Below are 57,671 nucleotides of genomic sequence, written 5' to 3' on the forward strand. Positions count from 1 at the left end.
TCGTCATACGACGGCGGCGGCTGAGCGGACACAGCCGGTCAACCTACCAGCCTCCACACTAGACACCCGAACCGCCCGACGACCTATCCAGTCACTCGCCGATCAGCGTGTCGCCGGAGTAAAGCGCGATCCGGCTCGAGTCGACGGTCGAATCACCGGGATGGCCCGATCCTTCGCCAAATGCCGGCAGGTCAATCCCGATCGTGTCCCGTGTGCGGGCCACGTAGTCCCGGCCGACGGAGGGACCGAGCACGGTGGGTGCGAATACCGCTGTGTTCCACTGCTCGTGATAGGGGATGCCGTGCCGTAGTCGAGTAGGCGCCTGGGCGGAGACGCTGATGTCGGTAAGCGATTCTCTGATCCGCTGGGTGAACGTGGAGGTCCACAGCGCCCCGCCGTCGGTGTTGACGTATGCGGTACGCCGGAATGGCAGATCGAAATACCTGCGCAGCGTGAGCACGGAGATGCCGTGAACGACAGCGACGGTGGTTTTGTCGCCCTGTGCGCCGGGCGCCTCAGTCGCATACGTCTCCTGGATCGTTGCCAGTTCAGAATTGCGCACTCGCTTGGTAAAGCCGTCGAAAAATCGGCCGGCTCTGGAGTATGCGGTGTCGTACATGGAGGGACTGTTCCGGAACGAGCCGTCCCCGGGCTGGGCGAACTGCGCGGTGATCACACTGTGGAAGCCGTCATACGGTGCCTCGGAGCCGATCTGGGCCACGAAATCGGATCCGGTCGGACCCATTTGGGCGGTGAGACTGAAAACGGTGCTTCCCGCTCGCGTCCATTCCGCCTTGACCCAGGACTGCGACAGTGTCGCGTCGTCTTCCGGCCCATCGATGGACACTGGTTTGCCGAGTCGGGCATCCAGGCGCACGGTGGTGGGACCGTCGACGACGAGTCTCGGCTGCACCAGCGTCGTCGTGTTGGCATCTGCGGGATCGTCGGAGTTGTCATCACCGCTGATACTCGAGATCACGCCGTACTGGCCTTTCGGCACACGCAGCGTCGTCGTGGACTGCCCGGGCTCGCCGAAGACATTGAAAGAGCCGGCGCCGTTGAGCCCGACCAGCCTGGTGTAACGGTAGCCGCTGGGTGAGGTGCCGTCGCGGGCGGTATGCACCAGCGTGACGTCATAGACCTCACCTTCGCGATCGACTGCGAAGGGTGTTTCGACCCGGATGCCGCCGGGTGCGGTAGCAGTGAGGAATCCGTAGTACACACCGTCTGGACCGTTGATGCTGGTGTCGGCGGTCAGCGTGGTGTCGCTGGTTTCGCCGGCCGCAAGGGTCACCGTGTGGTGGGACAGGGTGAAGACCCCGGACGGGGCGGGTGCACCACCCGGGCCGGTTGCGGTCACACCAAGCGTGAGCGTGACCGGCGTGGTGCCGTCATTGCGGTAGGTCACCGTCCGGGTGACTGCTTTGTCGTCGTCGTGCGGCCACGTCTGCCGGTCGAAAGTGACCGCGGTCTGGTTGGTGGCAACGGACTGGGTGATGGCTCGTGCCAGGTCCACCCGGCCTGAGCCCTGACCGAACACGCTGAGGCCCTCAGTGGGATGCGATGCCCCCATGAGCAGCGTCTTGAGCTGATGCGGCGACCAGTTGGGGTGCTGCTGGGTGAGGATTGCCGCGGCGCCGGCGACGTGCGGTGTCGCCATCGAGGTTCCCGAGTGGGTGGCGTACTTCTCGACCGGCGCGGAAGCGTCGCTGTCGTCGTGCGCGGCCTTGGCGGCCATGATGTTGACGCCGGGCGCAGTGATGTCGGGTTTGATGGCCCCGTCGCCGATACGCGGTCCGCGGCTGGAGAAGTGAGCGAGCTGATCCTTGCGGTCGACGGCTCCCACGGTGAGCGCCGCGTCTGCGCTGCCGGGCGAATCGACGGGTTCGTCGTCGTCGCCTCCGTTGCCGGCGGCAATGACGAACAGCGCACCGAACCGCTGCGTCAGTTCCTCGACCGCGGCCTCGAGCGGATCAGTTCCGGGCGAGTCGCTGCCACCGAGGCTCATGTTGACCACTGGTGCGCGCTGCGCCGCCCAGGCCATGCCGGCCAGAATGGCGGAGTCCGGGCAGCCGTCTGCCCGGCAAACCTTGCCGTTCAACAGCTTCGCGCCCGGAGCGACACCCCGATATCTGCCCTCGGACGCCGCACCGGTTCCGGCGATGATGGAAGCGACGTGGGTGCCGTGGCCCACCTCGTCGTCGGCGTCGGGGGCATCGGTGAAGTTTTCCGCCAGTGTGATCTTCCCCGTCAGGTCTGGGTGGGTCGCGTCGACACCACTGTCGAGCACGGCAACAGTCACACCGGTGCCGTCAAGGCCGGCCCGCCATGCCGCGGGAGCGCCGATCTGCGGCACACTGGTGTCGAGGTCGATCGCGCGTTTGCCGTCCAGCCAGACCTTTTTCACCCCCGGCCGAAGGGTGCGATGCGACGGTGTTCCGCCGGTCAGCGACTGCCAGAGCTGGGCTCGCGTTGAGCGGTCCGTCTGAACGGCGAGCATGTCGGTTGCCGGCAGATCGCGGACGATCCGTGCACCTGGGACAGCGGCCGCGGAGCGAGCCCGGGCCGCAGACCCGGGGTATGCGACCAGCAGTGGAAGCGCCGCCGTCCGGTCGTCGTAGCCGAACCTGATGAGGGTATTCACATCGAACAGTCGTTCATCCAGCGAACCGGCCTGCACCAGCGGCAACGCATCGGAGGGGATGACGTATTGGGCGTCCCCGTCCTGCCGGCTGACGAACCGCATGCTGTCGCGGCCCGCTCCGGGCTGGATCGCGGTCGTGTGACCGTTGACGACGGTGATCTGATCACCGGTGAGCAACGTGACACTATGGCCTGAGACCGGCACGCTCGGCAGACTTCCGGCAGCCGAGGGCTCGACCGATTGTGCGTAGGCGACGGGGACCGTGGCGATGGTGACGACACCTAGCACGATGGCGGGTATTCTTCGTCGGCGCATGTGTGTTTCCTTCCGGCCGCTCCGACGGGGGTCAGGACGACCGAGGGGCAGGCGTCGGGCCGCCCTTCGGAGTCGTTGTCAGCACACACGCGTTGGCATCGCCGTGGAGCAGCCATACCGTCGAGGCGCTGGCATTCATACCGTCCATGACGCTCTTGAAGATCGCGAAGTGCAGAACGGATCCCGAAGGCATCGCATCGCGCTTGATGGTCATGACCGTGGCGCCGGACGGTGTGCGCTTCGGCTGGTAATCGACGACCTGGGCAAGCTGGGGAAGGCTGGCCTCGGCGCCGATGCAGTCGGCCTGCTGGCCGGGCTCGAAGAACTCCACCTTGGCGGGCACCCCGGCGTCGGCCAATACCTTGGTCAACCTCGCGGGGTCGCTTGCCGTACGGAGCGTGAGCGTGACCGTGTCCAGCGGACCGGAATCCACGGACCACGCGGCGAGGTGCACGTGAGTTTGGGAACTGCTCGATGCGCTTTGGCCAGGAGCGGCCTCGGGACGGTGCGTGGCCTCCTGCGGCAGCGACACCGCAAGGGCGGCGGTGACCGCGGCCGCGCCCAGGGCGGTCATGGCCACGCGGACGCCGGCTCGCCGCCGGCGCAACGACTGCCCCCGCGCCACGATCCGATCGGCGGACTCTTCCAGGTGGACCTGATCGAAGGACTTACGCAGGTGGCCGAACAGCTCATCGGTGTTGTTCATCGGTACGTCGTCTCCTGGTTGATCGAAGGAGCAAGGCGGTTACGAAGGGCGTCTGTTGCCCGGGCGAGGTGTGCGGTTACCGTCCCGGGCGCGATGCCGAGAGTTCGGGCGGTCGTCTCGGTGTCCAGATCGAGGAAGATCCGCAGCGCGACGACCTGTCGCTGCCGGTCCGGCAGTTCCCTGAGGGCATTCATCACCGTGGCGTCGGCCCAGCTGTCCTCAGCGCCGGTCTCGGTACCGACCTGCACCGACTCGAGGTGAGCGGTCCACGGAACCTCTCGACGCCGGCGCCGCCACCACGAGATGTGAGTGTTCAGAGCCGTTCGGACAACCCAGGCCCGAGGTGAAGGATGTCGGGCCACCTTCGGCCAGGATGAGAAGGCCTTCGCGAACGCCTCCGACACCAGGTCCTCCGCCAGCTGCCGGTTTCCGGTGCTGGCGAAGACGGCCCGCAGGCAGCCGTCCTTCGCGTCGCGGTAGAAGGCCGCGAACTCCATCGGTTGTTCTGCCATGTCCTTCTTACGTTTGAGCCGCCTGATCCGCTTACCTCGGAGACGATCATTTTGCGGTCGGCGTTTGGAGCTGTGGCCCGACGCGAGGCCGGGTGACCGAAGGGGGTCACTCGACGCCGCCCATCAGCAGCAAGTCAGCGGCGGCATTCACCTCTGACCGTCCCTTGTGCTATTTAGAGGTGAGCCTGTGCGGAAGACGTACGGTCAAGGATGAGTCAGTTCGGCTGTTCAGGTCGTCTGGTAGTCGGTCAGCTGCAGCTTCTCGGCTTCCTTGCTGTTTTCACTGAGGGCGAGTCTGCGCCCCATGGCGGTCGAAAGAAACTGGTTCCGTAGCCAGATCGCCGTCCGGCTCATGGGTACGAGCATTTTCACGGCGCTGCGAGCGCCGGCCTGGCCGCGCTGGGCGTACGGGCGCAGGAGTTGTTCGTATCTCAGGAATGCGCTCTCGTAGTCGCTTCCGGCGTTCAGAATTTCGTGGGCCAGAATGTACGCGCCCACGACAGCGGTTCCTGTGCCCATGCCCGTCAGAGTCGCTCCGCAGGCTGCGTCACCCAGCAATGCCACCCGCTTGTTCCACCAGGTGGGTACGTCCACGCGGGCGATGGTGTCGCAGTAGAGGTCTGTCGCCAGAGGCAGGTCCGCCAGTAGCGACGGCACCATCCAGCCATGACCGGCGAACCGCTGGCCGAGCTGACGCACCCGGGCATCGAGGTTTGGCGGCGCGGTCTGCTCGGCGTACAGGCACAGCACATTCGTGCGTGACGGATTCCCGGCATGGGGGAAGACGCTGATCAGGGTGCCGGGAGCATTGAGGACCAGCGTCTCACCGCGCAGATCTTCCACTGTCGGAACATCCCAACCGGCAATCTGATATCCCAATCCGGTGACGTAGTCGTCGTCCGGCCCGAAGGCGATCCCCCTTACTCCGGAATGCATCCCGTCCGCACCGATCACCAGGTCGAATCGTCGGGATGCGGCGTGCAGAAATGTCACGTCGACGCCGTCAGCGTCCTGCGTCATGGCCGTTATCTTATCGCCGAAAATATATTCCACATTGTTCCGGCTTCGTTCGTGGAGCAATCGGGACAGTGTGGAACGGGGAATCTCCAGGTCGCCGCCCGTGAATTCCGGTGGCATGGTCAGAATGGTCTCGCCGGACTGGCGTACGAAACGAGTCGTCCGGCCGCCCGTCTGATTGTCGCGAATGGCCTCCAGGACGCCCATCCGCCGGAGTACCTCGAGGTGTGTCGGTCCTCGGAAATCGACGGCGTAACCACCGCGGCGCAGTGCGGCGGCGGCCTCCACCACCGTTGTCTCGCATCCGGCGCGCCCCAGCCAGTAGGCCAGCGCCGGCCCGGCCACACTGGCACCTGAAATCAACACTCGTTTCGGCATTCGCCGAGCATGGCAAGGCCGTTGAGTCTCATCCACGGACTGTCGGTCCGGGCCACGGCGCTCCGACGTCGAGCCCACGTGGCCCGGCGGCGGCCTGAGGCCCGGGTATATCCTGCGAGATCATGACGATGAACCGACCGGCGCTCGGTGACTTCCTGCGTCGGCGCCGGGAGGCACTCATGCCCGCGGACGTCGGTCTGCCGGCTGGACGTCGGCGCCGCACCGCCGGGTTGCGCCGCGAGGAAGTCGCTTCGCTGGCCACGATGTCAGCCAATTACTACGAACGGCTGGAGCAAGCCCGCAGCCCCCAGCCGTCCGCGTCAGTGCTCGGGGCTCTCGCCCGCGCGCTTCGCCTGAACAACGACGAGACCGGCCACCTCTACACCCTGGCCGGGCAAGTCCCGCCTCCGCAACCGCCCGCTCAGTTCCTGACAGCGGATCCGAGTCTGCTCACCGCGCTCGATTCGCTCGGGCCCACGACACTCGGCCTGATCACCGATGATCTCGGGGTCGTGCTGGCCCAGAATGCCCTCAGCGCGGAGGTCTACGATCGGTTCGCCGACCAGATCGGCATTGATCAGAACATCATCTGGCGATGGTTCGTCGATCGGGCCTGGCGCGACTCCGTCGCCCGGCTCGAGGAACAGGAGCAGACCAGCCAGGCCTATGTGGCAGACCTGCGCCTGGCCATCGGTATGCGCGCCGGGGACCAGGCCTCGGTCCAGTTCATCCGCCGGCTCCGGGCGGCCAGCGAGTCCTTCAATGAACTGTGGGAGCGTCATGAGGTCGGCCTGCTGCGGCCGGGCCCGAAGCTCGTCCTTCACCCACGCGCCAGGCTCGAGCTGAGCTGCGCCGTACTGCCGGGCCGGGTACGGAGCCAGAGGCTGGTGCTGTTCCGGGCCGACCCCGGCAGCAGAACCGACCACATTCTGGCAACGATGCACCCAGCGGCATCGCATTCCGCCAGCCCCGGAACAAACTCGGATTCCACCGCGACCTGAGTTGCCATCTCCGGATCGCGAGTCCGCGGCTACGGCTCACACCTGCCGTAACAATCTTCCGCATGGAAGCGATGCGGGCGGTGCAGCTCGACCGGTTCGGCGGAGGATCGCGATGACCAGGGTGGCCAAGCCGGCGTCGAGGCGGGCGCGGTAGGCGGCGTAGCCACCGTGTAAACGCGCCGGGTCACACCTGCAGCGGCGTGTTCGTCGAGGTGAGCGTCCATCTGCAAGCACTTTTGAACACGTTTCGATTCTCGTGAACCTCGGTGTCGGTTTCCACGTTCTAGTGCTGGAGTGTCTCCGACCAAGATCAAGAGTGAGTCGATGACTGAGAGAATTGACGACCGGCGTGCCCGGTGGCGACGGCTGCTGAGTTCGACCCGGGCGCGCGTCGAGGTGGTCGCCGCCTGCCTGATCCTGATCGCCTTCGGCGCCGTCGCGTTCACGGTGGTGCCGGCCGTCGCGGACGACGATAAGAAGGCCGGTCAGCGGGTGCCCGCAGAGGTCGTGCCGGCGATCGTGGCGGCTGCCCTGTCCTGCCCGAGCCTGAACCCGCCGCGGCTCGCCGCTCAGATCATGGCGGCGTCCGGCTTCTCCGAGGGCGGCCCGCACGGCAATCTCGCCGCCATGGACCCGGCCGCCTGGTCCAAGTGGCGGCCGTCGCCGGACGCGCAGGCCACCGAGCCGGCCGAGGTGATCGCCGCGCTCGCCCACCGCACCTGCAAACTGGCCGGACAGATACGCGCCGGTGGGCTGACCAGCGACCTCTGGCCCGCCGCGGTGGCCGCCGAACGGTCGACCGTGGACGCCGTGCTGAAGGCCAAGGGTGTGCCCGCCAGGCAGGAGAAACACGTGGACACCGTGATCGCGTACGCACGCTGGTACGCCGATCAACCGGAATTCTCGATGGCCGAGGCCGCCGCCGCCGTGCCGTCGGCGGAGCCGGCCGCGACGCCGGTGCCCGACGCGCTGGTCCCGGCCGTCCGGGCGGCCGGCGCGGTATGTCCGGCCGTCACGCCGGCGCGCGTCGCCGCGCAGCTCAACTCGCTGTCGGGATTCGACGCCGAGCTGCGGTCGGGCAACGGCGCGGAAGGAATCGCGCAGTTCACCCCCGAACTGTGGAAGACCTACCGCGTCCGCAAGAACGCCTCGGTCTGGAACCCGCAGGACGCGATCGCGTCGATGGGCGCCGCGATGTGCGGGCTGACCCGGGAACTGGCGCTCGTCGACGACGCCGACCCGTACGTGCTGGCGCTCGGCGCCTACCAGTGGGGTACCAAGGTCGTCCGGCAGGCAGGAGGCATGCCGCGAACCGTGGTGCCGCAACTAGCCGACCGGGTCATGAGACACGTCGCCGAGTACGAGAAGGACGCCCGGCTCACGGCGACGGCCAAGGCGGCGCCGAAGACGGAGACCAAGAAGCTCAGCGGCAAGCCATCCGCGTCCTCGCCGGCGAAGGCGGCGGCCGGACCGGCGAAGACCAAGAAGAGCAAGTTGAAGCAGGCCAAGCCGCCCACCAAGGGCTCCCTCGCACCCGGCTCGGCCGGCTTCGGCCCGTACTTCATCGCCAACCTCCGCACCAAGCTGTGCGCCGACCAGCCCGGATCGGGCGCGGGACGGCCGGAGAACCCGCTGACCCAGTCCACGTGCTTCAAGAACTTCGATGACAACCAGGAGTGGGAGTTCCAGCCCCGGGCCACCGACGACAAGGGCCACCAGCTCTACTGGATCCGCAACATCGACGACGGCCTCTGCATCGATCCGCCCGGCACCGGGCCGGCACCGGACGCTACCCCTCTCGTGGTCAATAACTGCTTTGACAACGACAACCAGTACTTCCGGCTGGAGCCGACCGTGGCCTCAGGCGGCCGGCAGTACTACTGGTTGCGCAACACGGTCTCCAACATGTGCCTGGAGGTCCCCGGCGCGGGCACCGCCGGCCCCGACACCCAGCTGCAGATGGTGCCCTGCCTGACCGGCGACGACCACGACTGGGCGCTCGTCACGAGGGACAAGATCTAGATTTTCGGACCTGGTGCGCCCGGGGACATGACCGGTCCCCGGGCGTGCGGCCGGTGGCGGGGGATATCCCGCCGACAGGCGTTTTCGCTGCCGCCGGCCAGAGCGTCGCGGACGTGCCGTGTCAGGCTCGACGCAAGCTGGATCAGGCGAGGGAAGGAGAGCGAAGCCCTATGGCGTTGCTGCGGTTGCTCCGTCGCCGACAACCGCCCGGGCATCCTCTCATCGTGCGGTGGTACGGCTCGGCCGCCGTCATGTCGCACCCCGCCGACTCGCCCCTGCTGCTGTGGCAGCTTCTGCGCGATGCCGCCGTTCCCGGCGACAACGTGCTGATCATGGCTTCGAAGCGGGCGATGAGCGACCGGGCAGGCGGCGCCGCGCTCCGGGGCGCGGTCGAGCACGCGGCCAGATCCTGGCGCACCGACCGGGTCTGGTTGGCCGCGAACGGAGTCGGTCGCCCTCGCGGCGCACACGCCGCCTGGTTGCTCCGGCTGGCCGCCCGCAGCGGAGTCGAACTGCTCGTCCCGGACGGGCCGGTACACGCCACTCCGGACGGCACTCTTTACGCCGCGGCCGGCGGGTCGGGCTGGCGGTCGTTCCGATCCGGTGGCGCTGCGCCCGTGGCCGCCCTACGGCACCCCGTCCCGCTCTGGGAACAGGCGTTGTCTGACCGGCCGGTCCCGTTGCCCGGCCTCGTCGCCGATCCCATCCCGGCCGGCATGCTGCTGCATGCTGCCAACACGTCCCCGACCAGCCCTGGGGACCCGGCCTTCCACGTGCCGGTGGACTCCACCGGCCCCACGCTCGTGCTGCGGTACGTCGGAGCGCCCCCGGTCGACCCGGCCCACGTGGCCGGGCTCTTCACCGGACTCCCTGAACGCACCATGGTGCACATCGAGACCCGGCTGCTCGATCCCTCGTCCGCGCCGCCCACCGCCGCCTGGCTGAACCGGCTCGAGGCGGAACTCAACGCGGTGCGGGCCCGCGCGTCGGTGGTCGATCCGTTCGCGCCGCTTCCAGCCGGTCGCCGACCTGTGGGAGAAGGGCCCGCGCTGATCGGCGGTGGCTGGGTCCGTACGGGCGACCGGCACTACCGGCACGCGACCGAGACGGATCTGGTGGCCGAAGTGGTTCCCGCCGGGGTGATGCTGCGCTCGGCGGTCGCGCGCCCGGCGGACGGATCGGCCTTCGTCGAGCCGGAGGAGGGCATCCTGACCATCGAGGACGCGGCCCCGGAACGGCTGGTCGACGTCTTGTGCCGCGTGCTGGCCGGGGGAGCCGGTGATCCCGGCGTTCTGGTGGTGGGACACCAGGACGGTGCGGCGCGGCTGGCCAAGGCGATGGACCCCTCGTCGGGCAGCGTGTCCGCCGCGGCACGGTCATCCGTTCCGATCGACGTGGCCCCGAGTGCGGCGAACCGGGTTGACGAGGAAGCTCCGGCATCCGGTAGGAACGCCGCGCCCCCGCCGTCCGGGCACGGTGTCGAGGCATACGGCGTTGAGGCATACGGTGTCGCGGCGTACGAAGAGCGGGCCGCGGCCGTGGCCGCCGCGTTCAGGCAGGATGCCGCGGTCGCCGGCGAGACGGCGTACTCGGCCGGGGCCCTGCCTGTCCGGGTGACTGCCGGGTCGGACGAGCCGCTGGCCTCGCGCGCGCCGACGGCCGTTCGCGCTCTTGCCGATCCCGCAGTCGTTCCGTCGGTGGCGTCGGTCCCGGCTCCCCGCCCGGCGTCGGTCGCAACCTCGTTGTTCGGATCCGGCCGCCGGCGCGCCGAAGAGACTCCACGGACGACGGGGGCGCAAGCGACCGCGCAATCGGAGCTGGCCGCGACTGGTCCGGCCACCTGGCCGGCACTGCCTGCGGGCGTGACCGTCGAGGAGCCGGACCAACCGGCGTTGCCCGCGAGAAACCGTGAGGAGCGGCCGGAAACACCGCGGCCCACCGCCATGCGTCCGGTCATCACCGTGTCCGGGCCGGACCTCGGTGGCAACGAGCCGGAGCGGTGGCGGGCCGCCGATCGATCGCCGGACCCGCCGTCCGGCCCTGTCGCCGGCTCATCCGCGGTCACCTCCTACCGGCCCGCGACCGGTGAGCCGGTCCCGGAGCGGGGCAGCACCGCGGACGAACGCCGGGACTTCGTCGCCGGGCTGGGTCCGGCCTACACCGACTCGATCACCACGGTGAACGCCGCGCTCGCCGCCTGGCCCGCCCTTCGCCAGGACGCGTCGGTGGCCGCGAAGACGGACCTCGTCGCGGTGCGGCTCTTCTTCGGACGATCAGGCTCCAGCGCGTCACGGCTCAACGCGGATCTACGGGCCGGCCGGTCACCGGACCTGCCCGGGTACCTGTCATGTCTGGTCTCCGGACTGCGCCGGTTGCCGCCCAGCCGCCGGGCCATGCTCTGCCAGGGCCGGCTCACCGTACCGGCGCGTCAGCTCTACCCGGAAGGGGCGATGCTGGTGGAGCCCGCCTTCCGGGTCGTCAGCGGGGCCGGTGGCCTGGCGATCGAGGGCGCCGACGTGGACTACCTGATCTGGTCGCGGACGGCGCGGCAGACCGGATTGCTGGGCGACCCGGAGCTGGACGAGGCGGTCTTCCTGGCCGGGACACGGTTCAAGGTGCTGGGGGTACGCGAGAGCGCGGCGCCAGCTGGCGCCGAGACCGCCATCCCGGACGCGGCGGTCCTCCTGCGGGAGGTTCTGCCCGGCGAGCCGCCCGTACCCGGCCTCGACGACGGCGACCGGATCGTGCTCACCCGCCTGGAACGGGCCCTGAACCGGCGCCGATCGGCGGCGCCGCAGGCGCTCGACGACAGCGCCGCGATCGACCGGCTCATCGGACCACCGCTGGGCTTCGTGGAGGCGACCGCCGGCGCCGGATGAGGGTTTCCCCCCGAGCCGGCATCGTGACCACACCGGAGCATCGGAAGGCCTCCGAGGTCACCGCATGCTGGTGGGCAAGATGGACACGCACATCCCCTCCTGGCTGCAGCACCTCCTCGAGTTCACGATCGGCCAGACGTGGCCGACGGGCAGCGAGGGAGGGATGCGCGCGCACTCGGAACAGTGGGAGAACCTCCGTGACGAGATCGGCGCGGCGGTGGAAAAGCTGGCGCAGCAACGCGACGCCGTACCGGATGTGATGTCCGGAACGTTCGCCGATGGTGTCAAGGGCTCGCTGACGAGCAGCATCGATCACCTCTCGAAGCTGCGCGACTTCGTCGACACCATGCGCAAGGACTTGAAGAACGGCGCTGCCGAGCTCCAAGAAACCAAGATCATGATTGTGATCCAGCTGGCGCTGCTCGCGATCCAGCTCGCGTGGCTGATCGCCTCACTGTTCGGCGCGCTGGCCATCCCGGTGGTGGTCGCCGGATTCCGTGCGATCATCACCGCGATCCTGCGGCAGGTCTTCGTCGAGATCGCGCAGGAACTCGCGGAGGAGCCGCTGCTGAAGCTCCTCATCCAGGCGGGGCAGGACGGATCCGGCGCCCGGGATGGCATCGACTGGGACGGTATCAAGAATGCCGCCATCCAGTCGGTCATCGCCGCCGGCGTGGCCGGTCTGGCAAACGTCGGCGCCGAGGCCATCACCAAATGGGCGGCCAAGAAGATCGCCAAGGTGGACCGGACGGGTCTCGACGGCACGATGTTCATCAAGAACGACTGGGTCTTCCGCGGCGGCTCCATCCTGACCAAGGGCATCGTGCAGGGCGGCGTGGCGATCCCCGCCGAGATCGCCGGCCAGGTGGCGACCGGCGCGCCGGTCGAGGTCCGCTGGGGCACGGCGACCAGCGCCTTCGTCAGTGGCCTGCACGAGTCCAACGAGGTCCCGACGCCGACGAACCTGGTCAACGACCTCAACATCGAGTCGAAGAACGGGTGGGACGAAGCGTTCCGGCCGCTGCCCGACGAGGGCGGCGGCGATGAGGAAGGCGCGCAACCCGAGGAATCCGACGACGAGACCGTTGTCGGCTCGGAGGACGGTGACGGGCTTTCGGGGAACCTGGCCGGCGGTGAGGACGCGGCGGCGGAGGACAGCGACGAACTCTGGGACGCCGAGACGGTCGGCGACGAGGAATCGGTGGCCGGCGACGGTGACTCGTATGCGGAGTCCGACTTCGGGGACGAACCGGCGGCCGACGAGCAATCGACCTCCTCCTGGGACGACGACACCGAACCGCTCCTGCAGCAGGACGGGCAGGAAGACGACGAGGGGGCCGCACAGCCCACCGTTGGAAACGGCCAAGGCTCCGGCGAGGGCGCTTCCGGCGAATCCACGGACCTCGGCGGCGCCGTGAATGCGTTCTCACCGTCGAACGGAATGGCCAACGCAGGCAACCAGTCCGGGACGACCGCGGGTGGCGGGTCTGCGGCGGGCGCGGGCGATAGGTCTGCGGCGGGCGCGGGTGACAGGTCGGGAGCCGGCGCCGGGGAGAGGTCCGGGTCCGACTCGCGGACCGGCGGCGAAGACCGGCGAGGGATGCCGGAGACCGGAGCCGACCGGACCGGCCAGGAAACGTTGGGGACCGCGAACGACACCCAACAGTCGACTGCCCATGGTGGTGCGCCGCAGACAATCACCACGGTCGGTGGAGACGGCACCGGGTCCGAGCTGGTGGGGTCGGGCGAAGCACCGAACAACGCCAGGACCGAGACGGGCAGCGGCCAGGGTGAGGGTCGTGGTCTGGGTGAGGGTCAGGGCCTGGGCCATGATCAGGGCGAGGGTCAGGGCCGTGACCAGCAGCAAGACGGCGACCAAGGCCGGGGTCAGGACCAAGGTCAGAGCCAGGACCAAGGACAGGGCCGGGACGAGCGTCAGGGTCAAGGCCACTCGCCGGAACAACAGGGCCAGGGCCAGGGCCAAGAGCCGGACCGCGTTAATACCGGGGGGCAGGAGGACGCGCGGCCACGGGATGGTGAGGCTGGTGGGTGGACCGGCGGCGACTTGCAGACCGGGGATCAGGGCGGCTGGCAGGCCGACGACACGAATCGCGCGGCGGCTCAGCCCGACGCGGTTCCGTCCGGCAGTTTCGAACACGTTGGCGACACGGATCAGGTCACAACCTTCGATCCACCGCAACCATTCAACGATCAGAGCCAGGCGACCACGCCGTCGGTGTCCGAGGGCAATACGCCGTCTGCGCAACCGGTCCCGCCACCCATCGCTCAGGCTGGGGAGCCTTCCGCGACGCAGGCTGGTCAGTCTTCGGGGGCGCAGGCCGGGCCGCCTGCGGGCGTGCAGCCGGCTTCGGCATCGACGCATCAGGGCACGCCGCCTGGGGTTCAGGCCAACCAGCCGCCGGTGGGCGTCGCCGAGGGCCGGCCCCTCACCGAGTCACAGCCGGTCGCCGTCGCGCCCCCGCCGGTCGGTGGTGACCCGCAGAGCGTGGCGGACTTCCTTTCCGGCCAGCCGGATGTTCCGGCCGAACGCGGCGATAGCGGTGGCCCGGCGCGGGCGGATGAGCCGCCGGGATCGGTAGTGGCCGCGGATCCGCCGCCCGCGGTGGACCAGCTGGTCCCGGCCGCGCCCGAGCGGATCAGCCAGGCCGCGACCGATGTGCTGAACGGCCTGAACGATGTGTCCCCCCGCGTCGATCGGGCCCTCGACGCGGTGCCGGCCGGGCATCCGGACGCCGATCGGGTGGACGCCGTCCGGGAGTCCTTCCACGCGGCGAAGGACTCGCTTGCCAGGGCGGCCGCCGGTGACTCCGCCCGGCCGGTCCAGCGGCAGGCCGAGTTGCGTGACGTGCTTCAGCAGGTCGCCGAGGCCCGGGCGCAGATCAAGCAGGTCACGGGGCACGATGTGGTGCCGCCGGTGTCCGATCTGGTGTCGCCGCGGCCGGACGATCATGGCCTGCGTCCGGTGCGCACCGAGTCCGGCAATGTCGCCACCCCGCTGCCGCAGGTCAGGGACGAGCGCCGGTCCGGCGCGGACGACGGTCAGGTCGTTCCGATCGTGTTGGGGCCGCAGGACAGCGTGACGGGCGGCCCGGACCGCGTCTCGCGCGAGTCGCCGACGCCGGTGCCCGATGTGGTCGACGGCGATGTGGTCGATGACCCGACGGCTGGTCCCGAACTGGTCCCGGCACTGTCGACCGTGCCGCCCGCCGTCTTCGCGAAGTCCACCGTGGACACCACCACCGCCGGTGACCCGATCGACGTCACCACCGGGCGGATGATCTACACCGAGACCGACACGGTGCTGCCGGGCCTGATCCTCACGCGGACGCATCGCTCGGACTACCGCTGGGGCCGCTCGTTCGGCCGGACCTGGGCGTCCACGCTGGACCAGCGGATCGTCGCCGACGAGCGCCATGCGCGGTACCTGGCCGCCGACGGTTCGATCCTGACGTACCCGATGCCCGCCGAAGGCGAGGAGGTCTCGCCCCTGCTGGGTCGTGGCGCCCGGCTGCGCCGGCTGATCGGCGGCGGGTGGCTGGTGACCGAGCACGATGCGTTGCTGCTGTTCGTGACGGTCGGGGACGGCCGCGAGTCGGTGTTGTGCGAGGTGCTGAGCAATGATGCGCGGTGGCACGTCCAGCGGGACGCCGACGGCCTACCGGCCTTGCTGTTGTCGTCGGCCGGCCACACCGTCGAGCTCGATTCCGCCGGTGGGCTGGTGACCGGCGCGCGGTTCGTGCCCGGCGGCGAGGCGGAGACGGTCGAGCTGCCCGCGTACGAGTACGACGGCGGCCGGAACCTCGTCGCGATCCGCAACTCCTCGGGTGACGCCACGCGCCTGCGCTACGACCGGGCCGGCCGGATCGTGCGGTGGGACGACCGCAACGGCGAGTGGTACACCTACACCTACGACGACGCCGGCCGATGTGTGCTGGCCGACGGCAACGGCGGCTTCCTGCGCTATGCGTTCGCGTACGGCGACGGCGTGACCGAGGTGACCGACTCGCTCGGTGGCGTGACCCGCTACGAGCTCGACGACCGTCTCCAGGTCGGCGCGATCGTCGACCCGCTCGGCTCCAGGACGGAGCTGGAGTGGGCCGCGGGCAACCGGCTCTCGTCGCGCACCGATCCGCTCGGCCGGACCACCCGGTTCACCTGGGACGGGCAGGGCCGGCCGATGACGTTGCTCCGGCCGGACGGCAGCCGCGCCACGGTGAACTACGACGCCGGCGGGCGGGCGGTGTCGCTGACCGGGTTCGACGGCGTCACACGGGCGATCCGGGAGCGGACGGACGGCGTACCCCCGGCAATTTTTGATCTTGATGGTCTTGGACGTCCCAGGTCGGCGCGGATGGCGGACGCAACCGCCACGGAGCTCGGCTGGACGGCGGAGGGTGACCTCGCCTGGCGCGCGCGCCCGGACGGCTCCCGGCAGGAGTGGCGGTATGACGGTGAGGGGAATCTGGTGACAAGCATCGATGCTCTGGGGCGCGCGGCGTACATCGAGTACGGACCGTTCGACCTTCCCGTCGGGCGGATCGACGAGGCGGGCAACCGAACGGCGTACGCCTACGACACGGAGCTGCGGCTGACCGAGGTCCGCAACCCCGCCGGGCAGGTGTGGCGCTACACCTATGATCCGGCGGGGCGGCTCGCCACCGAGACGGACTTCGACGGTCGCGTCCGGCGCTACACCTACGACGCCGCCGGGCAGCTCATCGCCCACACCAACGCGGCGGGCGAAACCACGCGCTACGCCTACGATCTGCTCGGCCGAGTCGTCGAGCGCCGGTCCGACGACGCGGTCACCCGGCTGGAGTACGACGCGGAGAGTCGCCTCGCCGCGGTGGAGAGCCCGGACGCGGTGGTGCGGTTCGAGCGTGACGCCGACGGCCGCGTGGTCGCCGAGACGATCAACGGCCGTACGGTGCGTACGACGTACGAGGGCGACCGGGTCGCGGCCCGGACCCTGCCGTCCGGCCGGTCGAGCCGGTGGAGTTTCGACGCGCGGGGCCTGCCGGTCATGCTGGCGACCGCGGGTCAGGTGGTCCGGTTCGGCCACGACGCCGCCGGTCGCGAGGTCAGCCGGTCGGTGGGCGAGGTGGTCGCGCTGCGGCAGACCTTCGACGAGGTGGGCCGCCTGGCGGCGCAGCACATCGCCGGCGTCGCCGAGCGCGGGTTCTCCTATGACGCGTCCGACCGGGTCACGGCGATCGGCGACAGCTCCTTCGACGCCGACGAGGTGGGCCGCGTCCGTGCGGTGACCGTCGACGGCGAGGTGGCGGAGCGGTACGACTACGACGAGGCGGGCAACCTGGTCGGCGCGGGCGGGGGTCGCTGGGACTTCGACGGCACCATGCTCGTGCGGACGGATGATGTCGAGTTCGCGTACGACCAGCAGGGCCGCCTGACCGTCCGGACCGACGCGGCGGGTGCGTGGCGGTTCGCGTGGGACACCGAGAACCGGCTCGTGCAGGTCGTCACGCCCGGCGGGGACCGGTGGCGGTACCGCTACGACGGGTTCGGCCGGCGTGTCGCGAAGCTGCGTCTGGACGACGACGACACGGTCCTGGACGAGGTCAGCTTCGCCTGGGCGGGCGACCTGATGGTCGAGCAGGCCGGCGCCGGCGAGACGATCTCGTGGGAGTTCGGGCCGGACGGATCCGCGCCGGTGACGCAGACCGACGGTGACGACGGGCTGCGTGTCGTCGTCACCGACGTCGTCGGCACCCCCACCCATCTGGTCGAGCCGGACGGCGGCCTGTGCTGGTCGCGGCACGGCGACCTCTGGGGACGGACCAACGACCCGACGGGTACGCCGCTGCGCTTCCCCGGCCAGTACTGGGACGCCGAGAGCGGCTTGCACTACAACCGGTTCCGCTACTACGACCCGGCGACCGCGCGGTATCTCAGCGCCGACCCGCTCGGTCTGACCGGGGGACCCAACCCGGCCGCGTACGTGCGCGATCCGCTGACCCTCGCCGACCCCCTCGGCCTGACCAGTTGCAAGCCGGCCCAGGCGCGGCCGGATCCGCTGGACGGCGGCGATCCGTCGCGTCCGGCCGGCATGAACGGGCCGACCCAGCTGCCGGTCGAGGCGCGACCGCCGTCACCGCTCCCGCGACTCGAGACATCACCGTCGGTGAGCAGGCCGCCGGCCGGTCCCGCGCTGCACGCCGGCAACTGGCAGTCCGAGGTCGGCAATGCCGCGCAACCGACCGTCGGCCGGATCTCCGCATCGCAGATCTCCACGCTCCAGGACGTCCAGAGCAACCTGCCGCCGCTCCCCGATCGCGGCGACGCTGTCCAGCTCGGCGCGACGCTGACGGTGACGCCGGAGATGACGGTGCCCCTGGGGCAGCCCAAGCCCGCACATCTGTCCGACTTCGAACTACACCCGATCAAGCACCCCGGGACGGACGAGTACGTCAATCTCGCCGTGAAACCTCTGACGAGCGGCAGGTTCCAGGCCTACTCGGACGGCGAGAAGACCGGGCCGGAGCTCTCCAAGGTCGACGTGAAGGGTGGCGGCAAGAACGGCGTGCCGACGACCCTGCTCGTCGGTGGCGGTCTCCTGGGCGGCCGCCCGAAACGGCAGGCGCTGGCCGACCGGAGCCGGCCGCCGGCCATCGCCACCTCCAGCCGCTCGGCGCCTCGGCCGGATGCGGTGGGCCGGTTGGACGACGAGACGACCGTCCTGGACGAGCAGGTGTCGAAGATGCTTGCGCCGTTGCGGAGCAGGTCCGGCCCGGATCGCGAGCGCGGGCGGGCCGCGGAGAGGGCCTGGAACGAGTTCAGGTCGTCGGTGCCGCGCGATGACGGCGGTCGCGACGCGCTGCTGCACGACTCGATGGAGCGGTACGAAGACGCCGTCCAGGAGATCGCGGGTCTGTTCCACGACCATGTGCTGACCGGCCCGAACCCGATGCCGTCGGCCGCGGACATGATGATGTTCGTCGCCGGTGCCGATCCGCTCGGCACCCGGATCCTGACCGGGGCCGGTCGGCCGACCGACGCGGGACAGCCGACCGGACGGGCCTTCATCGATCCGGATGACTGGCCGCGGCTGGGGCTGGACCGGGTCGACCTGTCGGTGCCCACGTTCGCCCGGGTCCGGAGTTTCGGCGAGGGCCGGGTGGGCTGGCATCCCACGGCGGACGTCGCGCCGGTGCCCTGGAACGCGGAGGCCCGGGGTTATGTGGCGGCGGCGCACGCCGAGCAGGGCCAGGTGCTGCTGTTCCACCCGGACGAGACGATCAGTACGTCGTGGGAGGGATTCGGGCAGCGGGTTCGCCGGTCGCCCACCGTCCAGAGCCAGGACCCCACACGCGGCGACTACATCGTGGTGCCCAACTGCGATGCGGAGATGCTCGACGGCGGGGTGCCGCACGCCCAGAAGATCGCCGACGCGGCCGACGCGAAGGTGATCATCGGTAGCCACGGTCTGATGTTCCTCGGCCACTCCGACGCCAACATCGGCGTCCTGCCCGGCCCGGACGGCGAGCCTGGTGAGCTGCTGGTCTTCGAGCCTGGGGGCAGTTCCGGCACGTCCGCGGGCCCGCTGCGCGACGGCTCGCCCGACGACGGCGACGCGGTGGACGACACGGAGCTCGTGTGGGCCGGCGACACCGACCGGTTCGGGCTGGCCGACATGTTCCGGGCGACGAGGGACCACGAGCAGGCGGTGTCCGACCGGCTGGGCGTTCCCATCGGGTCCGCGTTCGAGGGCGACAAGACGTTCGGTCGGTCGGTGCTGGATCGCATCGACAAGGTGCTGACCGAGCTGCCGGCCAGCCATGTCCGGGACAACCCGGAGTTCGCCGGCGTGCGCCGCCGCAGCGGCACGGGCGGCAACAGCGTCAGCGAGTATTCGCGCGCCGACCGGACGATCGGCATCGTGTACCCGGCGTACAAGGGGCTGCGACTGCCGTCCGCCTTGTACGCCACCCTGAACCGAGGGATCGCCTGGGAACGCCGGGTGATGGACAAGGCCGTGCTGTCGTCCCTGAGCGGAGTGGACTCCACCACCGATCGCGCCCTCGGGATCGACCCGCGCGACCGTGAGGTGATGGCCGGCGTCTCGGACGTGCTCGCGCACGGCAACCTTGTGGACTGGACAGTCCGGCATGAGACCGGGCACTCCGTCGACGTCCGGGCCGGCTGGGAGGAGCGGTTCTCCGGGCAGGAGAGGTTCGGCGGCTGGAAACAGCATGGGAACACGGACGGATTCCGGACCGTCGCCGAGGCGATGCTGTCCGAACTCGGCGTCGACCTGACCGCGCCCGAACTCGTCGGCCTCACCGACACGCTCGGGCGGATGCTCGATCTTCCCGAGCGCGACCACTCCGACGAAACATCGGAGTTCGATCTCGCTCTCACCAATACGCTGAATGCGTTCAACAGGTGGTTCCCGGCTTTGGACGCGCAGGTGCCGCAGCGCCTCGGTGAGATGATCCGGCAGGCGACGACCTCCCGCCTCATGCGTGCCGGCGGCCGCGGTTACGGGTTTGACGGGCGGGCCGGCTGGTACAGCTACCGCGTCCTCCCGTCCGGCGGCCTCGGCGATCGCATCAACTACGGCACCAACCGGATCCCGGACGTCGCGCAGAGTCTGATGGAGAAGGCAGGAGTCGCCGACGCGCCCTTCGCGGATCGACTGCGCGACGCGTTGGGCAGCGTGCTGTGGGTGGCCGCCCAGCAGGATCGGCTGGATGTCCTGACCACCCTGCAGGACCGGGTGCCGGGCCTCTCGGATGCGGCCTTCCAGCAGATCGACACCTTCGTCCGGCGGGCGCTGGCACACCCGTGGACGTTGCCGGACGGCGGCGGCGAGCCTCTGCGTATCGGCGACCGCACCTTCCACGTGACCACGGACGGAAAATGGGTCAGCTACCTGACCGCCGAGCGCAGCCGGCACGGGCTCTCCAACTACCAGTTCTCCCATCCGGCGGAGTGGTTCGCCGAGGCATACGCCGCCGTCCACGACACCACACCGGCGCCCGCCCAGCGGCTCAACCCGGCGGCGCTCGACTGGTTCCAGAACGAGTTGCCCCAGATTCTTGACGAGCTGCGCGACAACGACACACGCGCGACCCGTGAATCGCCCGACGCGCAGGACCTCGACGACCTCGACTACAACCGTGCCCCGGTGGACCCCGCGCGAGGCGATGGCGCGCGGTCGTCCTCCCCGGACGCTTCGTGGGTGCCCGAGCAGGACATCGACGTGCTGCGCCAGGAGACGCCACCCCGGGTCCTGAAGGCGACAACGGTCATCGACGTCGCCGAGCGGATGACCTCCGTGGATCCGTCCATTCCGAAGTTCGTCCGCGACTCCTACCGCCAAGCGGGTCTGGAACTCGCCGATTTCGTTCCCCGCAAGCCGGACCTGAAGGCCGTGCGGCGTGACCTCGCCTACGATCACCGGACGCTGGTCGCGGGCGACGGCAAACGCATCCAGGACTTCTCCCTGCGGCTGCATCTGCGGCCGGTCGGCCCCGGCGCGACGCGATCGTTCACGCCGGAACGCTTGGACCGCATCGAGAAGGCGGTCGGCGACTTCTACAACGGGAAGTACCGGATCGGACCCGACCGCGACCAGTTCAACGTCAAGCTGACCTTCGTCGGCGACCCCGCCGAGGCGCACCGGCAGATCACCGCACGCAGCGGCAACGAGGGCACGTCCCAGGTCGTCTGGTCCGAGGACACGTCGGATGCCGACGTCGTGCACGAGATCGCGCACTTCCTGGGACTGTTCGACAAGTACGCCCTGGAGGGCGTGAACGCGCGCACCGACCAGGACGGCGTACCACTGCGGTGGGTGTTGAAGCGGCACGATCCGGCCCACGGCAACTCGATCATGCAAACCGTGAACGCGGACCGCGGGCCGGAATTGAGCCGGTCCGACCTCGACCAGATCGCGAGCGTGCCCCGGGAGGCGTTCCAGCCGGACCGCGGCCGGCCGGTCGATCAAGCGGACACCACGGCGGCCGCCGATCAGGACAGTGCCTATGCGGGTACTCCACGCAACCAGGCTCGGACGTGGACGGGTCCGGACGCCTGGGCGATCTCGGATGTGGTGAACGACGCGCTGCGGGCGGAGGCCGGCGGGACCTCACGGTGGTTGCCGGTCCAGGATGCGGTGCGCAGCTATCTCGGTCTCGACGAGGGAGCCGTCAACGCCCGGGAACTGACGCTCAATGTCATTGCCGGTTCGCTGGAGAATTGGACCCGGCACCACCGTTCGCTGACCACCACGCTGCGTACGCTCAACCGTTCCCGCATCCGCCGGCTGCGCGGGTTCGCGGACGGCCTCGCTGATCTGATCGCGGCGGAGCGGGCCGACATCCGGAACCGGCAGAACCAGGCCGCGCGCGACGAAGCCGCGTACGAGGCGCACGGGATGCCCGTACCGCACGCGGTGACGGAGGCGTCACGGTCGACCGGTGTGTACACGCCCTTCGGCACACCGTCGCCGGCCGACATGTCCCAGTTGCAGCTGGAGTTCGCCGGCGTGCGTCCGTTGCCGGATGGCGTCCAGGTTCACGTCCACATGGCCGACCGGGAGGACTACCGCGCGATCGGCCGGCAGGGTCTTCAGGCCGGCGGGCCGGACCGGACGTACCTGTACACCTTGACCGGCTCGGACCCGGGTACGACGAGAAACGTGGGCCAGTATCGTTCGAACATGGCTCCGGTCGGGGTGATGACCACCGACCTGGGCTTCTCCCAGGACGATAATTACGACGGCGGTGCGCAGCGGTACGGAACCGCCATCCCGCCCGTGCGTGACTTCGCGTCGAGCGGCGAGAGCACGTTCAGCTTCACCTTCCCGGCCACTCCGCGTACGGCCGAGGGGTTGACCGCGTTCATCAACGCCCAGCGCGCGGCGCAGGGTTTGGAACCGTTGAGCGAGTGGGACGCGGTCAACCGGGTCCGCGCCGAGATGTTCCGGCGCTTCCAGATCCATGTCGCGGACTATCTCGGCCTGACGACGGAGGACATGTGGCCGCGGTCGACGCGGATCGCGGAGGCCGGGAACGTCCCGATGTACTCCACGGCGTCGCCCAGCACGTCGGCGGGCTTCCCCATCTCATACAGTCCGCACTCCGAATGGCCCACCTCGAACCCGCACGTCCCTTCTTCCAGCCGGTCGATCCCCGGCCCGCTCTACGCGCCTTCCTCGAGCCGGAGCGGTCCCGACGAGGCCTACCGCGATGACAGCCAGTTCACGTTCGACGAGGACGACCGTGACTACGCTCAGGCTCCTCGTTCGTCCGGCGACCCGGCTCCCGGGATCTCGCTCGGCGCCTTCCTCGCCGGCGAACCGCAGCTGCCGCCGGCGCGGCCGTTGCCGGCCGACCCCTCGATCCCGCTGCGGCGGGCCGTCGACGCTGTCGAGGGGCCCGGAGCATTCGGCCGGCCGGACGACAACGCCCTGGACTGTGCGCCTCGGGTCGAGCTGGCGCTACGCGAATTGGGCGCCCGGCCCACTGTCGACGACGGTGTCGGGATGCGCCCGGTGGACGCCGTGGCGAAGTCGCTCCGCGGCTCTTTCGACCGGCCGGAGCCGCCGGAAAAGCTGAACGAGCTGCGCAAGGGCGCAGCGACCGCGGTGTGGGGGAACCGTCCGGGCGACCCCTCGCACATGATGCTGGTCGAGCGAGGGCCGGACGGCGAGCTGGTGGCCTGGGACCCGAACCCGCAGGAGGTCGACGGAGAGGCACAACCGTTCCTCAAGGTCGTCCCGGACGGTTCGGTGCCGCTTCCCGAAAGTTTGGCCGGGCCGTCGCGGTTCGTGGTGGACGGCGACGGCCAGCTGGCCCAGGTCATGACCCGGTCCGGCCGCGTCGTGTTCGGACCGGGCGATGACCGGGTCTTCGGCCCGGCGGATGACCGGACGATCAGTGCGCTGACCGATGCTCCGAGCCGGACCATGCCCGGCGGAAAGGACAAAGGTAAGGGAAGGGCCAAAGGTAAGGGCAAGGAGGAATCCACCCTGGGCGGTCTGCTGCGGCAGGCGTTCACGGGCGGCACCGGCTCGAAGCGTCCGTCCCGGACCGGCCGTGGTGGCGAGGGCGGCAAGCGCAGAAGGCGCGCCGCCAACGTGCCCCGCACCATGGCTCAGCGTCATTACGCCACGAGTCTCGACCAGCACTCCGATCACATGCGCCGCCTCGTGCAGAAGTTCCTGGGCCGGACGACCGAGGACGTCCGGCTTCGCTACGCGCGGTCGTACGAAGGTGATCGGCACGGTCAGGGTCTGTCCCACATCGCGATCGCCCTGCACGACAGCGGTGAGGCATTGCGCGCGAACGACGACGTCATGGCCACCTGGCAGCGAGATTCCGAGACTCAAGCGATGCTGATCAGAAATCGGCTCTTCATCGCCAAGAACTCGGACCAGACCATCGGGTTGTTCCACGATTTTCTGACCAGTGACCGTGACCGGAGCCCGGCCCAGGCGTTTGCCGACCTGCTGTTCACCGCGGATGAGGGCCGGCTGTCCGCCGCCCAGAGCCGGGAGTTGGCGGACGAGTACGCGGCAACCGTGAACCGTGCGGAGCAGAAGCTGCGGGGGATCTATCGGGGCGAACGCGACACGGACGACGCGACCGGGATGCTTTCTTCGTTGTCCGGGTTCGGCTATGTGGACGCTTTGGCGCGGGGCGATGCCCGTGACACGCTGCGCACCCGGATGCTGTCGGACAGGTACGAGAATCACGTCTTCTTCGCCACGGCGGAGCAGTACCCGTTCGCGCACGCCGAGCAGAAGCTGGCTCGGCTGGTGCTCGCCGCCCGGATCTCGCCGGCCGACGCCGGCATCATCCGCATCAACGGCAAGTACCGGCCCTGCTACTGGTGTGGCAAGGTCCTCAAGCTCATGCGTGACCTCGGCTACCAGATCGAGTACGACGAGAACTGGGGCAACTGGTTCGACACCGCCCGGGACACCGCCTTGGTGATGTTCGACGACCTCAGTCGCAACGACTACATCGTCAACGAGCTGAAGGCCGACATCGCGGCGTTGTCCAGCACGTCCGCCTACGCTGACGCCGCGCCCCCGCCAAGCGCGTACGAGGGCACCCCGTCCGGACCAGAGGAGCGCCGGCCGGCCAGGAATGTGCCGAGCCACGCCCTTCGTACGCCGTCATTGTCCGACGTGGACCACGGGTCGGACGGCAACCGGCACCGTGTGGTGCGCCGACTGGTCGTCCGGACGGTCGGTAACAGTTCGCGGATGGGGAACTTCGAGCCTCAGGCGAACTCGGAAGGAGTCTCCGCTGAGGAGCTCAACCAGTTGCGGGCTAACTTCTCGGCGGGACTCTACGATGAAGTCCTGCGTGACCTTCAGAGTTATCGCGATCGGGCGGTCACGCTCCAACAACTCGCCGACTACCTGGGTATGGGCCCGGACACGTTGTCGAAATGGTTGCAGACCGGCGAGATTCCCGGGCTGAAGCAATTGGCGAACAGGCCACGCCTCACCGCCGCCGACGTGCTCGAGCTCCGCGAGCTCTACGCCAACCGAGTGAGCGGGACCGGGCCGCGTTACCTGGCCAAGCTCCGCAGCATCGAACATGTCGCCCATGACGTGCTGGCCAGGGCGACCGACCCGACCGGCAGGATCACCGGCAACCGGATCCAGGGCTGGCACTCCGGCGGCGGTATGCAACACTCCGATCTGACGAACCGGCACCGTGTCGGGCTGATCGATCTGTTCCTCAACGAGGACTACGACACACTGGGGCGGCGCATCTCGAGATATGTCGCGAACGGCGCGTCGCCGAAACAGATCGGTGAACTCTTCGGCGTCAGTCACACCTTGGCCAAGAAGTGGGCCACCACGCAAACCATCGGGCTGGCCAGGCCGTCGCTGATCGCGAAGGCCCAGCAGGTTGCCCGGGAAAAGCGCGCCTATTACGCGCCGCTCGCGGATGAGGACGCACAGCTCGCGACCGAGGCCGACCGGCAGGCCGAGGCCGCCGATGCCGCCGCCGAGGCTGAGCAGTTCGCCCCGCCGGAGCGGCGATACGCGCCGGCACGCGGAGCGGCGGGGCGGGCGGAGGGCGGGAACCGATCCGGACCGTCCGGCGTCTCGAAGGCGAAGAGGCGGAATGCGGGCCGGGACGACTCCGACTTCGAGGAGGAGGCCGCCTACGAATCCGAGGACTCCGACGAAGAGCCGTACTACGAGCCCGAACCCGAAGGTGAGACCGACGAGGCGACGTCCGATGACGACTCTCAGGCCTCCAACAACTCTCAGGCCCCCTACGAACCGCGGGTCCCGTACGACCCGCAGGTCCCCTACGACCCGCAGGCCGCCCCGTACGATTCGCAGGCCCCCTACGATTCGCGGGCCGATGACAACTCGCAGGCCGACTACGACTCACCGGCCGACGAGGAGTTCGAGCAATACGCGGTCGGGGACTTCGACAATCCGCAGGCGATCGCTGAGCGCCGGTACGCGCAGGCGGCGGGCATCGGCCGGAGCACAGACGTGCCGGCGGCGCCGCGGCCGGTGCGGCTGACCGCGCCCGACAAGCGAAGCCTGCGGTCCATGTTCGAATCCGACTGGAACGGCTTCCGGGACCGGGTCGACGAACTGCGCCGACAGCACCCGGGCGAGGCCATCGACGACCAGATCGCCTCGGCGTTCCAGGGCATGACGGGGAGCGGCCTGCGCCAACTCCTACCTCCCACGACCGCCGCCATCTCGACGGGCGGGAGTGGTTACACCGCTTCCGCCCCGAGGGGGAACCAGCCCACCGTCGCCTACAGCAGCCTGGTGCGTAACGTGCCGGTACGCTCGGCGGCCCCGGGCGCCTCGGCCGGCCGGGCCGACACGGTGATGCGGGACCCCTCGCCCGCCCTCGCCGGCGTGTCGTCGCCCTCGGTGGCGAAGAGCACCGAGCAGACGCCGACCGAAGGCGATCCGATCGACGTGACCACCGGCCGGATGATCCTGACCGAGAACGACATCAAGCTGCCGGGCCTCACCCTGGAGCGCACCCATCGCTCCGACTACCGGTGGGGCCGGTCCTTCGGCCCGTCCTGGGCGTCCACGCTGGACCAGCGCATCGTCATCGAGGGTGACCATGCCCGCTACCTCGCCGCGGACGGATCCATCCTGACCTACCCGCTGGTGGCGGAGGGTGAGACGGCGTTGCCGGAGGTCGGGCGGGCGTTGCCGTTGCGCCGGCTGGCCGGCGGCGGCTGGCTGCTCACCGACCCGAGGTCCGGCCAGGTGTGGGTCTTCGCCCCGGCCGACGACGACAAGGAAGCGTTGCTCAGCGACCTGAGCGAGGGCGGCGTCCGCTGGTCGATCGTCCGGGACGGCGCCGGGGACCCGACGGAACTTCGCTCGTCGACGGGCGCCACGGTCGGGTTCACCACGACCGCCGGTCTGCTGACCGCGATCTCCGTGCCGGGCGAGGCCGGAGACATGATCGCCGCCGCCCGATTCGGTTACGACGCGGACCGCAACCTGATCGAGGTGGTCAACTCCTCGGGTGACCCGGAGCGATTCGAGTACGACGACGGGCGCATCGTCGGCTGGGAGGACCGTAACGGCGAGTGGTACACGTACCGATACGACGACGCCGGTCGCTGTGTCGGCACCGACGGCAGGGGTCATTATCTGAGTTACCGGTTCGAGTACTCCGACGGGCTGACGGTCGTCACGGACTCGCTGGGCGCGGTTCGCAGGTATGAGCTGAACGACCTGCTGCAGGTGGTCGCGGTGACGGATCCGTTCGGTGGGACCGTTCGCACCGAGTGGGACGATGCCTATCGGTTGTTGTCGCGAACTGATGAGCTGGGCCGGACCACCAGGTATTCGTACGACGCGGCCGGGCGGCCGACCGTGATCGTCCGGCCGGACGGGAAGCGGTCCACGACGACCTATGACGAGTTCGGCCGGGCGGTGTCCTGGACGGACTTCGACGGCGCCACTCGCCGGCGGGAGTTCGACGCCGATGGGCGGATGCTGGCCGAGACCGATGCCACCGGTGCGATCGTGCGGTCCGAGCGGCCGGCCGCTGACGGAAGGGGCACGGCGGTTCAGGCCGGTCCGACGGCCATGGTTCGCAACGCGGCACGTCAGATCGTGTCGGTCACGTCCGGCGACGGCGACGTGGCTTACGAGTACGACGAGTTCGGCCGGCTCATCGCCGTCGAGACCGGCGAGGGGCTTATCGAGATCGGCTGGACCCTCGACGGTGATCTGGCCTGGCGGCAGAAGCCGGACGGCGGCCTGGAGGAGTTCGTCTACGACGGCGAGGGCAACGTGGTCGAGTCGCTCGGCGAGGACGGACGCCGGACGTGGCGCGAGTACGGCCCGTTCGATCTGGTGACCGCGGTGATCGACGCTGACGGTGGCCGCACCGAGTACGAGTACGACACCGAGTTGCGTCTCACGGCGATCATCAATCCGGCGGGGGAGACGTGGCGGTACACGTATGACCTGAATGGTCGGGTGATCTCCGAGACGGACTTCGGTGGTCGTACTCAGCGGTATGTCTATGACGCCGCGGGGCAGGTCATCGAGCACACGGATGCGGCCGGTGAGGTCACTGTCTACGCCTACGACGTGCTGGGCCGGGTGGTCGAACGACGGACCGGTGAGGTGGTGACGCGGTTCGGCTACGACGCGTCGGGCCGGATGGTCGCGGCCTCCTGACGCATCGGATCGAAGAAATCACCGCGGTCGCGTGAACGGATCCGTTCCAGACGTCGTTACCAAGGCGCGACCGGAGGCCCGGACGCGTACGGAGGTGGGGCATGCGTCGACGCTGGACGATCGCGGGTCGGCGGGAACAGCTCGGCGCCCTCGACAAGGCACGTCTCGACGCCGCCTCCGGAGGGCAGTTCGTGCTGGTCAACGGTCCGTCCGGGAGTGGCCGGACGGCGCTGCTGGAGGCCTCCGCGAGCGCCTGGCGGGCCGCGGGCGCCGCGGTGCTGCGGGTGCCCGGCCCGGCGGCCGGCGGCGTCGTCGCCGGCTTCGAGGCGGTGCTGCACGTCGTGCGCGATCAGTACGAACGGTTGGCCGACCCGCTGCTTTCCCGCCCACTGAGCACGATAGCGGCGCTCTGCGCCGACTCCGGCACCGATCTGCCCGGCCGCCCGGCCATGCTGGCCGAGCAGACCTCGATGGCGTTCGGGCTGATCGGCCGCCGGGTGCCCGCCGTGCTGCTGGCCGATGACCTCGACGACGCACCGGGGCTGGTCACCGCGCTGGCATCGGCCGTACGTGACCAGTGCATGGTGGTCGCCTCCGCCCGTGCCGCGGGTGGCCGGCTCACGACGCTCGCCGACGTCGTCGTGGCGCTGCCGCCGCTGGCGCCGGACGCGGTCGGCCAGATGCTGGTCCAACGGTACGGCGCGCCGCTGGACGAGGCGGTGTTGCCCGCGCTGACCACCGCGCTCGGGCCACTGGCCGGGAACCCGGCGACCGTGGCGGCGACTGTGGACGCGCTCACCGACGCCGGCCGGCTCGCCGTCATCCGCGGCCACCTCTGCCTGCTCGACCCCCAGATCCCGATCGTGCTGCCGCCCGGGCACCGGCTCGTCGCCGGTCTCCATCAGCGCGGCACGGCCGCCGTCCGGATCGCCACCATGGCGGCGGTCACCCGGTTCGGGCTCGACGACCTGCCGTTGTTCGCCCGCGCCACGCTCGGCCGGCTCGACTCCTACGGCCGTACGGTCGACGAGCTGGTCACCGACGGGGTGCTGCTCGCCGACCCGCAGGGCGGAATCCGGCCGCAGAGCCCGGCGCTCGCGGCCCGGCTGATCGCGGATGCCGGCCCGCAGGCGGTGGCCCGTCTGCACCGCGCGTACGCCGCCGCGATGTTCCGCCGCGCCGGCGCGGCGGCCGACCGGTCCGCGCTGGCCGACCACGTCGCCTTCGCCGGCCCGTCCATGCCGACCGACCGGCGTACCGCGGTGAGCCTGGCCGCCACCGCCGCCGAGGTGACCGACCGTGAGCCGGACCGGGCCGCGGACTGGCTGCGTGCCGCGCTCTGGCACGCGGGCGGGGGGCGTGCGGCCGACGACATCCTGTCCCGGCTGTCCCGGCTGCTGATCCGGACCGGGCAGTTCACCCGCCTCGCGGAGATGGTGCGCGCGGCGCCGGCCGGCCGGTCGGGCGACCTGGCGACGGCCGCGGCGCTCGCGTCGTTGCACACCGGGACCCGGATGCCGGAGGTGATGGCACGGCTCGGCCCGGCGGCGGAGCCCATCTTCCGTCTGGTCGACCGCTGGCTCACCGGCGCCGCCGACGGGATCAGGCCGGCCGCCGGCGCCTCGGACTTCGCGATCGTCGGCCGGGCGCTCGGCGACGGCGTGGACCCCGCCGACCCGGCCACGGAGGAGCTGCTCGTGGCGGGATCGACCGGCGATCTGGTCGCGCTCTTCGGGCTGGTGCTCGGTTCGCAGCGGTACGGCACGCCGGCCGACGGGCCGCTGGCCGCCTACCATCGGCTGCACGACTGCTACGCCCGCGGAGATCTGTCCGGGGTGGTGTCCGCGGCCCGGGAGGTGGAGCTGGCCGGCGCCCAGGCGCTGGTGGTGCGCCGGCTCGCCCGGCTCTGGGCGGCCGAGGCGCTGGCCATGCTGGGCAAGGACGACGACTCCCGGTCCTGGATGCAATCGGTGCCGGTTGAGCCACCGTACGCGGCGCTGCGCTGGTGGGCCGAGAACAGTCCGGCCGGAGAGGCCACCACAGCGGAGGAGGCCGCGGACCGGCTCCGGGGAGCGCGGGTGGCGTACGAGCGGCAGCGCGCGCACGGCAGCCGGATCGGCTGCGAGCAACTGCTGGTCCGGGCCGCCATCCTGGCCGGACGGTTCGGTCTCAGTACCGAGGCGGCGGAGCTGGCCACGCTCGCCGGCACCGATCAAGGGCGGTGGCTGAGCACCGAGACCACCCTGCTCGTCCGGGCGCTGGCAACCGGCGACACCGCCGACACCACGAGCGCCGCCGGCCTGCTCCGTGCTCGTGCGCACCGGCCGGCGCTGGGTCTGGCCGTGCTGGCTCTGGGCCGGATGGCGGCCGACCCGAGCCCCTGGCTGCTGGACGCCCGCGCGGTGGCCGAGGAGATCGGGTCGCGGTGGCTGCGGTCGGCGGTGGCCGCGACCATGCGCGACCGCGACGTCCGGCGACCTCGTCCGCGCTCGGCCCAGGAAGCGTTCAGCGAGGTCGAGGTGCAGATCATCGACCTGATCCGGCAGGCGTACACCAACCGGCAGATCGCGGCGCACATCCGGATGAGCGAGAAGACCATCGAGAACTACCTGACCCGGCTGTTCGTCCGCACCGGCTGCCGGTCCCGGGTGGAGCTGGCCGCGGTCCGTCTGACCACCGGCGTCGCCGGCTCGGCGCGGTGACCGGGGACGCGGCCGCGCTGTCGGCGGATGCCGGTCCGCCGCTGACGGTGTTGACCGGTCCGGCCGGCATCGGACGATCACATCTGGTGCGTACGCTGCGGCAGTCCATGGCCGGCGCCCGGCGCCCGGTACTGGAGGTACGGCTGGCGCCGCCGGATCGGGCGGAACCCTGGTACCTGGCCGGCCGGGTGCTGGCCGGGCTGGCGCCGGTGCCGTCCCGCCTTGTCGCCGGTCGCGACCACGGCGGGCCGGCGGAGCTGTCGGCCGCCAGGTTCGCTCGCGTGCTGCGCCACCGTCCCGGGCTGGTGGTCCTCGTCGACGATGTGCAGTGGGCCGATGTGCCATCGGCGGAGGTCCTGCTCGCGGCGGTGCACGAGCTGGCCGGATCGCAGACCCGGTTCATCGTCGCGTTGCGTACGCCGGCCGACCCGGCCCCGGTGCTCGCCGATGGATTCGCGCGGCTGCGCACGGCCGGGCTGGCGCAGATCTTGCCGGTGCGCCCACTGACGGCGGGGGACGCCGGAGCGCTGATCCACGAGCAGCTCCAAGCCGTACCGCACGAGTCATTGAGCGCCCCGTTGCGCCGGCTGAGCCGCGGCCTTCCCGGCGCCCTGCTGGCGGCCATCGAGGGTTATCGGCGCACGGCCGCGCTGCACATCGTCGATCGGCGCGCCTACCTGCTCGACCCGTCAACCGCGCCACGGATCCCCGCCGACCACGACCTGACGGCCCGGGTACGACATCTCGAACCCGCCACCCGCGCGGTCGCCCGGGCGCTGGCCGTGCTGGAACCACTGGGCCCCACTGTGCCCGCCCTGATCGGCGACGCTGTCGGCGTACCGTCCGAAGAGGTCCACGCGCGGCTCGGCACGCTGCGCCGGGAGGGCGTGGCCCGGCGCGACCCGGGCGGATGGCGGGTGCCGGTGCCCGCCATGGCCGTGGCGCTCCGGGCCGGACTGGGCCCCTACGAGCGTGCCCGGGTCGCCCAGGTCGCCGTCGAAGCGCTCTGGACCGGCCGCGCGCGAAGCGCGGATCCCGGCTTCCTGCCGGACCAGGTGGCCGCGGCCGGGGGGCTGGTCAAGGCCACCGTTGCCGTGCCTCTGTTGCGGTCGCGGGCCGCAGCGGCGGCCGTGCGGTCACCCGCGGCGGCGGCCCGCTGGTGGGGTGCGGCCGAACTGCTGAGCGGCGATCCCGCCGACCGGGCCGAGGCGTTGATCAGCCGGATCGACGCCGGGCTACGTGCGGGACGGTACGGCGCTGTCCGCGCCGACGTGCGCCGGGTGCTCGGCGAGCACACCGCCGGACTGTCCGTTGCCGCACGCCAGGAAGCCGAGTTGATGGCCCTGGCCGGTGTGCGTGGCGAACGGGACATGGACGCGGTCCGGTCGGTGGCGGCGGGGGAGCCCTGGGCGCCGGGCGGGCCATCGCCGACGCCGGTCACCCGGGCCGCGGCGCTCACCGTCCTGAACCGCTGGGCGGAGGCGGCCGGTCTGCTCGGCCGACTTCGGTCCCACTCGCACCCACCGGACGGTGGCGCCGCCGACACTCTCGGCCTTCTGGTCGCGGCGGTCACCGGGCGGACTGCTCCGTCGTTCCACGACCGGCCGCCGGCCGGAGCCGACGCCGGAGCGCGGTCGGCGCGCCGATCCGCCGCCGCCGCGATCGCGCGATGCGGCGTCACCCTGATCGCGGACGACCGGCTCGAGCCCGGTTCGGCGACGGCGGTGTCCGAGCTCCCGGCGCCCGAACGGTGCCTGCTCGACTGGCGCTCCGGCCGATGGGACGCGGCCCTGGACGGCGCGCTGTTCGCGATGGCGGCCGACCTTGCCGTGGGCCGCCCGCCGCTGCAGGCCTTGGTGCACCGCGCCGCCGCGGAGATAACGGCCGCTCGCGGCCGTCCCGCCCGCGCCCGTACCGTGCTGGACACGGCGCGGGCCGACGAGGCGCCGCTCCGGCACGTGATCGACGGGGCCGTGGCCGAGATCGAGTGGATCCTCGGCGACGCCGCGGGCGCCGCCCGGACGGCGGAGAACGCGCTGGCCGACGCGGCGCGGCACGGTTTGCTGCTCGGTACGGACGAGCTGTGGCTGACCGTCGTGGAACTGGCGATGGAACGCGGTGACGACGAGGCGGCCCGGACCGCCGCGGCCTCGGCGACCGCGGCCGCGGCGGTGCTCGGCACGGAGGCGAGCGAACTGCGGGCGGCCGTCGCCCGGCTGATCTCGGCGCGCGACGCCGCGGCCGCCGGGGAGGTGGTCGCGCTGGCCCGGCGGGCCGGCCGGCCGTACGAGCTGGCCCGGACCCTGGAACGCGTGGTCCGATGGACCGGTCGGTCGCCCGAGCTGCTCGCTGAGGCCTACGACCTGCTCGGCCGGCTCGGCGCGCTGCTGCACCGGTCGCGTCTGCGGCCGCTCATGCGGGAGCACGCGCTCGGTCTGCGTCGTTCGCAGACCCTGGCCGAGGGCGAGCAGTTGCTGGCCGTGCTCGTCGCCGAGGGCCTGTCCAACCGGGAGCTGGCCGCCGCGACCCAGAGCAGCGAGAAGAGCGTGGAGGGCCGGCTGACCCGCCTGTTCACCCGCACCGGCTACCGGTCGCGGGTGGAGCTGGCCGCCGCAGTGCTGGTCGGCGACTACGGCCCCGGCTGACAAACCGCTTCCGCTGTCCACGGTGCGGATCCACAGCGCCCCTCAGCCGGCCGGTGGAGAAGATTCGGCCGGCTGTCCGGACTGCTCGGGCACCATCAGGCTGGACAGCGGCAGGTCGATGCCCTTGGCGACCTGCCGCCACTTGTCGCCGTCGGTGCGCAGCACCTGGCCGACCCGGGAGCGGTCCCACGCCCGCCGGGGCAGCAGCAGGGTCATGCCGTTCGCCACCAGCTCGGGCAGGCGGGACCGGACCGAGGCGAGGTCGGTCAGGGCGGCCGCGCTGGCCGGCACGTCGATCGCCCGGCCCGCGCCGACCAGCAGATGCACCAGCCGATGGCCGGGTGTCACGTCCGGCCGGCGCTGGTGCAGTTCCAGGTGGTCCGTCTCCGGCATCGGACCCTCCGGGAGCAGTGCCCACGCGCCCCGGCCGCGGTCGCTGCGCGGCCAGGCGACCACCTCGTTGGGCAGCCCGTCGGCGCCGTGCCGGGCGCCGGTGCAGCGCAGCACGATCGGGTTCGAGGGCAGCTCCGTACGCTCACCGGGCCGTCCTTCGTGGTCGATGCCGTACCCCACCTCCGGCCGTGCCTGGTCCAGCCATCCGGCGGGGAGCAGATAGGCGGACTGATGCCGCAGGTCCGCGGGCACATCCGGCAACCGGGTCAGATCGATCGCGCCGCCCGCCTTCACCCGCACGCCGATGAGGTACCGGCGCGGGTTCTCCCGGGCGAGCCGCTCCCCGTCGAGGTGCGCGATCAGGAACAGGTTGGCCGACGGCACGCCGTCCGTGGCCACCCGCTCCGGCGGCCAGTCACAGGCCAGCCAGAGGCGAACCGGCTCCGCGGTGACCTCCGGATCGACCGACAGCCATCGCACGCCGTGGCGGCGACCGGCGCGAGCCGGCAGGGTCACCGACGGGCGCGGGTCGGGCGGCGGAAGGAGCCGTTCGGACTGCGGCGCAGGTGGTGCGGGCACCGGCGGGACCGACGACGGTGGCGCCGGCGGCACGGAAGCGTTCGCCACGACGCGTCGCCGGCGGGGGATCAGCCAGCCGTCGTCGTTGCGCCACCGGCCGGTGTCCGTGCCGTCGGTGCGAAGCCACTCCGAGGCGCGGCCCTGATCATCGACGGCGCGCGGCAGGCCGTCGGCGACGTCCACCTCCGCGCCGGGCGACAGCGACCAGATCTCCACGCCCAGCTCGTCCTCCAGCAGCGTCAGATGGTCGCGCACCCCGGCCGCCCGGTCCGGTGCCACGGGAGTGAGCAGCAGCAGGTCTTCGCTCCGCCAGCCGGCCTCCTCCAGCCGGGCGTGCAGCTCGGCGACGCCCGCGGCCAGCTCGGCGCCGTCCTCGTGACGCAGCGCCAGCCGACCGTCATCCACGATGGTCAGGTCCACCAGCATGGTCCCGGCCTCGGCTCGTGCCCCGGCGTACCGGTCGCGCAGCGCGTCCTCGCCGGTCCGGCCGGTGCTGATCATTGTCACGGCGCCGGCCGAGAACACCACCGGGGAGCTGCGCGGGACGAGTCGCCCGTCGCGGTCCGTGGTGAACCGGGCCGGGCCGGGCAGTTCCGGCGCACGGAATTCGACCCAGGACGAGACCTCGCCCGTCCGGCTGCGTGCGCCCAGGTCACGACAACCGCGCAGCAGCACGGCCTCGTCGCCCGGCTCCGGTGTCCACACGACGGCGCCGGTCGCCGCGGCCAGGGCCTGGACGTGCATGGTGAGCCGCCGTTGCTCGGCGGCGTCGTCCGGCCAGCGCAGCCAGAGCCGAAGGTCGCCGCCGTAGAGGTAGACGGAGGACAGCGCCGCGGCCACGTCCTGTCCGGTGCGGCCGTTCTGACCGCCCGTGCCCTTCTGGTAGGCCGACAACCGGAACGCCCCGTCGCGGGTCGCCGCGGCCACCGTGACCAGGCCGGGATGGCCAGCGCCGAGCCGGGCGGCGGCGGCCCGCCGCACCACGAAATCGTCGCGGTTCGCGAACTCCAGTCCGCCGGCCAGCGGCAGGGTCGCCAGTCCGGTCCGGGGCAGCACCAGCCCGCCCGCCAGGTCGAACCAGCCTGGCAGCGACGTCGCCAGGGCGGGTGGCTGCAGCAGCACCCAGTCGACCACGGCGCCGCCGGCCCGGTCGACCGGCACCGGTTCGGCGTCCTCGCCGCCGGGGCCGGCCAGCCGGTCCACCGAGGCGCCGATCGGCGTGACCAGAACGTCACAACCCAGCCCCTCGGCGACCAACCCCAGCGTGGTGGCGTTGCGCGCCCCGTCGTCGACCAGGATGCGCAGATCGTGGTTCGGTGACGTGGACGACTGGGCGTACTCGATCAGTTCCTGCGCCGTCAGCGCCTCGGTGGGCGCCTCCGGCCGGGCCAGCCCGCCCGTGGGGGTACGGACAAGCACCAGGTCGGTCAGCCCTTCCACGGGCTTCGGCGCGGCGCCGGCCGTTCGGGTCGGTTGCATGGGGTTCCTCGCTATGTCCGGGCGTCGAGCTGGATCGACCACCGCGCCGGGGCGGCCGGGCCCACGATGATCGGTACGGTTCGCTGTGGCCCCGGCGGCCCGGAGCCCAGTAACGCCCACAGCTGCCGCACGTCCGCGGCCCGGCAGACCACGAACCGGGCCGCCGCGCCGGCCCGGCCGGGCGGGACCTGCTCGACCGTGTCGACCCGCCGCCACCGAGCCGGCAGGTCGTCACCGATCGTGTCGCCGGCGACCACGACGTCCGTGTCCTCGCCGAGCTGCATGACCAGGGCCCGCGCGTGCCGTCGCACCGCGTCTGAGCTCCCGCCCACGGTGAGCACGTCGGGTGCCATCGCCAGGTCGATCCAGAGGCGGCGGCCGTCCCGCTCGCCGGCGATCACCGGCGCGGCCGACGGCGGCGGCCGTCCCTTCTCGAGCCATCCGTAGGCCGCGCCCCAGCGGCCCGGCCGCGCGCCGATCAGCCGCACGCTCGCCGGCTCGGCCGCGCACATCAGGTCGGTGACCAGCGCCGCGAAGGGATCCGGCGGCGAGGCCGGTGCGGGTGCCGTGCGGGGCGTGCCGCGTTGCGCCGGTATGGCGGTGATCGGCGCGGGCCTGGGACCGGCCGGCTCCGTGAAGGCGCCGACGGCGCGGGTGGGAATTCGGGTCGGGAGGGGGATGGCCGGTGGAGAGGGCGGGGTGCCGCGGGTCGGCCAGGAGGTCCCGGGAGGCGTAGCCGGGGTGGCCGCGACGGGTGACGGCAGGCGCGCCGCCGAGGCGGCGCGGGCGGACCGCCGCCGCGAGAACCGCACCATCCCCGTCCAAGCGACGAACAGGACCGCGAGTGCCGCCACCACGACCAGCGACCCGGTGGGTGACCAGAGCGACGCGAACCCGGACGGCCCGTCATCCGCGGACTCGGGTGGGGCCGCCCGGTCCGGCGGCGGCGTCGAGGGCGAGGCGGACGGCCGCGACGGCGCCGGGACGGGCACCGAGGGACGCGGCGGTGAGCTGGGCACGGGCAGGGCTCCGCTGACGACGCGCGGGCCCTTGGCATCCGTCGGCAACATCAGGATCCACCCCGGCTCGACCCGGGTGGAATCGGTCATCGTCTGCCCGTCGGGCTGAACCCGCCCGCGGTTCAGCTCGAAGATCTCCTGGTACCGGTTGCCGTCGCCGAGCGTCGTGGCCGCGATCGCGAAGAGGTACTCCCGGCGCCCGTTGACCGGCGGACCGACCACGTAATACTTGCCCGTATCAGCCGGTGCCAGAAGCGTTCGCACGGCCGGCGCCCCGGCTGCTGCTGCACTCGAGGCGAGGGCGGTCGTGGGCAGAGCGAGCAGGAGCGCCGTCGCGGTCACCGCGAGTCGTCTCATGGCGGCATCGTCCTCCTGCTGCTGCCACGGTTCGTGAGCGATTTCGTGAACCATGGCCGTACGCGCCTCGTTGTTAGGTTGTTCTCCCGAACCTGGAGGCGTAATGAGGGCAACTACACCTTATGCACAGTATGCGGTAGAGGCTCCGAGCGCCTGCCGTGATGCGGCAGCCGACATCGGCGCTCGGCTTCGTGCGCTGCGCGCGCATCTGGCCGGCCTCGACCCGCAGCGGCTGGGCCTGACCGGCGCGCGCTACGCCGATCTGCTCGCCGGGTACGACATCTACGCCCGGATGCTTGACGACGCGTTGCACGACATCGCCGGTGACCTGGAACGCGCGGCCGGGACGACGGGGCGCTCCGATCTGGAGCCGGCCGGCGGGCATCTCCGGTGAACGCCACGGACGCCGACCTGGCCGCCGCCGGGCAGGCGATCACCGCGCTGGCCGCCGACGTGGCGGCGCGGCTGGCCGAGCTGCGGGCCGCGCTCGAGCCGACGCGTGCGGTGTGGTGCGGTGGGGGTGTGGACCTGGAACCCATGGACGAGTGGACGATCGCGGTGGACGGCCTGCTCGGCCCGGACGGCGTGCTCGGTCAGATCAGCCGCGCGACGGCGACCACCTGGCCGGCCTTCCCCGGCGCCGGGTGGGACGGCGGCGACCCGGCACCGGTCCGGGACTGATGCGCGGATGAGTCCTACCTGCGACGACGAGGCGATGCGGTCGTTGATCGGTTTCCTCGCGCTCGACCGGCTCTCCGCCGAGGAACGCGTCGCCGTCACGGCGCACCTGGAGTCATGTGCGTCCTGCCGTGGCGAACGGGACGAGGTCGACCAGGTCGTCTCAGTCCTCGGCATGCTCTCCGTCGCCGATGTGTCCGCGCTCCTGTCCGAGTACGCGATGCCCGAGGCGGCCACGCCGGCGCCGGTCACCGATCAGCTCTTCGGCGCGCCCGGCGCGCCCCGGCCGGCGCCGCGGGCCGGAGACCCGGCGGACCGGCCGCGGGTCGTACCCCACGTCGACCGGGCGTCGCGCAAGAGGGCGCAACCGTTGACGATCGGGGAGGGCACTCTGCGCCCCCGGCCCGCGACCGGCCCGCTGGCCCGCGGGCCGCACACGCACCGGCCGGCCCGGACCCGCCGCCGGCCCACGGTCGTCGTGGGTGTGCTGACCGCGGGAGTCGCGCTCGCGCTCAGCACCGTGCTGTTGCTCAATCCGTGGACGTCGTCGGACCGCCTCGGCCCGGTGGTCGCGGTCGCGGCGACCAAGGACGGGACCAGTGGTGTGGACATCTCGGCCACGCTCTATGCGGAGGAGGGCGGACTGAGCGTACGGCTCGCGGCCGATGGCCTCGGCCTCGGTGTCTACCAGCTCTACGCGGTCACCCGCGACGGCGAGGACCTGCTGCTCGGCCGGTTGACCGGTGCGCAGGGCGAGAACTCGTACGCCGGTGACATCCCGGTGCCGATCGACGATCTCTCGTCCTTCAGCCTGCGGCAGGTCGACGGCCCGCTGTCGGTCTCGGTCGCGGTCACCAGAGAGCCCGCGCCAGAAAATCACGGCGGACGATGAACTTGAAACGGCGATCAATCGTTGTAGCCGCGTGCACCCCGCTGCGAACAATGCACGATCGGACAACGACGACGCGCTGAGACTCGCCTATCAGGAGCACGGGCCGATCCTGCTCAACTACGTCCTGCGCCTCACCGTGGGCAACCGTGGCATGGCCGAGGACATCGTGCAGGAGACGCTGGTGCGCGCCTGGAATCATCCGGAGGCACGCACCGAGGACGGCCAATGGAGCCGGGGCTGGTTGTTCACGGTGGCGCGGCGGATCGCCATCGACCACATCCGGGCGGCGCGGGGGCGGACCACCGAGCTCCTCGGCGAGCACGTCGAAGAACGGTTGAGCGTCGACGACGACATCGACCGGCTGATCGACAGCCGGGAGGTGCGGGAGGCGGTGGCCCGGTTGCCGGAGCGGTTGCGCAGCGCCTTGATCGAGATCTACTTCCAGTCACACTCCGTGTCTGAGGCGGCACGGAACTTGTCCATCCCCGAGGGCACGGTCAAGTCACGGACCTTCTACGCGCTCCGCGCTCTGCAGGATGACCTGGTGAATCGCGGCTTCTTCGGATAACGATCGAAATTTCTCGCCGTACGATGAACCGTCGTGCCTTCCGCGCCGTTCCCAGTGCACATTCGGTGGAGAGGGAACCAACCGTGACAGTCAAAGTCACCGTCGGCGTGCGCGTGAGCCTGGCGCGGATCGCGGCCAGGTTCACGGCGGCGGTCACTGCCGCTGTGCTCGGCGTCGCGGTGGCCGGCGCGCCGGCACTGGCCGCCGACAACGAGTACGTCCAGTACTACGCGGTCACCTCCGCATCGGAGAACCTGGGCGCGATCGCGGAGCGGCTGCTGCACGACTCGGGGCGCTCGGCCGAGATCTTCAAGCTGAACGCGGGGCGCCGCCAGCCCGACGGCGGCAGTCTGACCGACCAGAACAAGTTGCGCGCCGGCTGGTACCTGGTCCTGCCGTGGGATGCGGACGGGCCCGGCGTGCAGTACGGATTCCTGCCGACGAAGGCGCCCGCTGCTTCCGGAACCGGCACGTCGGCCGACAAGGGCGGATCAGTTCCGGACGGGAAGAGCGCGAGTGGTCCGGCCGGGCAGGCGGCGAAACCGACCGGACCGCCCACCGCGCCGGGCGGGGGATCCGCGACGCGGAGTCCGGCCGGAGTCGTTCCCAAGACGCCACCGCCGCCGTCCACGGGGAAGAAGTGCGTGGCGGCCACCGTGTCGAGCCGGCCCTCCAACTGGGCGATGACACGGCTCGCCGCGGACCAGGCCTGGAAACACAGCCGTGGCACCGGTCAGCTCGTCGCCGTCGTGGACTCGGGTGTGGACGGCCGCGCCGCCCAGCTCAGCGGCCGGGTGGCGATCGGCGCGAACATCGTGACCGGGGACGGCCGCGGCGACAGCGACTGCATGGGCACCGGCACGGCGATGGCCGGTCTCGTGGCCGCCGAGCCGCTGGGCGAGCTGACGTTCGCGGGCGTGGCGCCCGAGGCGGTGGTCATGCCGGTGCGCGTGGTGACCGACGGGAGAGCGGCGGATCCGGTCGGTCAAGCGGCCGCGATCGAGGTCGCGGTGTCGGCCGGCGCCACCGTGGTCGCGCTCGGTTCGCACGTGGATGTCACCCAGGCGCCCGTGGCACAGGCGATCAAGGCGGCCCTGGAACACAACATCGTCGTGGTGGCCGGAGCGCCGGTCCGCGGCGGGCGGCCCGCGCCGCTGGACGGGGCGGTCCTGGTCGGCGGTGTGGCCGAGAACGGCAAGCCCGCCGCGGCCTACGCGCCGAAGTCGGTCGACGTGGTGGCGCCCGGTATGAACGTCTCGAGCATCGGCATCAACGGGACCAAGACCTTTGTGGGCAGCGGAACGCAGTATGCGGTCGCGCTGACCGCGGGCACGGCGGCGCTGGTTCGCTCGTCGCACCCGGAATTGACCGGGAAGCAGGTCGCCCACCGGCTGACGGCCACCACGGAGAAGATGGCCGGGGCGCAGGCGGACGGCTGGTACGGCAGCGGCATGGTGAGCCCGGTCGCCGCGGTCACCCAGCAGCTGCCCGAGGAGACGACGGCGGCCGCTGGAGCGGCCGCCGGTGGACGGGCGAGCGGCGGTGGCGGCGCCCGGCTGGCATTCGTGCTCACCGTGCTGGTCGGCCTGCTCCTGAGCGCGCTGCTCGTCTTCCGGTTCCGCGGCACGATGCGGCGGGCGTCCGCCGGGGGCGTTGACGAGCTGGACAACGACTGGCCGGCCGGCCCGGTGCCGGGCGAGGCGAACGATTCCGTGTCCAGCGCCACCGGATCACGCTGACCCGAGGTGCCGATGGTCCAGGTCGCCGGAGTTCTGCTCGCCCTGACGGCGGCACTGCCCCTTCTTGCCGCGGGCGCGCCGATGTCCGCGGCGCCGGCGCCGGCGCCGTCCGAGCCCGTCGGCTGTTTGGGGCCGCCGCAGAGCGTCGAGACCGGAACCCCGTGGCCGCAGTCCCGGCTCGGCGTCGAGCGCGCCTGGCCGCTGACCCGCGGCGCGGGCGTGACGGTCGCGGTGGTCGACACCGGCATCGCGGCGAACAGCCCTCAGCTGTCCGGCCGGGTGCGGCACGGCTTCGATCTCACCGCCGACGGCGGCACCCGCGGCGACCGTGACTGTTTCGGCCACGGCACGTTCATCGCGGGGATCATCGCCGCCGCGCCGGCGGCCGGCACGGGGTTCTCCGGTGTCGCGCCGGAGGCGACACTGTTGCCGGTCCGGGTGGCGAACGCGCTGGATGACGGCACGGCCGGTCTGCTGGCGCGGGGCATCCGGACCGCGGTCGACGCGGGCGCCTCGGTCATCAACGTCTCCGCCAGCACCGCCGCCCCCGAGGCGAGCCTGGTCGCGGCCGTCGAATACGCCGAGGACCACGACGTCGTGGTGGTCGCCGCCGCCGCGAACGGCGCCAAAGAACAGGCGGCGGTCGCCTACCCGGCCGCATTGCCCACCGTCCTCGCGGTCGGCGCGATCAACTCGACCGGCGCTCTGGCGGACTTCTCCCAACAGGGCAAGCACCTGCGGCTGACGGCGCCCGGAGTGGACGTGGTCAGCATCGGACCGGGTGGCCCGGGCCACTGGATCGGCAGCGGCACCAGCTACGCGGTCCCGTTCGTGGCCGGGGTGGCCGCGCTGGTGCGTGCGTACCGGCCGGAGCTGACCGCGGCCGAGGTGCGCCACCGGCTGGAGGTGACGGCGGACCACCCGGCGGCGAGCATGCCGGACCGCGGCTTCGGTTTCGGCGTGGTCAATCCGGCCGGCGCGGTGTCGTCGGTGTTGCCGGAAGAGGGCGCCGGCGGCGGGATCCCGGTCCAGGACTCGGCGCGGCGGCCCGCGCTGCCGCCGCCGGACCCGATCGGACCGTACCTGGCCGCCTTGGGGGCCGGCCTCGCGGTCGTGCTCGTCGGCGTCGTTGCCCTGCTCACCCGGCTCATCCCGGCCGGGAACCGGCGGCGCTGGCGCCCGGCCGGCATGGCCGGCGCCCAGCGATCCCCTCGCCCGTAGCCGTCCGGCGGCAACTCTCCGGTCATTGGACCGGCTTCTCCGGCACCTCGACCTCGGGGGTCTGCACCAGACGAACCGATCGCCTCCGGTCGATGTACTGGCCCCGCGCGGCGGGCAGCGTCCGTGGTCGTACGTTGCCGAGGAACACACCCTCCTCGCGCGGGCAGGAGAACAGGACGCTGGGCGAACCCAGCTCCCAGGCCCGGCGCAGGACGGAGTTCATCATGGCCCGGGAGGCGCCGGCGGTGCTCCGTGCGACGACCAGGTGCAGGCCGATCTCGGAGCCGTGCGGCAGCAAGGGCAGCAGCGGTGCGAGGGGCGACTCGCGGCCGTTCTCGATCAGTTCGAAGTCGTCGATCAGGATGAACAGCCGTCCACCGGTCCACCAGTCGCGCTTGTGCAGCCGGCTCGGCGGGATCTCCGGCCCGGGCAATCGGCCGGTGAGCACCTGCCCGGCCTCGAGCAGCGTGGCGGTCAGGCGCTCGGCCGACATCGAGTAACCGATCTGATGCGCCTCCGGGATCGCGTCGTGCAGTTCCCGGCGGAAGTCGCCGAAGACGACCCGTGCCTCCTTGGGCGTGTGATGTGCGGCGACGCTCTGAGCGATGTGCCGCAGCAGGTTCGTCTTGCCGGTCTCGGTGTCGCCGAAGATCAGCAGATGCGGGTTCAGGTCGAAGTCGTGCCACAGCGGCTCCAGCCGGACGTCGTCCAGGCCGAGCGGGATGCGGATCTCCGCCTCCTTCGACGGCGCGGTGGCGGCCGGCAGTTCGGTGGCCGCGAGCCGGTCCGGCAGCAGCTTGACCTTCGGCGCCCGCGGCGCGGCGGGTACGTCCAGCGCCTCGACCAGCTCCCCGGTGGCCTCGCTCAGGTCCTCGGTGTCGGGGTAGCCGTCGATGCGGGGCAGCGCGGTGAGGAAGTGCTGCCGGTCGGCGGTGATGCCACGGCCCGGGGAGTTGGGTACGGTCGCTGCCACCCGGCTGTTGACCTCGGACTCGACCGGGTCGCCGAGCTTGAGCTCGAAGCGGGTACCGAGCACGTCGCGCAGCCACGGCCGGATCTCGGTCCAGCGGCCGGCCGAGACCAGCAGGTGCACGCCGAAGCTGAGGCCGCGCGAGGCCAGCTCGCCGAATCGGTCGTCCAGCTCCTGGAAGTCCTGGCGGATGGTGTACCAGCCGTCGACGACCAGGAACACGTCACCGTACGGATCGACGTCGTGGAAGTTGCCCGCCGCCCGGGCCCGCCGATAGTTGACCATCGAGTCGATGCCGTGCTGGCTGAAGATCACCTCTCGTCGCGCCATCAGGTTGGTCATCTCCAGCACGGTCCGGGTCACCTTGTCACGGTCGAGCCGGCCCGCGACGCCGCCGACGTGCGGCAGCCGGGACAGCGACGACATCGCGCCACCACCGAAGTCGAGGCAGTAGAACTGCACCTCGGAGGCGGTGTGGGTGAGCGCGAGCGCGCAGATGAGCGTACGCAGAAGCGTGCTCTTGCCGGCCTGCGGCCCGCCCACCACGCCCATGTTGCCGGCGCTGCCCGCCAGATTGGCGACCAGCAGCTCGCGCCGCTGCTGAGCGGGCAGGTCGACCAGGCCGACCGGCACGCTGAGCTGGCCGGTTCCGTAACCACCGACCGGCGCCAGGCCCACCTCCGGGTGCTCCACCAACGGCGGTAGCAGCTTCTCCAGCGTGGCGCTGACGGTCAGCGGCGGCAGCCACACCTGGTGCGCCGCCGGACCGTGTCCGCGCAGCGCCTCCAGCAGCACGTCGGCGAGGACCGGCGGCTTGTCGGCGCTCTCCGTGGCCTCGTCCTCCGCCGGTTCGGGCGGCGCCGCCGGCACCAGGTGCTCGGTGCCGAACGGGACGACGCCGCCGTGGTCGGAGTGCCGGCGGCGCTGGTGCGGCGGATGCCACGGCCCGGAGCAGTACGCGGCCTTGAAACGGATCAGCGTCTGGGTGTCCGGCCGCAGGTACCCGTTGCCCGGAGCGTTGGGGAGCTCGTAGGCGTCCGGCACGCCGATCACGCTGCGGCTCTCCATGGAGGAGAAGGTGCGCAGGCCGATCCGGTACGACAGGTGCGACTCGATGGTGTGGATCCGGCCCTCGTCGACCCGCTGGCTGGCCAGCAACAGGTGCACGCCGAGGCTCCGGCCGAGCCGGCCGATCATCGCGAACACGTCGATGAACTCCGGCTTGCTGCTCAGCATCTCGCTGAACTCGTCGACCACGATGAACAGCGCCGGCATCGGCTCCATCGAGGTGCCCTCGGCGCGGGCCCGCTCGTATTCGCGACGTGACGGGTAACCGCTGGCCCGCAGGTGCTCCTGCCGCCGGTTCAGCTCGCCGGTCAGCGCATCCTGCATGCGGTCGACCAGTTCGAGTTCCTCGGACAGGTTGGTGATCACCGCCGACGTGTGCGGCAGCCGCTCGAAGCCGAGGAACGCCGCGCCGCCCTTGAAGTCGACGAGCACCAGGTTGAGCTCCTCGGACGAATGCCGGGCCGCGAGAGCGAGCACCAGCGTACGCAGCAACTCGCTCTTGCCCGAGCCGGTGGCGCCGATCAGCATGCCGTGCGGCCCCATCCCGCCCTCGGCCGCCTCCTTGATGTCCAGGTCGATCGTCGTGCCGTCGCCGGTCATGCCGATCGGGACCCGCAACCGTTGTGAGGCGCTGCGACCGGCGCGGTAGGCGGCCGGGTCGAGCACCGTCAGGTCGCCGAGCTGGAGCAGTCCGGCCAGGTCGTAATCGGTGGCCAGCGGCTCCTCGGTGTCGCCGCCGGCGCCGACCCGGTACCGGGCGATCGACCGGGCCACCGCGGCGGCCGCGGCCACACTCATCCGGTCCGGCCGGCACAACGAGGTGCTGCCCCGCTTTCCGAGATGATCGAAGGAGACGATGCTGACCTCGTCCTCGGCCGCATGCAGGAGCAACGTGTGTGGTTGGGCCTCCCAGCCGAGCGTGGATCCGATGTCCAGGGTGAGCACGTTGCGGTAGCCCTCGTTGGCCAGCCGGTGCTCGACCGGCAGCCGCGGGCCGTCCAGGATCACGACGACGTACGGCTCCAGCGCCGTGACCGGGGTGTCCGGCTCGTACCCCGGGCGGTCCAGCACACCGAGCACGGCGAGCGCCTCGTCGAGATCGGCCGGGTCCGCGATGAACCGCCGGCGGGTGCCGGTGACGTCCGGCACGGAGTCGTCCTGCACGTGCGGCAGCCACTTCGCCCAGTCCCAGTGCGAGCCGGAGACGGCCAGGATCACGTGCAGTTCCGCGGGTGCGTGCGCGACGACGAGCTGGGCGAGCATCGCGCGGACCGTGGACCGGATCGTGGGCCGGTCGCCCCGGTAGCCGATGCGGGCGAAGCCGCGCAGGTAGATCGCGATCGGTGAGTCCTGGAGCGTGGAGTAGGCGCGCAGGAACCGCCGCAGGGCATGTGCGGCCAGCGGTTCCAGGTCTTCGACCGGTTTACTGCTCGGCGCGATCAGACGGGTGGTGGAACGCCGTGCGCCGAGACCGATCCGTACCTCGCCGAAGTCCTCGTGCGAGGTGCGGCGCTCCCACAGGCGGCGGCTGAGCGCCATCGACCACAGCGCTCCGGGGTCGGGGTGCAGCCAGCGGGCGGCGCGCCGCTCCTCGGTCAGCGCCGCCCGGACCTTGCGCCGGACCTGGCCGAGGTAGCGCAGGTAGTCCCGGCGTTCGCCGTTGAGCCGGTGCTTGTGCTGGCCGGAGTTGCGCATCAGTGGCACGACCATCATGGCGATCGCGGAGAGGACCATCAGGCAGACGCCGACATAGGCGAGCGCGCCCGCGTTGGGCCGCAGGAACATCAGGACCATGGCCAGCGAGGCGATGGCCATCGGCGCGAGCATCAGCACCGTGCTGAGCCCGCGCTCGGCCGGCTCGGGGATGATCGGCGGCTCCTGGAGCGCGATCTCCTCACCGGGCGCGCTGGGACCGGCCCGGCGGGCCTTGCGCGAGTACGGAACCGTGCCCACGTTCGTCTCCTTCGGTGAGGGCTTTCCCTCCGAAAGGGGCGGTGGCCGGGCCGCGCGTGGGCGTTACCCGGCGCATCCCGCCTACCGTGCTGACGATGTTCGGCTTGATGCCGTGGTGGGCAGAGACCAACATATCAGTACGAATAGGATGAGTCGAGGTGATGATCGTGCCCGACGAGACCAGGGTCGACGTCCGGCGCCTGCAGGACATCGCCGCCTCGCTCGGCGTGCTCTTCGACGATCACGCTCAGCACTTCGAGGGGTTGTACGGCTACACGCCCGAACTCGGCGACTTCGAGGCGGCGCGGTGGCTGGGCGACGTCGTCACCGGCCACCGGGACACGGTGCTCGCGCACGTGGCCTACCTGCGCCGGACGCTCGCCGAGATCCACGCGGCGCTCGGTCAGATCGCCGATGAGTTCGACGAGACCGACGCCGCGAACGCCGCCGCCGTCGCGTGCGTCGAGGATCCTTCCCGCCGGTGAGGGGTTTCCCCTGGATCCGGCGGCTCGCAGGCTCGGGCCCGGACCGCGGTCCCACGCGCTCCCTAGCGTCGGAGTCTCAGGGTGCTCTCCGGTGCGACAGGAGGATTGACCGTGCCTCTAAGGCAAGCGGCCGTGCAGACCACGGTCAACGGTCAGCGGCTGAGGGATGTCGGCGCGCTGATCAGCTTCATCACCGACGAACACAAGGCCGCCATCGCCGACCTCGGCAAGGTCGCCCCGAACGCGGGGGCGTTCGACGCGGCACAGTGGGTTCGCGATCTGTTCATCGACCGCCGGGACGCCGTGGCGACGCACCTCAAGTACCTCGAGACCGCGTTCAAGGAGATCAACGAGGGCCTGATCGCGATCGCCAAGGAGTTCGAGGGCGTCGATATGACCAACTCTGATGCCGTGGCCAGGGCCACCGCCGCGTCCAAGAACATCATCACCGAGATGGGCAAGGCCGAGTACCAGCCGGTGATGTCGAAGAGCAAGCCGTCGTACGAGACCGGTGACGACTCACCGACGAATGACGAGGACTCGTTCGACTTCGCGAACCCGAAGGACCCGAAGATCCTCGACTTCGACCCCGCGCACGTCCCGGGGATGGGTCAGTTCATGACCCCCGGCGGTCTGGGCAAGAACAACGACAGCGTGGTCAACCTGAACGAGCAGCCGGACCTGAAGAGCAACCAGAGCATGAGCCTGCAGGCCGCGCCGCCCCCGCCGGCTACCGGTACGCCGCCTCCACCCGTGACGGCTGCGCCTCCGCCGGCTACCGGTACGCCGCCTCCACCCGTGACGGCTGCGCCTCCGCCGGCTACCGGTGAGCACTTCTCCAAGACAGAGCCGGTGGAAGGCGGCACGATCACCCACAACTCGAACAATGACGACGACTACCAGGGCCGCACCTACCGGTACTACGAGATCGACGGCCACCACCAAACCGACGCGAAAGGCCGCGAGGTCTGGTGGCTGAATGGGAAGCCGTATATCAAGCAGTCCAGCAAGCCCGTGTACGTGGCGCTCTGAGACGCGGAAGGTACCGTGGACCGCCTCACGCGACAGCGTCTCGCGGCGCCCGTCCGGCTCCGGTTCGTGCTGGGCGACAAGGCCGTGGACGTGGCGCTGCCCGGCGAAGCGCCGCTTGTCGACCTGCTACCGGCCGTCCTGACGCAACTCGACCGGGAGGCCGGTGACCACGGCGCCGAGCACGACGGCTGGGTGGTGCAGCGCCCCGGCGAGAAGCCGCTGGACGAGGAACGCTCCGCCGTCGAGCTGAACCTGCTCGACGGCGAGGCGCTGCACTTCCGGCCGCGCGCCGAGCAGCTGCCGCCGATCGACTTCGACGACCTCGTCGACGGGGTCGGCGAGCAGGCCCGCAACAGCCGGTGGCGGTGGGGCGCCGACCGTACGCGATCGATGTTCCTGGCCTTCGGCGGTATCACCCTGGCCGCCGGCCTGGTGATGCTGGGATTCGGCGGTCCGGCCGTGTGGCGGGCCACCGTAGCGGCCGTGCTGGCCGTGGCGCTGCTGTCCGCCGCCGGTCTGGTCAGCCGGTCGGTGCCCGACCCACAGACCGGCACCCTGCTCGCCGGTGCGGCCGCCGGATACGCCGCGGTGGCCGGTTGGCTCGGCGCGCAGGCCCTGGCCCCGCACTCGCCGACGGAGGTCCGGGTCGCGCTCGCCGCGCTCGCCGCGCTGGTTGCCCTCAGCGCCGGCCTGTCCGCCGTCGCCGACTCCGGCCTGCTCTTCGCCGGCGCCCTGGCCTTCGTCGTGAGCGTCGCGGTGCCGGCGCTGATCGCCGCTGTCGGCCCGGTCCGGCCGCAGGAGGCCGCCGCCTGCGGGCTGACGCTGTCGATGATCGTGAACCTGACGCTGCCCCCGCTGGCCTTCCGGCTCGGCGGGCTCGCGCTGCCGCTGCTGCCGGGCAACCCGGAGCAGCTCTCCGAGGACATCGACCCGGCGCCGCACCGGGTGGTCGTCGAGCGCGGATCGGCCGGCCTGGCCTACCTGGCGGCGCTCACCGTCGGCGCGGGCACGGCGCAGATCCTGATGGCAGCGGTGCTGCTCCGGCCGGGCGGCGGCTGGCCGATCATCATGGCGCTGGTGGTCGCCACGCTGCTGAGCATGCGGTCCCGGCATCTGACCCTGATCGTGTCCCGCTGGGCGACGATGGGCCCGGCGATCGCGCTGGTCGTCTTCGCCCTGTTCCGGTTCGCCTTCGATCAGACCGATGTGGTGCGGGCCGCCGTCCTGGTCCCGGCGGTGGTGGCGGTGGCGGGCGCGGTGCTGACCGCGGCCGTGACCCTGCCCGGGCGACGATTGCGGCCGTACTGGGCCCGGACCGTGGAGATCATGGAGATCCTCGTCGCGGTCTCGCTTCTTCCGGTGCTCGCGGCCGTGCTCGGCATCTACTCGATGATGCGGGCCTGGGCCAGCTGAGATGGAGTCACGCAAGGATCAGGTACACGCGTACTTCTACATTGTCAGCCGGCTCAACGCGGCGGTCATGCGGGGGCGGCCGGACCCGCACGAGCCGCCGAACTACCGGCCGGTGCTCGGGTTCGTCATCGGCATGCTGCTGGCCGTGGTGATCGCCGGCGGCTTCGGCATCTACGGCATCTTCCGGCCGGGCGGCGACAAGTCCTGGCGGCAGAGCGGCGTGGTCATCGCCGTCCGCGAGACCGGCGGCCGCTACCTGCTGCTCGACGGTCAGCTCCGGCCGGTGCTCAACTACGCGTCCGCCCGGCTGGTGCTGGGCAGCGGCACCGATGCCCGGATCGTGCAGGTCTCCCGCAACTCGATCAAGGGCCTGCCGGTGGGAACGCCGATCGGCATCGCCGGCGCCCCGGACTCGGTGCCCGCGGCGAATCGCCTCTACACCGGCCCGTGGACCGTGTGCGCGCAACCACCCACGCCGGCCGGCGAGCCGGCCACGACCCTGATCCTCGGCGATGCCGCGGCGCCGGCGCCGCTCGGCACCAAGCAGGCGTTCCTGGTGCAGACCGCCGACCGGCAGGCCTATCTGGTCTGGCAGGGACGCCGGTTCCGCGTGGCCGGTCCGGCCGCGGTGGCATTGGGCTACGCGGCGGTCGACCCGGTGATGGTGACCCCGGCCTGGCTGAACCCGATTCCTTCCGGGCGTGACCTGGCCTTCCCGCCCGTTCCGGCCCGGGGCCGCCCGGGTCCGGTGATCGGTGGGCGGCCCAGCGTGATCGGCCAGATCTTCGAGGTGCGCAACGCGGTCAACGGCACGACAGAGCAGTTCCTGGCTCGCTCGGACGGCTTCGTCCGGCTCAGCCGCACCGTCGCAGCGCTGGCGCTGGCCGATCCGGGGATCCGGCTGGCCTATCCGGGCGGTGCGGTGAGTCCCATCCCGGTCCGGCCCGACGAGCTGGCGCTGGCGACGGTCGCGAAGAGCACCGAGTTCGTCGACGGCTATCCGCCGGACCCGCCGGCGCCGCTCAACGGCGGTGGCGGGATGCCGTGTGTGGGCTATCGCACGGCCGGCAAGACGGTGATCGTGACGCTTTCGCAGATCAAGGCGGACGCGGCGGCCGGGGCCCTGCTGGTGCCGCGCGCGGTCACCTCGGCCGGCACCGTGGACCGGGTGCTGATCGCCGCCGGGACCGGCGTACTGGCCCGCAACCCCTACGCGCCGGGCACGGCGGGCGGAGCGCTGTTCCTCGTCTCCGAGTACGGCGCGAAGTTCCCTCTGCCGCCGGCCGGTGTGGAGGCGCTCGGCTATGCCGGCAGCCCACCCATCGACGTGCCCGCCGAATTGCTCGAACTGCTGCCCACCGGCACGGTTCTGGACCCGGCCGCGGCGTTGCGGAGTCAGATCGTGGGCGGCTGACGGGGGATATCCCCGAGAACGCGGGCCGAGCCCCGCGCGACCGGTTCCGCCGCGGCTCCGGCTGCTCTCATGGTCTTGTCACCACAGCAGTGTCCGAAGAGGAGATGAGATGACCTCGAGTACCGGCCTTGACCCCGGCGTCGCGGCGGGGGTGGCCACTCAGCACCGTAATACGTCCGCCGAAATCGGCCTACAGGGATTTCAGAGATTCCAGCAGGCGTTCGAGGTAATGGACCAGGACTGCAAGGGCAAGATGATGGATGCGCTGCTGCGAGCAAAGGAAGCCTGGCACCAGGAGCTGCACGCCATCATGGATGACCTGAACACGATGGCCGACAACGTGGACGGCACCATCGTGGACCTCGACTCGACGGACTCCGACGGCGGGGCCGGCGTCGCCGCGGCCGGTGTCGACATTCTTCGGGGTCTGGGCTAGGCAAGCGAAATCAAGGAGGAGGGGCCATGCCGCAGGACCAGATAATCAATTACAACTACGCCACAATTGAGCAGGGCACCGACCAGATGATGCAGATCAACCGGTACATCGGTCAGCACATCGACGAGATGGCCACCAGCATCGGTCATGCGCTCGATGCCTGGCAGGGGACCGCAGCCGACCAGTACCACATGCTGGCCTCTCGCATTCACGGGAACCTCGAGGACATGAACGCCATCGTGAATGATCTCTCGGTCAAGCTGCGCGACGGTGCGGAGGAAATGCGCCAGCAGGACGTCCGCTCCGGAAACACCCGGTTCCCCGGCTGACGAAACAACTGACGCCGGGGAGCAGCACTGCTGCCCGGCGCCGTTTCCTTGTCGTACTCGAGTGTTGGAGTGAGCGGTGGCCGCGGGCGAAGTCGGGACGTTTGACGAGAAGAGCCCGCCGACACGGGAGACGTTCGGCGATTACCACGTGTGGACCGAGCTGATGCCGTATGTCAACGACATCGTCGATACGGGGCAGGATCCGGCCAAGGAATGGTTCCACGGTGGCGACGCGTTCACCGCGTCTCTGGCCGCGCTGTCACGGATGGTGGAGGACCTGGAGCAGCATGCCAAGGACCTCACGGCCGGCGACAGCCCGATCTTCGCCGGTGAGGCGGCCAACGCGTTCCAGGAACACGTGAAGCAGCTCGCCGACAAGAGTCGCAAGGGTGTCGGCGATGTGATCCTGGCCAACAATTTCGGCGCGCACACCTATGCGATCGGCACCCACATCAACAACTTCAGGGCGGAGTTCTGGGCGATCGTCGACGCCGGCCACCGGCTCAGCGACAAGCTCCGGACGTATGCCAGCGAACGGATCGACGCCATCTACAGCGGCATCACCGACGCTGCCGCCCAGCGTGAGGCCGACCGTGCCGAGGCGATGACCGCCGCCTACCACGCCGGCGAGGCCTGGATCATGTCCAACCTCCGGTCCCGGTTGGTGCAGCTGTCCGCCACGTACCGGGCCGAAGGAGGGGCTTTCAAGCCGCTCACGGTCGCGGTGCAGCAGAGCGTCCCCAAGGCGGCGCCGCCGACCACGCCGCCGGCCACGTCGACCGGCACGCCACCGCCGGCCACGTCAACGGGCACGCCACCGCCGGCCACGTCGACCGGCACGCCACCGCCCACCACGTCAACCGGGGCGCCGCCACCCACCGCGACACCCGACGGGATGCCCGAGCCCCAGCAGAAGGATATGGACCACAAGCCGGGCACCGACACGCTCGAGAACCGGGAGGAGAATCCGGCCAGCGTCGCGAACGTTCCCGGGCCAGGTCCGGGTGACGGTGCCGGCGGCTCGGCGGACGATGCCCTCGAGGACGCCAAGAACGCCGCGGGCGACGCCATCGACGACCTCAAGAACGGGGATCCCGAGCACGACGCCGCGCTGGATGACGCCAAGGAAGCCGCCAGCAACGCGCTCGACGACCTCAAGGGCGCCGGCGACCCCGGAGGCGCGGGTACGGGTGACGGCCCCGGCGCGGGCAGCGGGATCGGCCCTGGCGCGGGCGGCGGGATCGGCCCTGGCGCGGGCGGCGGATCCGGTCTCGGCCCCGGGACCGGAACGGGGCCGGACGGTTCGGCCGACGCCGGTCAGAAGCAGGCCCTCGAGGACGCCAAGAACGCCGCGGGCGACGCCATCGACGACCTCAAGAACGGCGAGCCGGTGCACGACGAGGCCCTCGACGACGCGAAGCAGGCGGCCCAGGACGCGATCGACGACCTCGGCCCCGCGGCCACCGGCGACTCGACCGGCGCCCCCGGACCGGATGACGCGGGCGCGGCCCGTGAGCAGGCCCTCGAGGATGCCAAGGGCGCGGCGGACGACGCCATCGGCGACCTGATGGACGGCGGCGGTGCGGGCGTGCCGACGACGTCCAACACACCTGGCGGCACCGGCCGGCCCGGCGGCGGGGGCGGCGCCGGGGACTCGGCTGCTGATCAAGCTCGCCAGCAGGCCCTCCAGGACGCGCAGAACGCCGCCGATGACGCGATCGACGACCTGACCGGTGGCGGCGAGGACTTGCCGACCACGTCCTCGACGGACCCGGCCGCCGACGAGGCCCGCGACGAGGCGCTGGAGAACGCGAAGGACGCGGCCGGCGACGCGATCGACGACCTGATGGGTCAGTCCACCGGTGACCCGGAAAATGACGCTGCCCGCGACGAGGCGCTGGAGGACGCGAAGGAGGCGGCGAACGACGCGATCGACGACCTCGGGGAGTCCGGGGCGGGTGACGTCTCACCGGACGAGGCCCGGCAGAACGCGCTCGACCAGGCCCAGGACGCGGTCGATGACGCCATCGAGGATCTCTCCGGCACCGGCGATTCCGCCACGGACGACGCCCTCGATGACGCGCGGGATGCCGTTGACGATGCCCTCGGCGGCGGTGCGGACGACGGCGACGGCAACTCCGCGGACGACGACGACGGCAACTCCGCGGACGAGAAGGCGGCCCGCGACGACGCGCTGTCCGACGCCCAGGACGCCGCGGACCAGGCCATCGACGATCTCCTCCGCGACGATCCGATGAGCGACGCCCTCGACGCGGACGGCGACGGCAAGCCCGACGGCGACATGAACGACGACGGAAAGATCGACGCCAACGAGGCCGAGGCGCTCCGGGACGACGCGCTGGCGGCCGCGAAGGACGCGACCGACAAGTCGATCGACGACCTGATCCAGGAGGTGCGGGACGACGCCGGGGCCGACGGCCTCACCGACGACGAGCGGCAGGCCCGAATCGATGCCCTGGAGGACGCGAAGGGGTCGGCCGACGACGCCATCGACGAACTCATCCAGGAGGGCGGCGACCACTCGACACAGCTGTCCGACTTCCTGACCGGCAAGAACGACAACCCGGCCCCCGGCGGTGGTGGCGGCAGCGGCGACGGCGGTGGCGGCCCTGGTGGTGGCAGCCCTGGTGGCGGCGGCAGCGGCGGCGGCGGCGACAACCCGGACCAGCCCGCACCGCTCGAACTCGCCCCGGTGACCGCGAACCCCACCGGGACCGACCAGTCCGTGCTCCAGCCGACGGGCGGGGGCGCCGGTCAGCAGCCCGGTGGTTCCGGCATGCCGATGTCGCCACCGATGGGTGGCGGCATGGGCGGCGAGGGCAATCGTGACCGTGAGCGCAACACCTGGCTCGTCGGTGAGGACGGCATGTGGGGCGAGGACGGCCAGGGCGCCGTCTCCAGCAATGCCGTGGGCCGGGACTGAGCATGGCCGGATCCCAGCCGTACACCCTGGACGAGGTCAGCGCCGCGCTCGAGGCCGCCTCGCCGGCCGACGTGGAACGCGGGGCCGGCGCGTTCGATGAGGCGCGGCGCGGTCTGCGCACCCTGGCCGGACACCTGGACCGCACGCTCGGCGATCTGGACCAGGCGTGGCGGGGCGCGGCGGCGGTCAGCGCGCGGCTGGATGAGCCGCTGCGCCGTACCCGTGAGGTGCTGCACATGTTGGACGAGGGCGAGTACGGGCGGCTGCTGCGGGTCACCGCGAACGGCTTGGTGGCCGGCCAGGCCCGCGTCCGGGACCTGACGGCGCAGCGGATCACGGGCGCCACCGACGTCCCGTTCGATCAGCAGGCTCAGCGGATCCTGCACGACGTGGCGGACGGATACCGGGCGGCCGGCGAGGCGGCCGGCGGCCAGTCACCACCCCCGGCCGTTCCGGTGGAGGAGCCTGGCCTCGGCCGGGCGCTGCTCGAAGCCGCCCACGACGGGTCCGCGCCCCTGCGGCTCGCGGCCGGCGCCGATCCCGCGCAACTGTTCCGACCGGCCGGGCCGCCGCCCGGCGCCGGCCAGCCCGGTGATTCGGCTCCGCCCGGTGGTGGCGGTGGTGGTGGCGGCGCCGCCGGCAACGGCATGGGAATGATGCCGTTCATGCCGATGGGCGGGATGGGCGGCGGCATGGGTGGCGGCATGGGCGGCGGACAACTGGACGGAACCGGGCAGAAGCGCGGCGGACTCCAGGGTGACCAGGCCGTCTGGCTCGACGGGCAGGACGACGGCTGGAACGTGATCGGGCGTCAGGAACGGGTCGAGGCCGTCGAGGCCGCCCGGGAGGACTTCCGCAAGAACTTCGAGCAAGAGATCAAGAAGGCGACGAGAGGGGATCGCGATGTCTGACCACGAGGAACTGCCGGGCGGGAGCGGCGGGCTGGAGGCGATGTTCGCCGTGCTGGCCGACGAGCAGCGCAAGATCACCGAATTCCAGCGGAAGATGTCGGAGGCGAGCACCGTCGTCGAGTCGTCGAACAAGATGGTCACCGCGACCTTCGACGGCCGTGGCGAGCTGACCCGGCTCACCTTCAACAACGGCAAATACCGCACGATGGCGCCGAAAGAGCTCGCCACGATGCTGATGGACACCCTGAAGCGCGGGCGTGCCGCGGCGTTCGGCAAGATCGACGAGATGGCCGGCCGGGATGTTCTGCCCGGCATCGCCTTCGGCGAGCTGGCCGCGGGCAAGGTCGACATCGACGAGGTGGTCGGCACGTTGATGACCTCGGTGGTCGACCTGCCCGGGATCGCCAGGGCGGCGAAGGAGGCGACCCGCGCCGATGGCTGACGAGACCACGATCGAGCCGGATGGGGCGCGCCGGTTGCTCAACGTCGTCGAGTCCGTCGGCGGCGACCTGCAGGCCGCGCTCGACCGGGTGCGAACCGTCCGGTCGACACTGCCCGAGCCGTGGGGCACCGACGAGTACGGCAGGCGGTTCGCCAAGCCACGCGAGCCCAAGGCGGAGAACATCCTGGGGAATGTGCTCCAGTCCGTCACGTACCTGAGGGAGCTGGCCGCTGAGGGCAAAGGCGCGATCGACGAGTTCGTGAACACCGACCACGACAACTCCAGCACCCTGGCGCCGGGGTCGTGAGTCAGCGGACGATCACGGTCGATCCGTCGGCGGGCTCCGGCTACCGGACGCTGGCGGCGGCCGTGGCGGCGGCGCCGGAGGGGTCGGTGATCACCGTGCGTCCCGGCAACTACAGCGAGAACCTGGTGCTCACGAAGATCGTCACGATCACCGCGCAGAACGGGCCGGGCACGGTGAAACTCGCTCCGGTGTCCGGCGTGCCCGTGGTTCTCATGGCCGAATCCGCCGCGCTCGCCGGTCTGTCGATCATCGCCGCCGATGGTGACAGTCCGGCTCTCGCTCTGGGCGCCGGTCAGCTCAGCGTCACGGAATGCGAGCTGGCCGCGTCGGCCTGGGCGACCGTCTTCGTCCGCGACCAGGGCTCGCTGACCATGCGGGGCAGCCGGGTGACCAATCAGGTCGGCGCGGGCGTCGTGGTCACCTCACGGGTCGGCAGCATGGTCGACGACTGCCGGATCGAGCGGCTGGGCACCTCGGGCGTGGTCGTCGCCGAGCAGGGCGAGTTGCGGGTCCGATCGTGCAGCGTGCGTGAGGCGCGCGGCAACGGCATCTGCATCAACGGCCATGGCAAGATCAACATCGAGGACACCGAGATCACGGGTACGAACAAGCCGGCGTTCGCGGCCGAGCAGCAGTCCGAGGCCACGGTGCGCCGGTTGACCGTCCGGCGGGCCAACGGCGTCGGCATCTACCTCGCCACCTCCGGGGCCTCCACCCTGGAGGACTGCACGGTGGACGGGAGCGGGGCCGACGGCGTGTTCACCGGTGAGCGGTGCGCGCCGACGTTGCGCCGCCTCCGGGTGACCAGCGCGCAGCGCAGCGGCTTCCGGTTCCTCGGGCGATCGGCCGGCCGGATGGACGCGTGCATCGCCACGAAGATCGCCGGCGTCGGCATCCAGATCGGCGAGCGCAGCAATCCGGAACTGATCAACATGGTGGTCAGCGATTGCACCGGCGCCGGTGTGCGACTGGACGGCGGCGCCGACCCGCTGCTGCACCGGTTGCAGGTGAGCGGCTGTGACGGCGCGGCCATCGAGGTCAAGGACGCGGCCCGCGGCCGCTTCGAGAACGTCACGATCGAGCGGTGCGGCGGCGTCGGGATGCGGATCGGCGGCGGTGCCCATCCGTCGGTCAGCGGCCTCAGCCTGCGGGGCAGTTCCGGCGCCGGGGTGACCGTCGAGGAGGCGACCGCCTCGCTCAGCGACTGCGACATCGGGGACGCCGGGGCGGCGGGGGTTTCGGCCGGGCCGGGCGCGGAGGTCTCGCTGACCGCGTGCCGGGTGCACGACGGAGCGGCCGACGGGCTTGTCCTCGCCGAGGGCGCGACCGGGACGGTGACGGACTCGGAGTTCACCGCGAACGCCGGCGACGGCATCAGCGTGCGTACCGCCCGTTCCGTACGCGTGGCCGGTTGTTCGGTGCGGGACAACGAGGGCGCCGGACTGCGCCAGACCGAGCCGGTCGGACCGCTGGTCGTCGACGGGCTCACCAGCTCCCGCAACCGGCTGCCGGACGCGTACGG

30 protein-coding genes (1 of these 30 running past the window's edge) are annotated in these 57,671 nt (G+C 71.2%); 23 read left to right on the top strand and 7 right to left on the bottom strand.

Annotation, left to right across the window (positions count from 1 at the left end; translation table 11 throughout):
* Positions 1-91 precede the first annotated feature (91 nt).
* The 4 genes from AB0O15_RS41175 to AB0O15_RS41190 form a co-directional block, all read right to left on the bottom strand.
* Positions 92-2,959, bottom strand: a complete 2,868-nt coding sequence (locus tag AB0O15_RS41175; protein ID WP_364331221.1) for a S8 family serine peptidase — start codon at positions 2,957-2,959, stop codon at positions 92-94.
* A gap of 31 nt (positions 2,960-2,990) precedes the next feature.
* Positions 2,991-3,665, bottom strand: coding sequence for a hypothetical protein (locus AB0O15_RS41180; protein ID WP_364331224.1), 675 nt, complete (start codon positions 3,663-3,665; stop codon positions 2,991-2,993).
* Complete coding sequence (locus AB0O15_RS41185; protein WP_364331227.1) at positions 3,662-4,177, bottom strand: SigE family RNA polymerase sigma factor; 516 nt, start codon at positions 4,175-4,177, stop codon at positions 3,662-3,664. The genes AB0O15_RS41180 and AB0O15_RS41185 overlap by 4 nt, the downstream gene beginning before the upstream one ends.
* A gap of 228 nt (positions 4,178-4,405) precedes the next feature.
* Positions 4,406-5,572 (bottom strand): FAD-dependent monooxygenase, encoded by a 1,167-nt coding sequence (locus tag AB0O15_RS41190; RefSeq protein ID WP_364331229.1) that lies wholly within the window; start codon positions 5,570-5,572, stop codon positions 4,406-4,408.
* Positions 5,573-5,694: 122 nt separating this feature from the next.
* On the opposite strand from AB0O15_RS41190, the gene AB0O15_RS41195 reads away from it, so the two are divergent.
* The 6 genes from AB0O15_RS41195 (at position 5,695) to AB0O15_RS41220 (ending at position 33,520) form a co-directional block, all read left to right on the top strand.
* On the top strand, positions 5,695-6,573 hold the full coding sequence (locus AB0O15_RS41195) for a helix-turn-helix transcriptional regulator (protein WP_364331232.1): 879 nt from the start codon (positions 5,695-5,697) through the stop codon (positions 6,571-6,573).
* A gap of 324 nt (positions 6,574-6,897) precedes the next feature.
* Positions 6,898-8,595: an RICIN domain-containing protein gene (locus tag AB0O15_RS41200; RefSeq protein ID WP_364331235.1), complete on the top strand. Its 1,698-nt coding sequence runs from the start codon at positions 6,898-6,900 to the stop codon at positions 8,593-8,595.
* A gap of 224 nt (positions 8,596-8,819) precedes the next feature.
* Entirely contained in the window at positions 8,820-11,474 is a 2,655-nt protein-coding gene (locus AB0O15_RS41205) for a hypothetical protein (protein WP_364331238.1), read from the top strand.
* A 64-nt stretch (positions 11,475-11,538) separates the two neighbouring features.
* On the top strand, positions 11,539-28,173 hold the full coding sequence (locus AB0O15_RS41210; protein WP_364331241.1) for a DUF6531 domain-containing protein: 16,635 nt from the start codon (positions 11,539-11,541) through the stop codon (positions 28,171-28,173).
* Positions 28,174-28,274: 101 nt separating this feature from the next.
* A complete protein-coding gene (locus AB0O15_RS41215) occupies positions 28,275-30,875 on the top strand; it encodes an AAA family ATPase (RefSeq protein WP_364331244.1) in 2,601 nt (866 codons plus the stop codon).
* A complete protein-coding gene (locus AB0O15_RS41220) occupies positions 30,872-33,520 on the top strand; it encodes an AAA family ATPase (RefSeq protein ID WP_364331247.1) in 2,649 nt (882 codons plus the stop codon). Before AB0O15_RS41215 ends, AB0O15_RS41220 begins: the two co-directional genes overlap by 4 nt.
* A 42-nt stretch (positions 33,521-33,562) precedes the next feature.
* Here the strand turns inward: AB0O15_RS41220 and AB0O15_RS41225 are convergent, their stop codons facing one another.
* Complete coding sequence (locus tag AB0O15_RS41225; protein WP_364331250.1) at positions 33,563-35,971, bottom strand: hypothetical protein; 2,409 nt, start codon at positions 35,969-35,971, stop codon at positions 33,563-33,565.
* 11 nt (positions 35,972-35,982) lie between these two features.
* Positions 35,983-37,347 (bottom strand): hypothetical protein, encoded by a 1,365-nt coding sequence (locus AB0O15_RS41230; protein WP_364331253.1) that lies wholly within the window; start codon positions 37,345-37,347, stop codon positions 35,983-35,985.
* A gap of 103 nt (positions 37,348-37,450) precedes the next feature.
* Between AB0O15_RS41230 and AB0O15_RS41235 the strand changes: the two genes are divergently transcribed.
* The 6 genes from AB0O15_RS41235 (at position 37,451) to mycP (ending at position 42,445) form a co-directional block, all read left to right on the top strand.
* Positions 37,451-37,741, top strand: a complete 291-nt coding sequence (locus tag AB0O15_RS41235; protein ID WP_364331256.1) for a hypothetical protein — start codon at positions 37,451-37,453, stop codon at positions 37,739-37,741.
* The gene (locus AB0O15_RS41240) at positions 37,738-38,028 is read left to right on the top strand and encodes a hypothetical protein (protein WP_364331259.1); all 291 of its coding nucleotides are present in this window, start codon (positions 37,738-37,740) and stop codon (positions 38,026-38,028) included. The genes AB0O15_RS41235 and AB0O15_RS41240 overlap by 4 nt, the downstream gene beginning before the upstream one ends.
* A gap of 7 nt (positions 38,029-38,035) precedes the next feature.
* On the top strand, positions 38,036-38,917 hold the full coding sequence (locus tag AB0O15_RS41245) for a zf-HC2 domain-containing protein (RefSeq protein WP_364331262.1): 882 nt from the start codon (positions 38,036-38,038) through the stop codon (positions 38,915-38,917).
* Positions 38,918-38,948: 31 nt separating this feature from the next.
* The gene (locus AB0O15_RS41250; protein ID WP_364331265.1) at positions 38,949-39,485 is read left to right on the top strand and encodes a sigma-70 family RNA polymerase sigma factor; all 537 of its coding nucleotides are present in this window, start codon (positions 38,949-38,951) and stop codon (positions 39,483-39,485) included.
* An 83-nt stretch (positions 39,486-39,568) separates the two neighbouring features.
* Positions 39,569-41,224: a S8 family serine peptidase gene (locus AB0O15_RS41255; RefSeq protein ID WP_364331268.1), complete on the top strand. Its 1,656-nt coding sequence runs from the start codon at positions 39,569-39,571 to the stop codon at positions 41,222-41,224.
* A gap of 12 nt (positions 41,225-41,236) precedes the next feature.
* The gene (gene mycP, locus AB0O15_RS41260; RefSeq protein ID WP_364331417.1) at positions 41,237-42,445 is read left to right on the top strand and encodes a type VII secretion-associated serine protease mycosin; all 1,209 of its coding nucleotides are present in this window, start codon (positions 41,237-41,239) and stop codon (positions 42,443-42,445) included.
* 22 nt (positions 42,446-42,467) lie between these two features.
* Here the strand turns inward: mycP and eccCa are convergent, their stop codons facing one another.
* Positions 42,468-46,436, bottom strand: coding sequence for a type VII secretion protein EccCa (eccCa, locus tag AB0O15_RS41265; protein WP_364331271.1), 3,969 nt, complete (start codon positions 46,434-46,436; stop codon positions 42,468-42,470).
* Between the two features lie 158 nt (positions 46,437-46,594).
* Between eccCa and AB0O15_RS41270 the strand changes: the two genes are divergently transcribed.
* The 11 genes from AB0O15_RS41270 to AB0O15_RS41320 form a co-directional block, all read left to right on the top strand.
* Positions 46,595-46,921 (top strand): hypothetical protein, encoded by a 327-nt coding sequence (locus AB0O15_RS41270; RefSeq protein ID WP_364331274.1) that lies wholly within the window; start codon positions 46,595-46,597, stop codon positions 46,919-46,921.
* A gap of 81 nt (positions 46,922-47,002) precedes the next feature.
* Positions 47,003-47,953, top strand: a complete 951-nt coding sequence (locus tag AB0O15_RS41275) for a hypothetical protein (RefSeq protein ID WP_364331277.1) — start codon at positions 47,003-47,005, stop codon at positions 47,951-47,953.
* Positions 47,954-47,968: 15 nt separating this feature from the next.
* Positions 47,969-49,366 (top strand): type VII secretion integral membrane protein EccD, encoded by a 1,398-nt coding sequence (gene eccD, locus AB0O15_RS41280; protein WP_364331279.1) that lies wholly within the window; start codon positions 47,969-47,971, stop codon positions 49,364-49,366.
* 1 nt (position 49,367) lies between these two features.
* Positions 49,368-50,780, top strand: coding sequence for a type VII secretion protein EccB (gene eccB, locus AB0O15_RS41285; RefSeq protein ID WP_364331282.1), 1,413 nt, complete (start codon positions 49,368-49,370; stop codon positions 50,778-50,780).
* A 109-nt stretch (positions 50,781-50,889) separates the two neighbouring features.
* A complete protein-coding gene (locus AB0O15_RS41290; protein ID WP_364331285.1) occupies positions 50,890-51,216 on the top strand; it encodes a hypothetical protein in 327 nt (108 codons plus the stop codon).
* A gap of 26 nt (positions 51,217-51,242) precedes the next feature.
* On the top strand, positions 51,243-51,545 hold the full coding sequence (locus tag AB0O15_RS41295; protein ID WP_364331288.1) for a WXG100 family type VII secretion target: 303 nt from the start codon (positions 51,243-51,245) through the stop codon (positions 51,543-51,545).
* 76 nt (positions 51,546-51,621) lie between these two features.
* Entirely contained in the window at positions 51,622-54,489 is a 2,868-nt protein-coding gene (locus AB0O15_RS41300) for a hypothetical protein (protein ID WP_364331291.1), read from the top strand.
* 2 nt (positions 54,490-54,491) lie between these two features.
* Complete coding sequence (locus AB0O15_RS41305; protein ID WP_364331294.1) at positions 54,492-55,400, top strand: hypothetical protein; 909 nt, start codon at positions 54,492-54,494, stop codon at positions 55,398-55,400.
* Complete coding sequence (locus AB0O15_RS41310; protein WP_364331297.1) at positions 55,393-55,842, top strand: YbaB/EbfC family nucleoid-associated protein; 450 nt, start codon at positions 55,393-55,395, stop codon at positions 55,840-55,842. The genes AB0O15_RS41305 and AB0O15_RS41310 overlap by 8 nt, the downstream gene beginning before the upstream one ends.
* On the top strand, positions 55,835-56,149 hold the full coding sequence (locus tag AB0O15_RS41315) for a hypothetical protein (RefSeq protein WP_364331299.1): 315 nt from the start codon (positions 55,835-55,837) through the stop codon (positions 56,147-56,149). Before AB0O15_RS41310 ends, AB0O15_RS41315 begins: the two co-directional genes overlap by 8 nt.
* Positions 56,146-57,671 carry the 5' portion of a right-handed parallel beta-helix repeat-containing protein gene (locus AB0O15_RS41320; protein WP_364331302.1) on the top strand. It continues 895 nt past the right edge of the window, so only the first 1,526 of its 2,421 coding nucleotides appear in the window; the start codon lies at positions 56,146-56,148; its stop codon lies beyond the right edge, outside the window. The genes AB0O15_RS41315 and AB0O15_RS41320 overlap by 4 nt, the downstream gene beginning before the upstream one ends.

The sequence above is a fragment of the Actinoplanes sp. NPDC089786 genome (genome assembly GCF_040684855.1).
Classification (GTDB): Bacteria; Actinomycetota; Actinomycetes; order Mycobacteriales; family Micromonosporaceae; genus Actinoplanes.

What these genes read in the sequence shown, in the direction of transcription:
- AB0O15_RS41175 (WP_364331221.1), bottom strand. Translation starts at nt 2,959, where the DNA reads ATGCGCCGACGAAGAATACCCGCCATCGTGCTAGGTGTCGTCACCATC.
- AB0O15_RS41180 (WP_364331224.1), bottom strand. Translation starts at nt 3,665, where the DNA reads ATGAACAACACCGATGAGCTGTTCGGCCACCTGCGTAAGTCCTTCGAT.
- AB0O15_RS41185 (WP_364331227.1), bottom strand. Translation starts at nt 4,177, where the DNA reads ATGGCAGAACAACCGATGGAGTTCGCGGCCTTCTACCGCGACGCGAAG.
- AB0O15_RS41190 (WP_364331229.1), bottom strand. Translation starts at nt 5,572, where the DNA reads ATGCCGAAACGAGTGTTGATTTCAGGTGCCAGTGTGGCCGGGCCGGCG.
- AB0O15_RS41195 (WP_364331232.1), top strand. Translation starts at nt 5,695, where the DNA reads ATGACGATGAACCGACCGGCGCTCGGTGACTTCCTGCGTCGGCGCCGG.
- AB0O15_RS41200 (WP_364331235.1), top strand. Translation starts at nt 6,898, where the DNA reads ATGACTGAGAGAATTGACGACCGGCGTGCCCGGTGGCGACGGCTGCTG.
- AB0O15_RS41210 (WP_364331241.1), top strand. Translation starts at nt 11,539, where the DNA reads ATGCTGGTGGGCAAGATGGACACGCACATCCCCTCCTGGCTGCAGCAC.
- AB0O15_RS41215 (WP_364331244.1), top strand. Translation starts at nt 28,275, where the DNA reads ATGCGTCGACGCTGGACGATCGCGGGTCGGCGGGAACAGCTCGGCGCC.
- AB0O15_RS41225 (WP_364331250.1), bottom strand. Translation starts at nt 35,971, where the DNA reads ATGCAACCGACCCGAACGGCCGGCGCCGCGCCGAAGCCCGTGGAAGGG.
- AB0O15_RS41230 (WP_364331253.1), bottom strand. Translation starts at nt 37,347, where the DNA reads ATGAGACGACTCGCGGTGACCGCGACGGCGCTCCTGCTCGCTCTGCCC.
- AB0O15_RS41235 (WP_364331256.1), top strand. Translation starts at nt 37,451, where the DNA reads ATGAGGGCAACTACACCTTATGCACAGTATGCGGTAGAGGCTCCGAGC.
- AB0O15_RS41245 (WP_364331262.1), top strand. Translation starts at nt 38,036, where the DNA reads ATGAGTCCTACCTGCGACGACGAGGCGATGCGGTCGTTGATCGGTTTC.
- mycP (WP_364331417.1), top strand. Translation starts at nt 41,237, where the DNA reads ATGGTCCAGGTCGCCGGAGTTCTGCTCGCCCTGACGGCGGCACTGCCC.
- eccB (WP_364331282.1), top strand. Translation starts at nt 49,368, where the DNA reads ATGGAGTCACGCAAGGATCAGGTACACGCGTACTTCTACATTGTCAGC.
- AB0O15_RS41290 (WP_364331285.1), top strand. Translation starts at nt 50,890, where the DNA reads ATGACCTCGAGTACCGGCCTTGACCCCGGCGTCGCGGCGGGGGTGGCC.
- AB0O15_RS41295 (WP_364331288.1), top strand. Translation starts at nt 51,243, where the DNA reads ATGCCGCAGGACCAGATAATCAATTACAACTACGCCACAATTGAGCAG.
- AB0O15_RS41305 (WP_364331294.1), top strand. Translation starts at nt 54,492, where the DNA reads ATGGCCGGATCCCAGCCGTACACCCTGGACGAGGTCAGCGCCGCGCTC.
- AB0O15_RS41310 (WP_364331297.1), top strand. Translation starts at nt 55,393, where the DNA reads ATGTCTGACCACGAGGAACTGCCGGGCGGGAGCGGCGGGCTGGAGGCG.
- AB0O15_RS41315 (WP_364331299.1), top strand. Translation starts at nt 55,835, where the DNA reads ATGGCTGACGAGACCACGATCGAGCCGGATGGGGCGCGCCGGTTGCTC.